A 56953-nucleotide genomic window follows, 5' to 3' on the forward strand; every position below is an offset into this window, starting at 1 on the left:
TGCCCGCCGGAGAGGGCGCCGCACTTGCGGTCGAGCAGCTCGCTCAGGTCCAGGTCGCGGGCCAGTTCCCCGGCGCGCTCGGCGGCCCGTGCCCTGTTCAGCCGGTACAGGCGGCCCTGAGTGACCAGCTCCTCCCGGACCGTGATCTGCGGGTCCACCCCGCCCGACTGCGCCACGTACCCGCACGCCGCGCGCACCCCGGCCGGGTCCGTCGCCAGGTCGTGCCCGGCGACGGTGGCCGCGCCGCCGGTGGGGGCGAGCAGGGTCGTCAGCATCCGCAGGGTGGTGGTCTTGCCGGCGCCGTTGGGGCCCAGGAAGCCCAGGATCTCGCCCTCGCGGACGGTGAGGTCGATGCCGCGCACCGCCTCGACCGGGCCGCGCTTGGTCGCGAAGGTCCGGGCCAGTCCGGCCGTACTGATGATTGCCATGCGCCACAGAAAAACAGAGTCACTGCAATTTTGCAATGTCCCCAAGTTTTCAGTGGCACCAGTCGGTGGCGTCGGCGCGGCTAGGATGCGTGCATGGCCGAGGGACTCAGGGAACGGAAGAAGCGGCAGACCCGGCAGTACATCTCGGATGTCGCCACGGGGCTGTTCCTGGAACGCGGCTTCGAGGCCGTGACCGTGGCGGAGGTCGCGGACGCCGCGAACGTCTCCGTCAACACGGTCTACAACTACTTCCCGGCCAAGGAGGACCTGTTCCTCGACCGCTCCAAAGGGGTCGTCGACCGGTTGTCGCGCTGGGTGCGCGGGCGGCGCGGCGGGGAGTCCGCGGCGGGCGCCGTGCTGAGGGAGCTGCGCGAGGAGGTCGAGTCGGTGTCGCCCCGGATCGGCCTCATGGACGGATACGCGCGCTTCATGGGGGTCATCCACTCCTCGCCCGCGCTGCGTTCCCGGCTCTGGGCGATCGGCCAGGAGGTGCAGGACAACCTCGAGCACACCCTGCGCGAGGAGACCGGCGCCCCGGACGACGACCCCGTCCCCTCGCTGATGGCCGGCCAGATCAGCTGGCTGCACGGCACGGTGATGGCGACCATCGGCCGCCGCCTGATGGCCGGCGGGAAACCCGCCGAAGTGTCCCGCGACATCCTCGTGCTGCTGGACGAGATGGAGGACCTGTTGAGCGACAAGGTGCTCAACTACGCCGTACGAGGCCCCGAGTGACACCCGAATACCACCCCTCGGTGTGACGTCCGTCATTTGAGACGTGACGCGCGTTACTAACCGGTCACACAGCGCCTCCCGCCCGCTAATCTCCGGCCGAGAGACGAGAATCAGCGCGTATCAGGGGAGTCGCACAGTGGCACGGAAGCTCGCCGTCATCGGAGCCGGTCTCATGGGATCGGGCATCGCCCAGGTCTCCGCCCAGGCGGGCTGGGACGTCGTCCTGCGCGACGTCACCGACGAGGCGCTGCGGCGCGGCACCGACGGCATCAAGGCGTCGTACGACAAGTTCGTCGCCAAGGGGAAGCTCACCGCGGAGGACGCCGAGGCGGCGCTCGGGCGCCTGACCGCGACCACCGACCTGGACGCCGCCGCCGACGCGGACGTCGTCGTCGAGGCCGTCTTCGAGAAGCTGGAAGTCAAGCACGAGATCTTCCGTACCCTGGACAAGCTGGTGAAGGACGGGGCGATCCTCGCGTCCAACACCTCCGCGATCCCGATCACCAAGATCGCGGCCGTGACGGAGCGCCCGGAGCGGGTCGTCGGCACCCACTTCTTCTCGCCGGTCCCGATGATGCAGCTGTGCGAGCTGGTGCGCGGCTACAAGACCAGTGACGAAACGCTCGCCACCGCACGGGAGTTCGCCGAGTCCACCGGCAAGACCTGCATCGTCGTCAACCGCGACGTCGCGGGCTTCGTGACCACCCGCCTCATCTCCGCCCTCGTCGTCGAGGCCGCGAAGCTGTACGAGTCGGGCGTCGCCACCGCCGAGGACATCGACCTCGCCTGCAAGCTGGGCTTCGGCCACGCGATGGGACCGCTGGCCACGGCCGACCTGACGGGCGTCGACATCCTGCTGCACGCCACGGGCAACATCTACACCGAGTCCCAGGACGAGAAGTTCGCCCCGCCGGAGCTGATGCGCCGGATGGTGGACGCCGGTGACATCGGCCGCAAGAGCGGGCAGGGCTTCTACAAGCACTGAGGTCACATCGGCCCCGGCAGACATCACACGCCGGGGTGAATTCGGTATCGGTTCGCTTACAGGCGGCAACCTCCGGTCGTTTCGGCCAGTCAGAGGGTGCAACACCTGATATCGCCGAGAGATCACCACGCACGGACGACAAGCACGGACGACGAAGAGAAGACGCACGCCGGGGAGCGCATATGCACATCAGGGGCGACCACGTCGAGCTGGTCGTCGGGGGCCGCCTCGACGTCCGCAGCGCGGCGGACGCCCGTACGGTCCTGCACTCGGCCGTCGACGACGGAGTCGGCGACCTGGTGCTCGACCTGTCAGAGCTGGACTCCTGGGACGCCACCGGACTCGGCGTGATCATGGGAGCCCACCGGCGGGCCGGCCGCTGCGGCCGGCGCCTGGTGCTGCGCGGCGTGCCGCCGCAGATGCAGCGCCTGCTGGTGGCCACCCGGCTGCACCGCATCCTGGCCATCGAGGGCGGTATCGGTGTGGAGACCCTGCCCCGCGTGTGAGTGAGGGTTCACACCTCCGACACACGCAATCCTCACGAGACCGTGACCTCTCGGGCCGTCCGGCACCCCGGACTGTCGGAGATACTGGGCGAAGGTTTAGGGTCTGGCTGCCCGCTGCCTTTGCAAACCCGCCGGCGGGCCCGGACCAGAAGCGACAGCGCGGTGTGCGGCAAGGCCGGGAGGGTGGTCCCTTGCCGGGGCCCTGCACACGACGCTTTTGGGGGGCTTGAACCAATGGACCCGAACAACCGGGGCCCTGAGGAGTACGGCCAGGACGGCGACCACCAGGCGCCGCGCCCGCGCCCGCACAGGGACCCCATCACCTCCGACTTCGGACAGCCCGCGCTCGTGCGCACGGCGCAGCTGGTGTCCGGCGACTTCCTGCTCACCGTCAACCCCGTCGACGGCAGCGAGATCGAGGTCTGCCCGCCCACGGAGCGGCCCGCCCGGCCCGAGAAGCTCACCGCGGCCGAGCGCGCCGAGGCGGAGCGTGCCGCGCTGCCGCCCGTCCCGCCGGGACCGGTCCGCACCGTCCTCGGCCTGCTGGCCCGCGAGGACGAACGCGAACGCCTGGTGCGACTGCTCGCCCGCGGCCGCTCCGTCCGCCTCACCGGCCCCGCCGGCTCCGGCCGCACCAGCCTCCTCGACGTCGTCGCCGAGGACTGCGCGGGCCTCGCGCCCGACGGCGTCGTCCGGCTCAGCGGCCACCACCGCACCGCCGACGACCTCCTCCACGACCTCTTCCACGCCGTCCACCGCGCGCCCCTGCACCGCCCGGGCCGGACCGAACTCCTCGCCCACCTCCGCGAAGTGGGCGCGGTCGTGATCCTGGACGACGTCGAGTTCGGCGGCACCGCCCTCGACGAACTCCTCGACGCCACCCCCGAGTGCGCCTTCCTCCTCGGCACCACCCCGGACGTGCCCGCCCCCTCCGCCGACTCGGCCGTCGAAGAGGTCTTCCTCACCGGCCTGGAGCGCTCGGACGGCGTGGAGCTGCTGGAACGCGCCGCCGGGCGTGCCCTCACCGAGGAGGAGGCCAACTGGGCCGGCGACCTCTGGTTCGAGTCCGAGGGCCTGCCCCTGCGCTTCGTCCAGGCCGGTGCCCTGCTGCGCCGCCGGGACCGGGAGCGGGCCGGTGCCGACGCCGTCGACGAGTTCGGCGTCTTCGCCGACGCACGCCCGGACGACGACACCCCCTACGACGCCACCGAGGCCGACGACGTACCGCTGCCGTCGCTCGGCGAGGCCGCCGCACCCGCACCGCTGCTCGCCTCCCGGCTCAGCGCCTCCGCCCGCGCCACCCTGGAGTTCGCCGTCGCGCTCGGCGGCGAGGTGCCGCACCAGGCCCACCTGCCCGCCCTGGTCGGCGACACCCACGCGGACGCCGCCCTCGGCGAGCTGACCGACTGCGGGCTGGTCTCCCCGGTCGGCTCCCGCTACCGGCTTGCCGCCGGGGTGCTCACCCAGCTGGAGAGCGCCGGGTACACCGACGCCGTGCGGGAGCGGGCACGGTCCGCCGCCCAGCACTACGCCTGGTGGGCCGGGCACCCCTCGGTCACCCCGGAGCGGGTCTGCGCGGAGGCCGACGCCGTCCTGGCCGCCCTCGCCGTCCTGGTGCCGGCGACGACCCCGGCCGCCGAGGACGAGGAGAGCCCGGCCGTCCAGCTGGCCCGCACCGCGGCGCCCGCGTTCGCCGCCGGACTCCACTGGAGCGCCTGGCAGCGGGCGCTGCGCTCCGGCACCGAGGCCGCCCGGCTCGCCGGCGACGTCGCGGAACAGGCCTACTTCCACCACGAACTCGGCGTCCTCGCGCTGTGCGAGGACCGGCTGGACCGGGCGCGCGCCGAGCTGGAGGCCTCCATCGGGCTGCGCGGCGCGCTCTCCGACAAGCGCGGCGCCGTGGCGGGCCGCCGCGCCCTCGCGCTGGTCGCCGACCGCACCGGGGACACCCCGGGGCTGGGCAGCGGCGGTGCGGGCGCCTTCGGCGGCGCGGGTGCCGTCGCCGGGTTCGGTGTCGCCGGCGCCGGGCTCGGCCCGACCGTGGGGGAGGAGGTGCCCGACGCCCGCCACGAGGAGTCGGTGGCGCCGTCCGCGGGCGTCCCCGCGCCCTTCCCGCCGCTCCAGCCGCCCCCGCAGTCCCCGACCCTCGTCACCCGCCGCGAGCCCGACGAGGAGCCGCCCCGCACGGTCGTCGGCGGCATCAAGGGCTTCGCCCGGCGCAATCTGGTGGCCGCCGGAGCGGGCGCGCTGCTCGTCGCCGTGCTGGGCACGGTGGTGACCCTCGGGGCCACCTCCGAGAACGACGCGGGCGATCCCTCCAACGAGGTCGGCGGCACCCCGTCGGCCAGCCAGGGCATCGACGACGGCAGCCTGGGCGCGGACCGGCCCTCGGACGACGCCGAGGAACAGCAGACGCCCGGCGGCCCGACCGACTCGGGCCCGGACGGCACCGCCGGCACGACGGACGACCCGACGCCCACGGAGTCGGGGGAGCCCTCGCAGGGGCCGAGCGAGTCCGAGCAGCCCGGTGACCCGGGCTCCGGCGACCCGGACGACTCGGACACGCCGGACGACCCGTCCACTTCGTCCGGCCCGCCCACCTCGACCGAGCCGTCCGACCCGTCGACCTCGCCGGAGCCGAGCGACTCCGACACGGAGACCGATCCCGGCACCGAGGAGCCCACGGACCCCGGCACCTCTCCGAGTGATCCCGATTCGCCGACCACCACCCCGCCCGTGTCCAACAGCGCCAGCGACACCACCACGCCCACCGCCGCCGGTTCCCCGGCGAACACTCCCACCGCCTCGCAGAGCGGCGCCGACACCGGTACGGACACGTCGACCGGCTCGGACGACGGGGAGACCGGTCAGATCATCTGACCCCGCCGGTCGGGCAACGACGCACGAAGGAGGGCCGGGTCCGCTCGTCGGACCCGGCCCTCCCCACGTCGTGGGTGACGCCCCCTCAGAACAGCCGCAGCTTGTCGTCCTCGATGCCCCGCAGCGCGTCGTAGTCCAGCACCTGGCAGCCGATGCCGCGGTCCGTGGCCAGCACGCGGGCCTGCGGCTTGATCTCCTGGGCGGCGAAGACGCCGCGCACCGGGGCGAGATGCGGATCGCGGTTCAGCAGCTCGAGGTAGCGCGTGAGCTGCTCCACGCCGTCGATCTCGCCGCGTCGCTTGATCTCGACCGCGACGGTCCCGCCCTGGGCGTCCCGGCACAGGATGTCGACGGGGCCGATGGCGGTCATGTACTCGCGTCGGATGAGGGTGTAGCCCTCGCCCAGGGTGTCGATGCGGTCGGCGAGCAGCTCCTGGAGGTGCGCTTCCACGCCGTCCTTGATCAGGCCCGGATCGACGCCCAGTTCGTGCGAGGAGTCGTGGAGAATCTCCTCCATCGTGATGATGAGCTTCTCGCCCGCTTTGTTGACGACGGTCCAGACGCCTTCCTCCTCGCCCGTGCCCTCCTTGAGGGCGCACGGAGGCGACATCCAGTTGAGGGGCTTGTAGGCCCGGTCGTCGGCATGGATCGAGACGCTGCCGTCCGCCTTGACCAGGATCAGCCGGGGGGCCGAGGGCAGGTGGGCGGTGAGCCGTCCGGCGTAGTCGACGGAGCAGCGGGCAATGACGAGACGCATGGTCGGCAACGCTACTCGACGCGCCCGGCCCGACGCGATTCGCCCGTGCCCGGGCACCCCGCGGCACCACCGCGCGCTGTCCCACTTCTCCCATTGGCCCCGTTGTGCGCACTGGCCGATTGTGGGCCTACGGGATGGTGCCCATCTGGGCATTCTCCTGGTGCGGTCCCGATCGGTTGCTTACGGTATTGAACGGGAGGTCGCGACCTGTGTACGCAGCGTGTTCGGAATCGCGCACTCCCCTAACTGTCCGGCAACCCCCGCCAGTCGGGGGTGCGAGAGGAGAACCCATGTCGCTCGACGTCTCACCGGCCCTACTCGAACAGGCCGAGCGAGGCGAGGTCGACGAAGCAGACTTCGTCGACTGCGTCCGGACCTCCCTGCCCTACGCATGGGAGATGGTCAGCTCCCTGGTGGCCCAGCTGAAGGTCGACGGCGGAGCCTTCGCCGACAACCAGACGCCCCCGCCGGACGAGCAGGCGCGCGGCCAGCTCCTGCGTGCGCTCGCGAGTGACGCCATACGCGGTGCACTGCAGCGGCACTTCGGGGTGCGGCTGGCCTTCCAGAACTGCCACCGGGTGGCGGTGTTCCCGTTGGACTCCTCCGTCGACGAGACGCTGACCAAGTTCACCTCGGTGCGCAGCCAGTTGCTGAACCAGTCGCCCGAACTGCGCGACTGCTGAGGCACCCCAGAGCGCCCGCTTGCCGCTCCGTACGTGGGAGGTGCAGTACTTGTACCGGAGCGGCAAGCTCCCCGCCCGCGGGCTCAGCGGAGCTGGGGGAGCACCTCGGCCCCGAGCCGCCGTACGTTCTCCTCGGTCGCCGCCAGGTCTCCCGAGCCCTCGACGAGGAGGGCGAAGCGGGAGATGCCGGTCCGTTCGCCGGTCGCCGCGAGCCGGTCCGCGCACAGCCGGGGCGTGCCCACCGGGTGCAGCCCGCAGAGCAGTTCGGTGTAGGCGTACGGGTCGCGCATCCGCCGCTCCCGGCCGTCCACCGTGACATGGGCGCCGAGCCCCTGCCGCAGCCAGCCCGGCATCGCCTTGAGCAGGGTCTCCGCCGCGTCCGTGCGCCGGTCCGCGATCTGGCAGACGCCGGCCGAGACGTGTCCGGCGCCGTGGATCTCCGCCGCCGGACGCCCGGCCGCACGCGCGTGGCGCCGCCACAGGGCGACCATCTCCGCCTTCTCCTCGTCGCCGACGTGCATCCCGAGGAGCATCGGCAGCCCCCGTTCGGCCGCCATGCGCACGCTCGACGGCGAGGTGCAGGCCACGACGACCTCCGGGCCCGGCTCCTCCGAGAGGGACTCCGACGGCCGCGGCACGACGGGCACCTCGCGGAAGCCGAAGCGGTCCCCCGAGGCGCCGACGGCCGGTTCGCGCAGCCAGCGCAGCAGCAGGTCGAGCGACTCCGGAAAACCCTTCTCGTACGCCTCCAGACCCGCGCCGAACACCTCCAGGTCCACCCACGGCCCGCCGCGGCCCACGCCCAGCGAGAAGCGGCCGCCGCTGGTGACGTGCAGCAGCGCGGCCTGCTCGCCGAGCGCCACCGGGTGGACGGTGGGCAGCACGCTGACCGCCGTGCCGACCCGCAGACGCCGGGTGCGGCCCAGCAGCAGCGCGGCCAGGGTCACGGCCGACGGACACGTGCCGTACGGCACGAAGTGGTGTTCGGCCAGCCAGACCGTGTCGAGCCCGGCCTCCTCGGCGACCTCGGCCGAGCGGACCGCGCGGTGCAGCGCCTCGCCCTGGCCCTGGCCCGGGAACTGGGCTCCCAACACGAAACTTCCTACGCGCATTGCCTTTTCCTGCTTCCTCGGCCCCGACACGGAGCTCCCCCACAGGGCATAACCGCCTGACACGTGCCGAGGACACGGCCGGACGAAGGAATTTGCGGATTGTCTGCAGAATCGGCCGTTGTGGGACGTCGTGCCGGGCCCGGCCGGAACCCCGCGCGGGGGGAGCCGCAGTGTTCCGGCGGCGTACGCGTACCCGTGCCCGTGCCGCGTAGGCTGGATGCCGCCCTGCTTCCTGTATAGCTCCGTGAGGTGTCCTGTGTCCCCGCGTCGCAACCGAGCCAAGGGAGCCGGTTCGTCCGGCCGGAGCGCCGAGGACGACGGCTCCGGCCGCTACGGCGGCTGGCAGTCCGCGGAGAGCTGGCAGGGCGAGGAGTGGAGCGTACGGCACGTGGCGGGCGCCAGCGCGCAGGGGAAGTCGTACCGCTGCCCGGGGTGCGACCAGCTCATTCCGGACGGAGTCCCGCACGTCGTGGCCTGGCCGGCCCACTCGGGCGTCGACGACCGCCGGCACTGGCACAAGTCGTGCTGGAACGCGAAGGACCGCCGCACCACGCGGGTGCAGCGGTCCCGTAACGCGCCGAGGTTCTGAACCCCCGTTTACACGTCCCGCTTCTCCAGCAGGGCGAAGGCGGCGGCGAACGCCACCGCGGTCACGCCGAGCACGATCCACAGCGGGTCCCAGCCCGAGGGTCCGGAGTCGGAGAGCGAGTTGGCGTAGAAGATGCTCATCTGGTTCGGGATCGAGTACTCGAACAGGGCCTGCTGCACGTCCTTGAGCGACTCCGAGAACATGAACAGCGCGATCACCAGCGGGGCGAGCAGCACGCCGATCATGAGAGTGATGGCGCCCGCCGAGTGCCGGATGACCGAGCCCGCGGCCAGCGAGAGCAGCCCGAGCAGCGCGATGTAGAGCGAGACGCCGACGGTGCCCTTCAGCCACTCCTCGCCGGTGGGGTCGCCGGCCCCGTTGCCCTCCAGCGTGGACACGTGGAACAGCCCGACCAGGGTCGCGGACACGAGCGTCACCACGAAGGCGACCAGGAAGAACACGATGCCCTTGGCCGCCAGCACCCGGCCGCGGCTGGGGCAGGCGGTCATGGTCGTGCGGATCATGCCCGTGCCGTACTCCGAGGCGGTGGTCAGCACGCCGAGCGTGATCACGCAGATGCTGCCGAGCAGCAGGCCGAAGAAGCCGAGGCTCAGCGCGCTCTCGCCGGCCAGGTCGGAGTCCGAGCTCGCCACCACCGCGCCGGTCAGCAGCCCGATGCCGAGGACGAGCAGGACGAACACGCCCAGCGTCCACATCGTCGAGCGCACCGACTTGATCTTCGTCCACTCGGAGGCCAGGGCGTGCAGGAGGGTCGTGCGCACCACCGGGATCGGCGAGGTGTAGGTCGGGTACGGCGAACCGGGCGCGGCCTGCTGCGTCGGGGGCTGGGGGGTGCTCATCGGGCGTCCTCGGGCTTGGTCGGGTCGGTGACCGGCGCGGAGGCGGGCGCCGGGGCGGCGGAAGGGGGCGCGGGAGCGGCGGCGGGCGGCGCCGAGGCGGGCGGCTGGGGCATCTGCGGAGCCTGTGGGGCCTGCTGTGCCTGCTGGGCCGCGTACGGGTTGGCCGGCTGGCCGCCCGGCACCGCGCCGGGTGCCTGCGGGGCGCCGTACGGGCCCGCCGGGGCCTGGCCCGGGGCGCCCTGCGGCGCGGCGAAGGGCTGACCGCCCTGCTGGGGCGGCGGCGGGGCGTACCACCCCGGCTGGCCCTGCCCCGGCACCGGCATCGGCGGCTGCGCGCCGGGCGGCAGGGGCTGCTGGAGCCCGGCCTTCTGGTCGGCGGTCGACCGGTAGTCCACGGCGCCCTGCGTCATCCGCATGTACGCCTCCTCCAGCGAGGCCTGGTGCGGCGACAGCTCCCACAGCCGTACGTCACTGGCGTGCGCGACGTCGCTGATCCGGGGGAGGGGAAGGCCGGTCACGCGCAGCGCGCCGTCCTGCTCGGGCAGCACGTGGCCGCCCGCCTCGGTCAGCGCCGAGGTCAGCTTCTCGCGCAGCTGCGGCTCGGTGTCCGGCGTCCGCACCCGCGCGAAGTCGGCGGAGTTGGCCGAGATGAACTCCGTCACGCTCATGTCGGCCATCAGCTGGCCGCGCCCGATGACGATCAGGTGGTCGGCGGTCAGCGCCATCTCGCTCATCAGGTGCGAGGAGACGAAGACGGTGCGGCCCTCCGCCGCGAGCGCCTTCATCAGGTTGCGCACCCAGTGGATGCCCTCCGGGTCGAGGCCGTTGACCGGCTCGTCGAAGAGCAGCACCTGGGGGTCGCCGAGCAGCGCGGCGGCGATGCCGAGCCGCTGGCCCATGCCGAGGGAGAAGCCCTTGGAACGCCGCCTGGCCACGTCCTGGAGGCCCACCACGCCGAGCACCTCGTCCACCCGCCGGGCCGGGATGCCGGACAGCTGGGCGAGGCTCAGCAGGTGGTTGCGGGCGGCGCGGCCGCCGTGCACCGCCTTGGCGTCGAGGAGCGCCCCGACGTGGCGCGCGGCGTTGGGCAGCTTGCGGTACGGGTGGCCGCCGATCGTCACGTGCCCCGCCGTGGGGTTGTCCAGGCCCAGGATCATCCGCATCGTCGTCGACTTGCCCGAGCCGTTGGGCCCGAGGAAGCCGGTGACGGCACCGGGCCGCACCTGGAAGGAGAGGTTGTACACGGCGGTCTTGTCGCCGTATCGCTTGGTCAGGCCGACAGCCTCGATCATGCTCCGCACCCATCGGAAGGTTCAGGGACAGCAGGGCACACGCCCCCGTAAGGGTTAGGAGGATATCCACGCGCTGACGGTTCCGTTCAAGCGCGGGCAAAATCCGACGCCGGACGGACGCGTTCCACCCTGTGTGCTAGGCGTCCCGCTTCTTCAGCACGGCGTACCCGCCCACGAGTGCCGCGATCACCCACAGTGCCATGATCCCGAGGCCGCCCCACGGACCGTACGGCACGTCGTCGTCGATCGGCCTGACCACCTGCATGATCCGGCTGCCGGCCTGGTCGGGCAGGAACCGGCCGACCTTCTCCGTCGCCGGGACGTTGCCCAGGATGTTGGAGATCAGGAAGAAGAACGGCATCAGGATGCCCAGCGACAGCATGGGGGAGCGCAGCATCGCGGCGACCCCCATCGAGAACATCGCGATCAGGGTCATGTAGAGGCCGCCGCCGAACACCGCGCGCAGCACGCCCGGGTCGCCGATCGACGCCTTGAGATCGCCGAGCATCGCCTGGCCGAGGAAGAAGGTGGCGAAGCTGGTGACCATGCCCACGACCAGTGCCAGGACGGTCGCCACCGCGATCTTGCTGAACAGGAAGGTCCCGCGGCGCGGCACGGCGGCCAGCGAGGTGCGGATCATGCCGGAGCTGTACTCGTTGCCCACGACCAGCACCCCGAACACGATCATCGCCAGCTGGCCGAGGCTGGTGCCGGCGAAGCTGATGAAGGTCGGGTCGAAGGCGAGCTGGTCCCGTCGGCTCATGTCGTCGAACTGGCTCTTGGTCAGGGCCGAGATCAGCATGCCGAGGGCGATGGTGACGACCACGGCGAGGCCCAGCGTCCACACCGTGGACGCGACCGACCGGATCTTGGTCCACTCGGACCGGACGACCTGTGTCGCCGCCATGCTCAACCCCTCTTCCAGTCGCTGCCCCACTGCTGCCGCGGCGGCGGCCCCGGTGGCTGTTGCTGCTGCTGCGGCGGCACCGCGCCGGGCGGCTGCCCGTCGTGCGCGTGGTACTCCACGGACTCCGCGGTCAGCTGCATGAACGCCTCCTCCAGCGAGGCGCGCTGCGGGCTCAGTTCGTGCAGCACGATCTGCTGCCGCGCCGCCAGCTCGCCGACCGCCTCGGACTTGTCGCCGTCCACCTCCAGGACCCCGTCGCCCACCTCGACGACCGTGACCCCGGCACCGTGCAGCGCGTCGAGCAGCTGCTCGCGCTGCGGGGTGCGGATCCGGACGTAGCTGCGCGAGTTCTCCGCGATGAACTCGGCCATCGAGGTGTCCGCGAGGAGCCTGCCCTGGCCGATGACGACCAGGTGGTCGGCGGTCAGCGCCATCTCGCTCATCAGGTGGGAGGAGACGAAGACCGTACGGCCCTGGGAGGCCAGGGTCTTCATCAGATTGCGGATCCAGTGGATGCCCTCGGGGTCCAGCCCGTTGACCGGCTCGTCGAACATCAGGATCCGCGGGTCGCCGAGGAGCGCGGCGGCGATGCCGAGCCGCTGGCCCATGCCGAGGGAGAAGCCCTTGGTCTTCTTCCGGGCGACCGCCGAGAGCCCGACCGTGTCCAGGACCTCGCGCACCCGGCTCGCGGGAATGCCGTTGCTCTGCGCGAGGCACAGCAGATGGTTGTGGGCGCTGCGCCCGCCGTGCCAGGCCTTGGCCTCCAGGAGCGCGCCGATGTACGTCAGCGGGTCCGGCAGCTGGTCGTAGTGCCTGCCGTCGATCCGCACGTCCCCGGCGGTCGGCCGGTCCAGGCCGAGCACCATCCGCATGGTCGTCGACTTGCCCGCGCCGTTGGGCCCGAGGAAGCCCGTGATGATGCCGGGTCTGACGGTGAAGGAGAGATTGTTGACCGCCACCTTCTCGCCGTACCGCTTGGTCAGCCCCTCGAGCTCGATCATGGCGCCCACGCTAGAACGGGACGAGGCCCGCTGCCACCCCAGTGACAGAAGGCCTCGTCCTTGTTCCTGCTCGTTCCTGCGCGGTCGTACGGATGCAGCAGGAGCGCGCCCCCGGTCAGCGGGACTGCTGGGCCGGCACCCCGCGGGAGACCGACTCGTCCTCGACCGCCGGGGCGGCGGCCACCGCGGCGCCCGTGAGCGAAGCCAGCATCTCGCGCACGTTGGTCAGCTGCGCGTTGATGGAGTCGCGGCGGTTGGTGAGGGCGGCCAGCTCGCGCTCCGACTCCGAACGGATCCGGTCGGCCTTGGCGTTGGCGTCGGCCACGATGTCCTCGGACTGGCGCTGCGCCGTCTCCACGGTCTGGCGGGCCCGGCGCTCGGCGTCCGTGCGCAGCTTCTCCGCCTCCAGGCGCAGCTGCTCCGCGCGGTGCTCGATCTCCGCGAGCCGCTTCTCGGCCTTGGCCTGACGGGAGGCCAGGTCGCGCTCGGACTGCTCGCGGCGCTTGGCGAGGTTCGTCTCGAAGTCCGCGGCGGCCTGCGCGGCCTTGGCGCGGGTCTCCTCGAACAGGGCGTCGGCCTCGTCGCGCTTGGACTGCGCGTCCTTCTGCGCCTCGGAGCGCAGCTGGGAGGCGTCGCCCTTGGCCTTCTCGACGATCCGGACTCCCTCGTCCTCGGCCTTGGCCTTGCGCTCCGCGGCGTACGACTCCGCGTCGTTGCGCACCTGCTGGGCCGAGGACTCGGCCAGCTCGCGGTGCTGCTCGGCCGCGCGACGGGCCTCCTCGCGCAGGTCCTTCGCCTCTTCCTCGGCGAGCCGCAGGATCTTCTCGACCCGGGCGCCGAGACCGGCGTACGACGGCTCTGCGTCGTTGACCTGGGCCTGGGCGTTCTGGGTCTCGAGGTGGAGCTCCTCGATGCGCTTTTCCAGAGCGGTGATGCGGGAGTGAGCGCTGTCACGGTCGGAGACGAGCTTGGAGATGCGTTCGTCCACCTGAGCGCGGTCGTACCCACGCCGCACAAGCTCGAAGCCGTAGGGGGAAGTGTCGCTCATGGGGTTCCTGTCGAAAGAGACCGGGTGAGGTGATAGAGGGAATCCTAGGCGCCAATGCGGTGTGTCATCGAGCGGATGCACGTTTGGTACGGAGAATGACACCTCTTTTGAGTGGCTGACCCGCGGATGGCTTGCCAAAGTTCTGGTCAACGGTTCCGTCCGGACCCGGCCAAAGATCTCCAGCAGACACCGAATCCGCCCCGGATGCTAGTTGTCTGACGACTTGCCACCCGAACGTGGGGCGCCCACCGTCGCTCCGGCCTTCACCCCGTTGTCCTTCGCGCCCCCGGGCGCCTCGAACGACTCCAGTGCCTCCAGGACGTCCTGCACCCGGGAGATCTCCGCGTTGATGTCCTCGCGGCGCCGCACCAGGACCTCCAGCTCGCGCTTGCCCTCGTCGACCGTGGCCCGGGCCTCGCGGACCGCCTCGGCCTTCAGCTCCTCGGCCTCGCGGACCAGGGTGGCCTTCTTCTGCTCGGCCTCCTTGAGCAGCCCCTCGGCCTTCTTGACGGCGGCGATGCGCACCTTGCCGGCCTCGGAGTTGGCCTCCGACACCAGCTCCTTCGCCTTCGCCTCCGCCTTGCCCAGCTGCTCCTCGGCCGCCTTGATGAGCGCGTCGCAGCGGTCGCCGGCCGACTTCATCGTCTCGGCGGCCTCGCGGCGGGCCCGCTCGTGCAGCTCCTCGATCTCGGAGGTGAGCCGCTCGCGCAGCTCCTCCGCGCGCTCCCTTATGGCGGTCGCGTCCCGGCGGGCGCCGACCAGCAACTCGTCCGCGTCCGTACGGGACTTCTCCACCCGGGTGTTCCCCTCGACCGTCGCCTCCTGGACGATCCGGTCGGCCTCCGAGCGGGCCGCGCCGACCATCGTGTCGGCCTGCGACTCGGCGTCCGCGGTGGTCTTCTGGGCCTGCTGCTGCGCCTCGGTGAGCAGCTTGTCGGCCTCGGCGGTGGTCTCCGTGATGAGCGTGTCGACCTGCTCGGCCGCCTCCGAACGCCGCTTGTTGGCGTCCTTGCGGGCCTCGTCGAGGGTGCGCTCGGCCTCCTCGCGGGCGGCCGCGGTGACCCGCTCGGCCTCCGCCGCGGCCTCGGTCCGGACCCGGTCCGCCTCGGTGCGGATCCGCTCCGCGTGCTGCTGGGCGGAGCCGACGGTGTCGGCGGCCTCGGCCCGCAGCCGCTCGGCCTCCCCGGTGGCGTCCGAGACCAGCTGCTCGGCCCGGGCGTTCGCCTCGGCGCGGACGCGCTCGGCCTCGGCGGTCGTCTCGGTGCGCAGCCGCTCGGCCTCGGTGGCCGCCTCGGTCCGTACCCGCTCGGCCTGGCTCGCCGCCTCGGTGGTGACGCGCTCCGCCTCGCCGAGGGTCTCGGTCCGCAGCCGGTCGGTCTCGGCCGCCGTCTCCGTGGTGAGCCGCTCCGCCTCGGCACGCGCCTCCGTGATCAGGGTGTCCGCCTGCGTCGCCGCGTCGGACCGGATGCGGTTGGCGTCCTCGCGGGCGTCCGCCCGGGTCCGCGACGCCGACTGCTCGGCCTCGGCGATGGTGTCGGAGGCCTCGGTGCGCACCCGCTGGGCGTGCTCGGAGACGTCCGCGCGGATCCGGTCGGCCTCCGTGATGGCCTCGGACACGGTCCGCTCGGCCAGCGTCTTGGCGGCCTCGCTCTCCTCCCGCGCCTCGCGCCTGAGGCGTCCGGCGTCCTCGCTCGCGCGCTCCCGCTCCGCGTAGGCGTCGGCGCGGACCCGGTCCGCCTCCTCCTCGGCCTCGTGCCGGGTGCGCTCGGCCGCGTGCTCGGCGGCGCTGCGCAGCCCGGTGATCTCCTCCTGGGCCTGCTCGTGCAGCCCGGCGACCGACTCCCGGACCTGCGCCGCGTGCTGCTCGGCGGCCGACACCATCTCGGTGGCGCGCCGGTCGGCCTCCTCGACCAGCCGGACCGCCTCGGCCTGCGCCTCCTCCACGCGGTTGCGCGCCGAGGCCAGCAGCTCCTCGCTCTGCTCGCGGGCCTGGGTGCGCTCCTGGTCGGCCTCCTGCCGGGCGGAACCGAGCAGTTCCTCCGCCTCGCGGCGGCGCCGGGCGGCCTCCTCCTGCGCGGCGGCCAGCGCCTCGGACGCCTCCGCGGCGATGCGCTCGGCGGCACTCTGCGCCTCCGCCCGCACCCGGTCGGCGCTCTCCTGCGCCTCCGACTTCAGCCGCTCCGCCTCGCTGGACGCCTCCGAGCGCAGCCGTACGGCGACGGCCTCGCCCTCCGCGCGGGAGGCGGACGCGTCCGCGGCGGCCTCGGTGCGCAGCCGCTCGGCCTCCGTCTCGGCCTGCTGCTGGAGCGTACGGATCCGCTCGGCGGCCTCGGTGCGCAGCCGCTCGCTCTCCTCGGCGGCCTCGCGGCGGATCCGCTCGCCCTCCTCGCGGGCCCCGGACAGCGCCTCCTCGGCGGCGGTACGCCGCTCCTCGGCCTCGGTGTGCAGCCGCGTCAGCTCCTCGGCGGCCTCCGCCTGCCGGGCCTCGACGGCGCGCTCGGTCTCCTCGCGCAGCTCCCGCGCGGCCCGCTCGGCCTCCGCCTGGAGCTCCTCGACGCGCTCGGCGGCCTCCGTGCGGTGCCGCTCGGCCTCCGCGCGGGTGCGCTCCAGCGTCTCCTCGGCCTGCCGGCGCAGGGTCGTCGCCCGCTCGATGGCCTCGGCACGGACCTTCTCGCCGTCTGCCGTCGCGCTCTGCCGCAGCTCGTCCGCGTCCGCCTTGGCCTTGGCGAGCAGCTCCTCCGCGCTCTTCGCCGCCTCCTCGATCTGCGCCACGGCCTCCTTGCGGGCCTCGGCGCGGATCTTCTCGCCCTCTTCGACCGCGTCCGCCCGCAGCTGCTCGGCCTCGCCGCGCAGCCGGCGCGCCTCCTCCTGCAGCTCGACCGTCTTGGCGCGGTACTCCTTGGTGTCGTCCTTCGCCGCGCCCTTGAGCTGCTCGGCGATGTCGTGCGCCTCGCCGCGCAGCCGGTCCGCCTCGGCCTCGGCCTCGGTGCGGATCCGCTCGGCCTCCTCGGTGGCGGCCTTCGTGGTGCGCTTGGCGTCCTCCGACGCCTTGTTCAGCACGTCCTCGGCGGTCTTGGCCGCCTTGGACAGCTGGGTGGCCGACTCCTCGGCGGTGATCGTGCGGGCCTTCTCGGCGGCCTCGGCGACGATCCGCTCGGCCTCGGCACGGGCGTCCGCGACCACCTGCTCGGCCTCGGACCGGGTGCTCTCCGCGTCCTTGGTCGCCTCGCCGACCAGCCGGGCGACCTGCTCCTTGGCGGTACGGGTGCGCTGCTCGTTGGTCGCCTCGGCGCTCGACAGCGCCTTGGCGGCGGCCTCCTCGGCCTCGGCGACCACCTTCTCGGCCTCGGCCTGCGCCTTGCGCAGCGCCTCCTCGGCCTCCGACATGCGCTGCTCGGCGGCCCGGCTCAGCTCCTGGACCTCGCGCCGGGTGGACTCCGACTCGCTGGCGGTGGAGCTGCGCAGCTGCTCGGCGTGGTCGGTGGCCTCCTGCGCCTGCGTGGAGGCGGCGTTGAGCAGCCGCTCGGCGTCGGTACGCGCCCGGCGCAGGATCTGCTCGGCCTCGGTGCGTGCGCTCTCCGCGTCGCTCCGCAGCCGCTGGCGGGCCTCGGAGGTCAGCCGCTCCGCCTCCGCGCGGGCCGCGGTCATGGCCTGTTCGGCCTCGGCACGGGACTCGTCGAGCAGACGGCGGGCCTGCTGCTCGGTGCGGGCGCGCAGCTGCTCCGCCCACGCCACGTTCTCGTTGACGTGCGACTCGACGGTCTGCCGGCGCTCGGCCAGCTCCTGGTCCAGCTGCTGGCGGCGGGTCACCGCCTCCTGGTGCAGCTCGGCCTGGAGCCGGGCGGCCTGCTCGGCGTGCTCCTGGAGGATCCGCTGGGTCTGCGCCCGGGCCTCGCTCAGCTCCCGCTCCGCGTCGGCGCGCAACTGGTCGGCCTGCGTCTGCGCGTTGCGCAGCAACTGCTCGGCCTGGTACCCGATGTCGCCGCCGTCGAAGGCGGGCCGGGACATGATGGTGCGCCGCGCCTCGTGCAGCTTGGCGCGCAGCACCTCGACCTGGTAGCCGAGGTCCTCGGCGTGCTGGATCGCCTTTTCCCGCTCGGTCTTCAGCCGCTTCATCTCGGCCTCGAACCGAGAGAGGTGGTCGACGTCAGCCGCCGGCTCTCGCTCCTGGCTCTCGTAGCCCCGCACTGCGCGGTCCCATCCGTCCCCTGGTCGCAAATCTTCCCGAACGAGCTCCGTCCGTCCGCCGGACGGTGCCCCCGGGGAATGGTGTCAGATCAACGGCGGAGCATGTGCTGCTGCCCCGTCGCCGACCCCCCGAAACACGACCCCGGCGGTCCCGGCGCCCAGGGCGACAGGACCGGGTCACCCTGGACTGAGCGGCGACCGCACCCAACCCTACCGGCCCATATGTACGAGGGTCAGTGCTCAGGTGACTCAACGGCCGCCGAAGTGACCAGTTCTGTCAGTACGCCATGGCAGTCCTTGGGGTGCAGGAAGGTGATCCGCGATCCCATCGAACCGCGCCGGGGCTCGTCGTACAGAACGCGTACGCCCTTCTCCCGGACGTCCGCGGCGTCCGCGTCCACGTCCGCGGTGCCGAACGCGATGTGGTGGACGCCCTCGCCGTTCTTCGCGAGCCACTTGCCGACCGCGGAGTCCTCGCGGGTCGGCTCGAGGAGCTGGAGGTAGGAGGCACCGCCGTCCGAGGTCTCGTTGATCTTGAGCATGGCCTCCCGGACACCCTGTTCCTCGTTGACCTCGGTGTGGAACACCTCGAAGCCGTACGTGGCACGGTAGAACTCGACGGTGGTGTCGAGGTCGCGGCAGGCGATTCCGATGTGGTCGATTCGCGTCAGCATGGATTCAGTGCAGCGCTCCGGGGGTGGTTACGCAACGTGCGCGCGATCACACCGACCGCCGGGTGACGGGGGGCATACCGCTCAGTACATTCGAGTAAACCCTCGTTCACTCCGCGGCCTGTGCGGGCCGGAAAAGGGGATCGCAGCCCATGTCTTCCACAGCTTCTGGTACGAACGGCACCACGTCCGTCATCGTCGCGGGTGCCCGCACCCCGATGGGGCGGCTGCTCGGCTCCCTTAAGTCCTTCTCCGGGGCCGACCTCGGCGGCTTCGCGATCAAGGCCGCCCTCGACCGCGCGGGGATCGGCGGCGACCAGGTCCAGTACGTGATCATGGGGCAGGTGCTCCAGGCCGGCGCCGGGCAGATCCCCGCCCGCCAGGCCGCCGTCAAGGCCGGCATCCCCATGAGCGTCCCGGCGCTCACGATCAACAAGGTCTGCCTCTCCGGCCTCGACGCCATCGCACTCGCCGACCAGCTCATTCGCGCGGGTGAATTCGACGTGGTCGTCGCCGGCGGCCAGGAGTCCATGACCAACGCCCCGCACCTGCTGCCCAAGTCCCGCGAGGGCTACAAGTACGGTGCGGTCGAGATGATCGACGCCATGGCCCACGACGGCCTGACCGACTCCTTCGAGAACATCGCCATGGGCGAGTCCACGGAGAAGCACAACACCCGGCTCGGCATCGAGCGCGCCGCCCAGGACGAGATCGCCGCCCTGTCCCACCAGCGCGCCGCCGCCGCCCAGAAGAACGGCCTCTTCGAGGCCGAGATCACCCCGGTCGAGATCCCGCAGCGCAAGGGCGACCCGGTCCTCTTCAGCAAGGACGAGGGCATCCGCGGCGACACCACCGCCGAGTCGCTCGGCAAGCTCCGCCCGGCCTTCGTCAAGGACGGCACCATCACCGCGGGCTCCGCCTCGCAGATCTCCGACGGCGCCGCGGCCGTGGTGGTCATGAGCCGGGCGAAGGCCGAGGAGCTGGGCCTGGAGTGGATCGCGGAGATCGGCGCGCACGGCAATGTCGCGGGACCGGACAACTCTTTGCAGTCGCAGCCGTCGAACGCCATCCAGCACGCCCTGAAGAAGGAGGGCCTGGAGGTCGGCGACCTCGATCTCATCGAGATCAACGAGGCGTTCGCCGCCGTCGCCGTCCAGTCAATGAAGGACCTCGGCGTCTCCACCGAAAAGGTGAACGTCAACGGCGGTGCCATCGCCCTGGGCCACCCCATCGGCATGTCCGGCGCCCGCCTGGTGCTGCACCTGGCGCTGGAGCTGAAGCGGCGCGGCGGCGGGGTCGGCGCGGCGGCGCTGTGCGGCGGCGGCGGCCAGGGCGACGCGCTGATCGTGCGGGTGCCCGGCGCCTGAGCGCGCGGTACGGCTGAGAACGTAGCGAAACAGAGCTGAGCGGAGCTGAACGGAGCTGTGATGCAGGACGTCTCCTCACTGGTGGCCCAGGCCCGGGAAGGCCGGCCGCGGGCCGTGGCCCGGCTGATCTCCCTGGTGGAGGGGGCGTCCCCGCAGCTCAGGGAGGTCATGGCGGCCCTCGCGCCGCTCACCGGCAATGCGTACGTCGTCGGTCTGACCGGCTCCCCGGGCGTCGGCAAGTCGACGTCCACCTCGGCGCTGGTGACGGCGTACCGCAAGCAGGGCAAGCGGGTCGGCGTCCTCGCCGTCGACCCGTCCTCCCCCTTCTCCGGGGGCGCGCTGCTCGGCGACCGCGTCCGGATGTCGGAGCACGCCTCCGACCCCGGCGTCTACATCCGCTCGATGGCGACCCGCGGCCACCTCGGCGGACTCGCCTGGGCCGCGCCGCAGGCGATCCGCGTCCTGGACGCGGCCGGCTGCGACGTGGTCCTCGTCGAGACGGTGGGCGTGGGCCAGTCGGAGGTCGAGATCGCCTCCCAGGCCGACACCTCCGTCGTCCTCCTCGCCCCCGGCATGGGCGACGGGATCCAGGCGGCCAAGGCCGGAATCCTGGAGATCGGCGACGTCTACGTCGTCAACAAGGCCGACCGGGACGGCGCCGACGCCACCGCGCGCGAGCTGAACCACATGCTGGGCCTCGGCGAGGCCCGCGCCGCCGGCGACTGGCGGCCGCCCATCGTCAAGACGGTCGCCGCGCGCGGCGAGGGTGTGGACGAGGTCGTCGAGGCGCTGGAGAAGCACCGGGCGTGGATGGAGGAGCGGGACGTGCTGGCCGAGCGCCGCCGGGCCCGTGCGGCGCGCGAGGTCGAGACCATCGCCGTCACGACGCTGCGGGAGCGGATCGGTGACCTGCACGGGGACCGGCGGCTCGGGGCGCTGGCGGAGCGGATCGTCGCGGGGGAGCTGGATCCTTACCGGGCGGCGGACGAGCTGGTGGCGGGGCTGACCCAGGGCTGACGGAGGGTGAGCGGCTCGGGGCGGCTGTCCGGGGTGGTTTCGTTCGCCCCCGCCGCCCCTTCCCTTCCCGACCCTGGGGGCTGCGCCCCCAGACCCCCTTCGGCCTGAACGGCCTCGTCCTCAAACGCCGGACGGGCTTGGACAAACGGCCTCGTCCTCAAGTGCTCGACGGGCTACAGTGACCCGCATGTTCCTCCTCTTGGCATAGGGCCCGCCCCCTACGCGACCGCCGCATCCGGCCGTCGCGTGCCTCGGCGTCCCCTGTTGCCACTCTCTGAGGAACTTTCGCGTGTCCACGCCCTCTTCGCGGCCCTCGTATGCCGCCGTGCTCCGTGTCCCCCATGCCCGCCGCACGTTCGCGGCCGCCCTCGTCGGGCGGCTGTCCTACGGCACGGTCTCCCTCGCCCTGATGCTGTCGCTGACCCGGTCCACCGGGTCGTACGCCGTGGCCGGGCTGGTCATGGCCCTCTTCGGCGCGACGAGCGTCTTCCTGTCCCCCTACCGCGCCTCGCTCGTCGACCGGCACGGTCCCCGCCGGGCCCTGCTGCCCATGGCCCTGCTCTACGCCGCCCTGCTCTGCGTGCTGGCGGAGGTCTGCCGGCGTCCGGGCACACCCGAGGCCGTCCTCGCGGTGACCGCCGCGCTCGCGGGTGCCTGCACGCCCCCGCTCGGCCCCACGATGCGCGCGGTGTGGGCGCGACTGCTGCCCGACCGTGCCCTGCTCCAGCGTGCCTACAGCCTGGACGGCGTCGCCGAGGAACTGCTCTTCGTCTCCGGCCCGCTCCTGGTCGGCGCCCTCGTCGCCGTCGCCCCGCCCGTCGCGGGCGTCGTGCTCAGCGCGGCGCTGGTGGCGGCCGGCACCCTCGCCTTCGTCACCTCACCGATGACCGCCGCGCCCGGTCCGGACGGGCGGCAGAAGAACGACGGCCCCGCTCCGAAGGGCCGTGCCGACGGACAGGTCCGGGCCCTGCTCCAGCCCGTCGTCGTCGCGGCGGCCGTCGGCGTCTCGGTCAGCGCCGTCGATCTCCTCGTCGTCGCCTACGCGGGGGAGCGGGACCTCGGGGACGGCGCCGTCGCCTGGGTGCTCGCGGCGCTGTCCGTGGGCAGCGCGGTCGGCGGTCTCGTCAACGGCGCCGTCGCCTGGAACTCGCCCACCCGTGCCCGGCTCCCGTTCTTCGCGGTCGGTCTCGGCCTCTGCCTCGCCGCCGCGGGCCTGGCGCCCGGCCTCGGCACGCTGATCCCGGCGGTCATGTGCGCGGGCCTGTTCGTGGCCCCGGCCCTGACCACGGCCTACCTGATCGCCGACGAGGGCGCGGCGCCCGGGTTCCGGGTCCGGGCGGGCGCCTGGTGCAACACCGCGGTGAACGCCGGGGGTTCCGCCGGGGCCGCCGCCGTGGGGCTGCTGGTGGAACGGCTGCCCCTGCCGGTGTGCTTCGCGGTGTCCGGCGCGGTCGCCGCGGCGGCGGCGCTGGTGCCGGGGCACCGCCGCGGGGGGTCCGCCCGTCGGTCGGGGCTGATCAGTCGTCGTCGGAGTCGTCCGAGTCCTGAGAGGCATCCGAGTCGTGTGAGCGGTCGGCCGTGACCTTGCCGGTCTTCGGGTCGACCCGCCAGTCCTGCTCGCCCTTGCCGGAGGTGTGCGTCTCGACCTCCCAGGCGGGCTTTCCGTCGCCGTAGTGGCCGTCCTCGTCCAGTTCGACGGAGGTGACGGTGCCGTGTCCGGCCGCCGCCTCCGCGGCCTGTGCCGCGTCGACGGAGGTGCCCTTCAGGGCCGCGCGCACCTCGGCGGTGTCGTCCTCGTCGTCCTTCTCCGAGCCGAGGACCTTGCCGGTGGCCGGGTCGACCCGGACGCTGTGCCAGGTGCCGTCGCCGGAGAGGACGTCGACCTCCCAGGCCGCGCGCTCCCGGCGGTCGTCTCCGCCGTCGTCGGAGTCGTCCCCGTCGTCCCCGTCGTCCCCGTCGTCCTCGTCGTCCAGTTCGGCGGAGACGGCGGTGCCCGGGGTGTCCGCGAGCGCTGCGGCGACGGCGTCGGCCGCCGTCACCTTCGCGGAGGCGGCACGGGCAGCGTCGTCGTCACGGGCCGCGTCGTCGGCACGGTCGTCGGCCTCGTCCCGTACCCCGCCGTCGTCCGACACGCTCACGTCCGCGCGGGGCGCCGTGCCCCGGTCGTCGTCCCCCGTCGTCGCCAGTGCCGTCGCCGTACCGCCTCCGACCAGTGCGGCGGCGGTGACGGCGGCGATCACGATGTTGCGCTTCATGCGGTTTTCCTCCGAGTCGGCAGAGATCATCCAGAGTCCGGCGGTTTCCGGTGACTTCACTGTCGCGGACCGACGCTGAGGCCAGGCTGAAGCCGCCTGAAGGGATCTTCAGCTCGGCTTTGGGACCCTCTACACATGCGCCCACCCGTCGCCCACCACCACCCTGCCCGAGGCGCTTCGCGCCGCCCCTCTCGATTCTTGATCGTGGAGGACGAGAAGCGCCTCGCCGTGTCGCTCGCCAAGGGCCTCACCGCGGAGGGCTACGCCGTGGACGTCGTCCACGACGGCCTGGAGGGACTGCACAGGGCGGGCGAGGGCGCGTACGACCTCGTCATCCTCGACATCATGCTGCCCGGCCTCAACGGCTACCGGGTCTGCGCCGCCCTGCGCGCCGCCGGGCACGACGTGCCGATCCTGATGCTCACCGCCAAGGACGGCGAGTACGACGAGGCCGAGGGCCTGGACACGGGCGCCGACGACTACCTCACCAAGCCCTTCTCGTACGTCGTCCTCGTCGCCCGCGTGAAGGCCCTGCTGCGGCGGCGGGGGCAGGGCGCCGGGGCCTCGCCCGTGCACGTCCACGGCGACCTCAGGGTCGACACCGCCGCCCGCCGGGTCTTCCTCGGCGAGGACGAGGTCACCCTCACCGCCAAGGAGTTCGCCGTCCTGGAGCAGCTCGTGGTGCGGGCCGGGCAGGTGGTCTCCAAGGCGGAGATCCTCGAGCACGTCTGGGACTTCGCCTACGACGGCGACCCCAACATCGTCGAGGTGTACGTCAGCGCGCTGAGGCGCAAGCTGCGTGCCGGGCTCATCCGGACCGTGCGCGGCGCCGGCTACCGGCTGGAGACCGGGCGGTGAGCCGCCTGTTCGCCTCGGTGCGGGCCCGCGCCACGCTCGCCGCGACCCTCGTGGTCGCCGTCGCCCTCGTCGCGGCCGGCAGCGCCGTCCTGCTGTCCCTGCGCTCCAACCTGCTCGGCGAGGCGGGCACCCAGGCGGAGCGCTCGGCGCGGGACGTGGCGACCTCGCTGGCCGTCGGCACGCGGTACACCGAGCTGAACCTGGACGACGACGACCGCCCCGTGCAGGTCGTCGACGAGGCGGGCACACTGGTCGCCGCCAGCGAGGACCTGGAGCGGATCACCGGTACCGGAGTCGACGCGGTGACCCCGCAGCCGTCCGCCTCCCCGAGCGACGACGGCGACGACGACGATGACGACTCCGGCGAGTCGCTCGAAGCCGGTGAGATCGGCGAGCCGGCCACCGTCGGCGACGGCACCGCGACCGTCGACGGCGACACGGAGGACTACCGCTTCGTCGCGGTCCCCGTGGAGACCCGGGGCGGCGACCAGCTCACCGTGTACGCCGGCGCCCCGCTGTCCGCCGAACACGGGGCCGTGAACACCGCGCTGACCGTCATGCTGATCGGCTTCCCGCTGCTGCTCGCGGTCGTCGCGTGGGTGACCTGGCTGGTCACCCGGCGTGCGCTGCGCCCGGTGGAGGGCATCCGGCGGGAGATGGCCGCGATCACCGCCAGCGAGGACCTGGCCCGCCGCGTCCCGGTGCCCGGCACCCACGACGAGGTGGCCAGGCTCGCCACGACCACCAACCAGACGCTGGCCGCGCTGGAGTCCTCGGTGGAGCGGCAGCGCCGGTTCGTCGCCGACGCCTCGCACGAGCTGCGCAGCCCGATCGCCTCGCTGCGCACCCAGCTGGAGGTGGCCGCCGCCCACCCCGAGCTGCTGGACCTGGACGGCGCCGTGGAGGACACCGTACGGCTCCAGCGGCTCGCCGCCGACCTGCTGCTGCTGGCCAGGCTGGACGCGGGGGAGCGGCCCGCCGACGCGCGGGTCGACCTGGCGGCGCTGGCGCGGGAGGCGGCCGAGGGCCGTGCGGGGGTGAGCGTGCACGGGGACGCCGCGGTGAACGTGGCCGGATCGCGGGGGCAGCTGGGGCGGGTGCTGGCCAATCTGCTGGACAACGCCCAGCGGCACGCCCGCTCGGCGGTGGAGGTGACCGTGCGGCGGGACGGGGAGGCGGCGGTGGTCGCCGTGGCCGACGACGGCGAGGGCGTGCCGGCGGCCGACCGGGAGCGGATCTTCGAACGGTTCGTACGGCTCGACGCCGCCCGCAGCCGCGACGACGGCGGGGCCGGTCTCGGGCTGGCCATCGCCCGCGACGTCGCCGTACGGCACGGCGGCACGCTCACGGTGCACGACGCGCCGGCAGGCGGGGCCCTGTTCGAGCTCCGCCTGCCGGGTGAGCGTGCCTGAACGGCTCAGGGGGTCGTGATCAGGGACGTCCCCGCTGCCCGCGCAGGTGTTCCGCGATGGGCTTGAGCGCCTTGTCCAGCTCCGTCAGGTCCTCGGGAGCCAGCAGGTCGATGAAGTGCCTGCGGACGGAGGCCACGTGGTGCGGTGCGACCTTCCGCATGGTCTCCAGGCCGTGCTCGGTGAGGACGGCGAAGAGCCCGCGGCGGTCGGACTCGCAGTTCTCCCGCCGGACCAGGTTCGCGTTCTCCATGCGGGTGATCTGGTGGGAGAGGCGGCTCTTGGACTGCATCGTGGCGGTGGCCAGGTCGCTCATCCGCATTCTGTCGCCCTCCGACTCGGAGAGGTTCACCAGGATCTCGTAGTCGTTCATTGTCAGGCCGAACGGTTGCAGGTCCTTCTCGAGCTGGTGCGTCAACAGCCTGTTGACCTCCAGGTGGGTGCGCCAAGCACACTGCTCCGTATCGGTCAGCCAGCGAGTGGCCGTCTCGGTCTCCATGAATGAAGTCTACCTAAAATGTTGAAAGGCGAACTAGTGAGGGGTTTTCCGTGGCGGTGACGGTGCGCACGCGTTCGATGTCACACTCCGCAGATTACCGCTCACAGCCCGAAGCGGCGCTGGAGGTCCCCCAGCTGTCCGGGAAGCCCCGGTACCCCCGAGCGGCCGCCCTGCGCTCCGGAAGCGCCGCCTCCGGGCACGCCGGCCTGCTGCGGCGGAGTCCCGACGGCCTGCTCCGCCATGAGCGCCTCGCTCGACTGGAGCAGCACCGTGCCCGCCCCCACGAACTCGAACTGGTGCTCCTCCCCGGAGGCCCCGCCGAGCCCCGTCATCGCACGTAGACCGCCCAGTAGGCCGGTCATGTACCCGTGGTCGTAGTGGTGGCACGGGGACGGGCAGTCCGCCCAGCCGACCAGGGCCTGCGGGTCCACCCGGATCGGCGGTTCCATGAACACCACCGGACCGTTGGACGCGGCCACGAACTTCCCGGTTCCGATCAGCGTCAGGAAGCCCGGCACGATCGACTGCTTGAGTGCGAGGCTTGGCTGAAAAGCGAGCAGATTGCCCGAGCGAATGGTCAGGTTGCCGTCCTCGAGGTCGTACGAATTCACGTCGAAGGCCCGGTCGGCGAGGAGCATCTTGCCCGAGCCCTCCGCCACGACCCAGTCGCTCGCGTGCAGAGGCGAATGGAACGACGTGCGCACCAAACGGTCCAGCCGGCCGTGCCCGATCCCGTTGAAATCGATCGTCCCGTAGTAGGCGATCATCTTCCCCTTCTGGAGGAACCACTGGCTCCCCTTCAGCTCCACGCAGAAGGTGTACGCGTTGACGTTGTCGTCGGCCGGCAGCGTCGCCGGGTCGTGGTGGACCGTGCTCACAGCTTCTCCTCGGACGCCTGGACGAACACCGTGCCGCTGCCGCTCAGCTCCAGCTGGAACGCCTCGCCGGAGCCGCGTCCCACCATGTCCCGCCAGCCCAGCGCCGTGGACAGCTTGTTGCGCACGTCGCCGTGGTGGGCGACGTAGGCCTGCGGGTCGACGCGCACCGGGCGCTGGGGGGTGATGGGCACCTCGAAGACGCCCCCGTGGGCCATCACCGCCACCGAGCCGTGCCCCTTGAGGGACGTGGTGAACAGCCCCTGCCCGCTCACCTGGCCCCGCACCATGCCCATGACCCCGCCCTGGGAGCCCAGGAACACGGTGCTCTGCTCCAGGGTGCCCTCGAAGGCGAGGAGACGGTCCGCCTCCACGTACAGGGTGTCGCCCGACAGGCTGATCACCTGGACGTGGTGGCCGCCGTGCCCGAAGAGCACGGTGCCGCTGCCCTCGACGGTCATCAGCGGCGTGTCCTCGTTCGCCACCCGGCGGCCGATCATCGACATGACGCCGCCCTGCCCGCCGCGCAGATTGGGGGTGAAGGACACCTCGCCCTGGTAGGCGAGCATCGCCCCGCGCTGACTGAACAGCCGCTGCCCCGGCGCGACGGTCGCCCGGACCATCTTGGAATTGATCTCCTCGAAGGCCATCTCACACATCCCCCGCGATCGTGTTCCGCTCGCTCGGCTGCACGTACACCAGCCCGTCGCCCTCGAAGCGGATCTGGAAGGCCTCCCCGCCGCCCTCGCCGAACAGGGTGCGGAAGGTCACACCCGACTGGAAGGACTGCCGCAGGTTCCCCTGGTGCGCGACGTACGCCCCCGGGTCGACGGTCAGCGGGTACTGGGCGCTGACCCGCAGCACCACCGCGGGACCGTCGGACATGATCGCCGCCTGCCCGTGCCCCTCGATCGTCGTGGTGAACAGCCCGTTGCCCTGTGAGGCGCCGCGGGTGCCCGTGAAGCTCGTGCCGGTGCGCAGCCCGGCGTCGGCCGCCAGGAAGTTGCTCGACTCGACGTACAGCTTGTCGCCCTGGAGGGCCACCAGCGTGATCTCCGAGGCCCGGTCCGCGAACCAGCAGGTCCCCTGCCCCCTCACCTCCATCACCGTCATCTGCTCGCCGGTGATCCGCCGGGTCACCATGCCCCGGATGCCCTCACCGCCGCCGCTCAGCTTCTTGAAGGCCATCTCCCCGTCGTACGCGACCATCGAGCCGTTCTTCGCCTTCACGGCGTCTTGGGTCATGTCGACGGCGAGGACCTTGCTGCCTTGAAGTCGGAACATCGCCACGTGGTGAAAGTAGCCCCGCCACGGGTGGACAGAACAGGGCCCACGGGTGGAGAACGACCCTGAGTCCATCCCTTGGGGCATTGTTTGCCACAATGGCCGAACGATTGTGCTTCCGTTCACAAGGCGGACCGCACACCGCCCGCGCCGTCGGCGCATCCCTCCCTTCCGAAGGTGACCCGTGGACCTCAAGACCGCCACCGCCCTCCGCCGCCTCCGCCTGGTATCGGCCCCCGAGGCGATCTCGTTCCTCCTCCTGCTCGTCTGCTCCGTCCTGAAGCGGACCACCGACTTCAACGCGGTGCCGGCGATGGGCATGATCCACGGCGTCCTCTTCGTGCTGTACGTGATCTTCTGGGCCGACGCCTGGAACCGCGCCAAGTGGCCGCTGAAGACCGCCGCCCTCTACTTCGTCCTCTCGGTCCTGCCGACCGGCGGCTTCTTCGCCGACCGCAAGCTCAAGCGCGAGGCCGAGACCGCGGTCATCGCCTCCCGCGCCCGCCAGGAAGGGGTCGTGGGCGCATGATCGTCGCCTTCTCCGTGACGCCGCTCGGCGTCGGCGAGGACGTGGGGGAGTACGTCGCCGACGCCGTCCGGGTGGTCCGCGAGTCCGGGCTGCCGAACCGCACCGACGCGATGTTCACGTCCGTCGAGGGCGAGTGGGACGAGGTCATGGACGTCGTCCGGCGGGCCGTCGCCGCCGTCGAGGCGCGCGCGCCGCGGGTCTCCCTGGTCCTCAAGGCGGACATCCGCCCCGGCGTGACGGACGGCCTCACGTCCAAGGTCGAGACGGTCGAGCGCCACCTCGCCCCGTGACCGTGCCGGCGGGCGGTGGTATCGAAAGGCGAGACGGGGCTGACCGGCATGTGACCGGCCGGTAAGGTCTGTTGCCGTGCCGAAGCCCCTCAGTCTCTCCTTCGATCCCATCGCCCGAGCCGACGAACTCTGGGCACAGCGCTGGGGCGGTGTGCCCTCCATGGCGGCGATCACCTCGATCATGCGGGCCCAGCAGATCCTGCTGGGCGAGGTCGACGCCGTGGTCAAGCCGTACGGGCTGACCTTCGCGCGGTACGAGGCGCTGGTGCTGCTCACCTTCTCCAAGTCGGGCGAACTGCCGATGTCCAAGATCGGCGAGCGCCTGATGGTGCACCCCACCTCCGTGACGAACACCGTCGACCGCCTGGTGCGCTCCGGTCTGGTCGCCAAGCGCCCCAACCCCAACGACGGCCGCGGCACCCTGGCCACCATCACCGACAAGGGCCGCGAGGTCGTCGAGGCGGCCACCCGCGACCTGATGGCGATGGACTTCGGCCTGGGCGCGTACGACGCCGAGGAGTGCGGCGAGATCTTCGCGATGCTCCGGCCCCTGCGGGTCGCCGCGGGGGACTTCGCGGAGGACTGAGCGGCGGGTCCGGGAGCCGTGCGACGGCCGCCGGGCGGGCCCGGCGAGTCGTCCGACCCGGCCGAAGATCGCGCGAAACGGGCGGTTACGCTCGTAGCCATGAAAAAGAGCGTGCTGACCCGCTACCGGGTCATGGCGTACGTCACCGGTGTGCTGCTGATCGCGCTGTGCCTTGGCATGATCGCCAAGTACGTGCTGGATCTCGGCGGCGCCGCCGACTTCACCCAGGTCGTCAGCATCGCCCACGGCTGGCTGTACGTGATCTACCTGGTCTTCGCCTTCGACCTCGGCTCCAAGGCGAAGTGGCCGGTGAAGAAGCAGCTGTGGGTGCTGCTCGCCGGGACCGTTCCGACGGCCGCCTTCTTCGTGGAGCGACGGATCAGCCGGGAGCTGGACGCGAAGGTCGCCGCCACCGAGACGCCCGCCCCCGTCAAGGCGTAACCGGGTCCTCGGGAGCCGTTCCACCGCCGTGCGGACACCCGTACGGCGGTAGCCCATCGACATTTACTTGGACGTCCTAGTAAATTCGAGGGTATGGACGCTCATGCCATAGAAGAGGGCCGCCTTCGGTGGCAGGCCCGGTACGACGCGGCGCGCAAGCGCGACGCGGACTTCACCACGCTCTCCGGCGACCCTGTGGAGCCGGTGTACGGGCCCCGGCCGGGGGACGAGTACGAGGGCTTCGAGCGGATCGGCTGGCCGGGCGAGTACCCCTTCACCCGCGGCCTGTATCCGACCGGATACCGGGGGCGCACGTGGACCATCCGGCAGTTCGCCGGGTTCGGCAACGCCGAGCAGACCAACGAGCGCTACAAGATGATCCTCCGCAACGGAGGAGGCGGTCTGTCCGTCGCGTTCGACATGCCGACGCTGATGGGCCGCGACTCCGACGACCCGCGTTCGCTCGGTGAGGTCGGGCACTGCGGGGTGGCCATCGACTCGGCCGCCGACATGGAGGTCCTGTTCAAGGACATCCCGCTCGGGGACGTGACGACCTCCATGACGATCAGCGGGCCCGCCGTGCCCGTGTTCTGCATGTACCTGGTCGCCGCCGAGCGGCAGGGCGTCGACGCGGGTGTGCTCAACGGCACGCTCCAGACCGACATCTTCAAGGAGTACATCGCCCAGAAGGAGTGGCTCTTCCAGCCCGAGCCGCACCTGCGGCTCATCGGCGACCTGATGGAGTACTGCGCGGCCGGCATCCCCGCCTACAAGCCGCTGTCGGTCTCCGGGTACCACATCCGCGAGGCGGGCGCGACGGCCGCGCAGGAGCTGGCGTACACGCTCGCCGACGGCTTCGGGTACGTGGAGCTGGGGCTCAGCCGCGGTCTGGACGTCGACGTGTTCGCACCCGGCCTCTCCTTCTTCTTCGACGCGCACCTCGACTTCTTCGAGGAGATCGCCAAGTTCCGCGCGGCGCGCAGGATCTGGGCCCGCTGGATGCGCGACGTGTACGGGGCGCAGACCGACAAGGCGCAGTGGCTGCGGTTCCACACCCAGACCGCCGGTGTCTCGCTCACCGCGCAGCAGCCGTACAACAACGTCGTGCGGACCGCCGTCGAGGCGCTGTCGGCCGTGCTCGGAGGGACCAACTCCCTGCACACCAACGCGCTCGACGAGACCCTCGCGCTGCCCAGCGAGCAGGCCGCGGAGATCGCCCTGCGCACCCAGCAGGTGCTGATGGAGGAGACCGGCGTCGCCAACGTCGCCGACCCGCTGGGCGGTTCCTGGTTCGTCGAGCAGCTGACCGACCGCATCGAGGCCGACGCGGAGAAGATCTTCGAGCAGATCAAGGAGCGGGGGCTGCGCGCCCACCCCGACGGGCAGCACCCCGTCGGCCCGATCACCTCCGGTCTGCTGCGCGGCATCGAGGACGGCTTCTTCACCGGAGAGATCGCCGAGTCGGCCTTCCGCTACCAGCAGTCCTTGGAGAAGGACGACAAGAGGGTCGTCGGCGTCAACGTCCACACCGGCTCCGTCACCGGCGACCTCGAGATCCTGCGGGTCAGCCACGAGGTCGAGCGCGAGCAGGTGCGGGTGCTGGGCGAGCGGAAGGCGGCCCGCGACGACGCGGCCGTGCGGGGCGCGCTGGACGCGATGCTGGCGGCGGCGCGGTCGGGCGGCAACATGATCGAGCCGATGCTGGACGCGGTGCGCGCGGAGGCGACGCTCGGGGAGATCTGCGGGGTGCTCCGCGAGGAGTGGGGGGTGTACACGGAGCCCGCGGGGTTCTAGGCGCCGGGTGTTCCGGTGGGCGTCTCCAGGGGGCTCCGCCCCCTGGACCCCCGGCCTGTGCCCACCCACCACCCGACTCGGTCGGCCAAGAGGTCACCCGTCAGGCGTCAGCCGTCGTCCGGTTCGGTCGGGCGGGAGGTGAGGCCCCACAGCAGGACCTGGGTGAAGCTGCGCACCCAGTCCCCGTTCGCGGTCTCCGCGCTGACCAGGGTGCGGTGCACCACCGCTCCCGCGACCATGTCGAAGATCAGGTCCGCCGTGCGGGCCGCCTCCGTGGTGTCCGGCTCCGGCGGGAGTTCGCCCCGGGCCTGGGCCCGCGCCCTGCCCTCCAGCACCAGGCGCTTCTGCCGCTCGACGATCGACGTGCGGATGCGCTCGCGCAGCGCCTCGTCCCGCGTGGACTCCGCGACCACCGCCATCAGGCCGCTCCTGGCCTCCGGACGCGCCAGGATCGCCGCGAACTGGAGCACCACGCCCTCGATGTCCGCGGCGAGCGAGCCGCGGTCGGGCAGTTCGAGCTCGTCGAAGAGCTCCGCCACCGCGTCCACGACCAGCTCGTTCTTGCCCGCCCAGCGGCGGTAGAGCGTCGTCTTGGCAACCCCGGCCCGCGTGGCGACGTCTCCCAGGGTGAGCTTCGACCAGCCGAGGTCGACCAGGGCGGCCCGCGTCGCGGCCAGGATCGCGGTGTCCGCCGCGGCACTGCGCGGGCGTCCGGCACGGCCGGCGGGGCTGCTGCTCTGCATGTCCCGACCTTAACCGGCGGGTAACACGCGCTCCGCCGTGAGACAGATCACCGGGGCGGGGTGTTGCGACCGGCCCTCCTGGCATTACGCTACGACGCGTAGCGAAAGCGCGGGTCCGCCCGCGCCCCAGCGACGACCACGGGCGTGGGGTGGGGACCCGGCGCCGAGCAGTACACAAGCAGGGCAGCGCACAAGCAGGGCAGCGCACAAGCCGAACAGCACACATCCGGGCGGGCTTTCGACCCGGTTTTCACACGCGCGCGCCGTACGGGGGAGGATAGACCCATGCAGCCACGGAACATGTCCATGAGCGGGGTCGTCGACCTCGCCGCGGTGAAGCAGGCCCAGGAGGCCAAGGCGAAGGCGGAGCAGGCGCGCGCCGAGGCGGCCCGGACCGGCGGCGCGGGCGCCGTCTCCCCGGCCGACCTCGTCATCGACGTCGACGAGGCCGGGTTCGAGAGCGAGGTCCTGCAACGGTCCACCGAGGTCCCGGTCGTCATCGACTTCTGGGCCGAGTGGTGCGAGCCCTGCAAGCAGTTGAGCCCGGTCCTGGAGCGCCTCGCCGTCGAGTACAACGGGCGCTTCCTCCTCGCCAAGATCGACGTCGACGCCAACCAGATGCTGATGCAGCAGTTCGGCGTCCAGGGCATCCCGGCCGTGTTCGCGGTCGTCGCCGGACAGGCGCTGCCGCTCTTCCAGGGGGCCGCGAGCGAGACGCAGATCCGGCAGACCCTGGACCAGCTGGTGCAGGTCGGCGAGGAGCGCTTCGGCCTGACCGGTCTGGTCGTCGACCCCGAGGCGGAGCCGGGCGCCGAGCGGCCCGCCGCCCCCGAGCGCCCCGCCGGTCCGCACGACGCGGCCCTCGACGCCGCCGTGCAGGCGATGGACGCGGGCGACCTGGGCGGTGCCGTCCAGGCCTACAAGAACGTGCTGGCCGAGGAGCCGGGCAACGCGGAGGCCAAACTGGGCCTGGCGCAGGCCGAGTTGCTCCAGCGGGTGCAGGACGCCGATCCGCAGAAGGTGCGTCGGGACGCGGCCGACAGGCCGGGCGATGCCCAGGCGCAGATCGCCGCCGCCGACCTCGACCTGGTGGGCGGTCACGTGGAGGACGCCTTCGGGCGCCTCATCGACACGGTGCGCGTCACGGCGGGCGACGACCGGGACGCCGTACGGCTGCGGCTGCTCGAGCTGTTCGAGGTGGTCGGTGCCGAGGACCCGCGGGTGGCCGCGGCGCGCCGGGCGCTTGCCCGCGCACTGTTCTAGCCGGTTCCGGTCGGCGCGGGCGGCATGCGAGGCGTTCTAAACGCCATCGACGTGTTGCGCGTGTGAAGGAGCTGTCGAAGAGGCGTCACTGCGGCCGCGCTTTACCAAAACTTGGTAATCGCGGCCGCTGTTACTGCCAGTAAGTCGAGGGCGTCGATCTGTCGGACTCTGTCCATCGATCAATAGTTTTGTTCCGCCCTCAAGGCGCACCCAGCGTCGCCGTTCGGGCCCGGTGCGTCGTCCCGCGGCCACACGCCCGCTACTAGCCAGTAACGAACCCCCTTGTGCCGACGGCGAGAATGCACCACGATCGGCGACGCTCGGTCCATTCCCGTACCCCGACAGCCGGTCGGGTGGCGGGGGTTCCTGGGTCCCCACCGAGCAGGGTCGGCGGCAGTGATGCCGGCCCTTGGGCAGGGGGGTCTTCGCTCATCCGGCGAAGCCTGTCCAGCAGGGTTGTGCGTGATGCGTGTCAGGCGCGACCAGTGGTTGTCGCTCGGGGGTGATCGCCGGTTGTTCGGGCGCGTTGTACGTGCCGCCGAGGACAGGCGCTCTCCTTCCCGAGGACGTAGCACTTCTCCCATCCCTGCCAGACCGAGCCGCCGGACCGGGGGCCGGCCGAGGCCAGGAGATGTACGTCCGAGAAGGAGGAAATATGGAGTCCCAGGTGCGTGGCGGGACCAGATGGAAGCGGTTCGCTGTGGTCATGGTGCCCAGCGTCGCCGCCACGGCAGCGATAGGCGTCGCGCTCGCGCAGGGCGCTCTCGCCGCGTCGTTCAGCGTGTCGGGTCAGTCGTTCAAGGTGACGGCGGACCGGCTCGACGGCACGGGCTTTATGCAGTACGGCGCGATCGACTCGGGTTACACGCTGAAGGGCGAGAAGACGGCTCACCCCGTCGCGGTCTCGGCGTTCGACTCGGCGCAGATCACGAACATGTGCCAGTCCGTGGTCACCCCGGACATCCCGCTGATCGGCTCGGTCAGCCTCATGCTGAAGGCCGGCGGTGGCGACACCCCGGTCAAGGCGAAGAACCTGTACATCGACGTCGAGAACCTCGAGGCCGATGCCACGTTCCGCGGCATCGACATCGGTGTGGCCGCCAAGGACGCCAACAAGGGTCCCGGCATCAAGAAGGGCGACACCACCAACCCCTACGGGTTCTCGCAGCAGGCCGACTCGGCCACGCTGACCGGTGTGAAGCAGACGGCGTGGGCGACCACCGCCGGAACCTTCAAGCTCAGCGGTCTGAAGATGTCGCTGTCCAAGGGTGTCAAGGAGTGCTACTAAGCACTCCTTGACGGGCGGGGGAGCCGACGGCGCCCCCGCCCGTCCACTCTCCGGCCGCGCCTTCACGTGCGGCCCACATCTCCACCACAGCAAAAGCCGTACCAGGGAGCTATTTCCATGAGCGCCGAGACTCCTGCCGCTGCCGGCCAGTTCACCCGCCGGAGGCTGCAGTTCCGTGCCTGGCGAGGCGCGCGGCCGTTCTGGGCCGGCCTGTTCGTCGCACTCGGCGGACTTCCCATCGCCTACTTCCCGTACGCGAACCTCCAGATCGGTCACCTGACCCTGGCGATGTCCACCACCGCCGGTGCCGGGTCCCTGATCATCGGCGTACTGCTGGTCGTTCTCGGCGTCAGCCTGTGGTTCCAGAAGCACGTCAGGGTCTTCGCGGGCGTCGCGGCGATCCTGCTGGCGCTGGTGTCCATCCCGGTGTCCAACCTCGGCGGATTCCTCATCGGCTTCCTGTTCTCCCTGGTCGGCGGGGCCATGGCCGTGTCCTGGGTGCCGGGCGAGCCGCCGCAGGCCGAGCCGCCGCTGGAGGACAAGGGCACGGACGACGCGCCCCGGGGTGCGGTCCCCGCGGCCGACGACACCGAGTTCCCCGGCTTCCGGAAGCCCGGGGCCCAGGAGCCCGGCCCCGCTGTGCCGGGGCCGCGGGGCGGGATGGACGACGGGGAACCCTCCCAGGCCTTCGCGGCACCGGGGGCGCACGATCTGTCAGGAACGAGCCCGGCCAACGGGGCGAACGGGAGGCACAGTGCCGGCTGACGAGGTGACCCGCGGGACTGACGTGGAGTCGTCCCGTGTGAGAACCGGGCCGCGCCACGCGGCACCCAAGAAGCCGTTGTTCACCAGGTTCCACATGCCGGCCGGCAAGGCGATAGCCATCGCGGCGATGCCGACGGCCGTGCTCATGGGGATGGGGTTCACGCCGACGCTCGCCCTCGCCGACGGCAACGACGCGTCGCCGCCCGCCAACAGCCTGACGGCCGACGAGTACAAGGACTGCGTGGCGGCCCTGGAGGACGCCGAGAAGGACCCGTCCGAGTCGCCCACCCCCTCGCCCTCGGCGAGTGACAAGGTCGAGGACGGCAAGGACGACGCGGCGGAGCCCGGCCCCTCGGCCTCCACCGGGGACTCCGGCAAGGACACGGGCGCGGACGCCGGTTCGGACCAGGGCGGCTCCTCTTCGTCGGATTCAGGTTCCGACGACAAGGGCGCCAAGGACGAGCAGGCCGCACCCGACCCGGGCCCCTCCGCGTCGCAGAGCCAGGAGGCGTCCGGTTCGACCGCCGAGCCGTCCCCCTCCGAGTCGGAGTCCAAGGGCGGTCTGCTGGAGGGCCTCGGCGACACCCTCGAGGACATCTTCACCGGCGGCAAGAAGAGCGAGGAGAGCCCGAGCCCCACACCGACCCCCTCGGCGTCCGAGAGCGCCTCCGGCGGGTCCGGTGCGCTGAAGGACACCGCCGACGAGGTCACCGGCGCCGCGAAGGACACCGTCGAGGGCGCGACCGACACGGCGTCGAAGGCGGCCGAGGACACCGAGGAGTCGGTGGACAAGGCGGCCGAGGCGGCCAAGGAGGCGGCCAAGAAGGCGAAGGAGGACGCGGAGAAGGCGAAGGAGGACGCGGCCACCGCCACGCCCACCCCCAGCGCCTCCGAGAGCAGCGGCACGAGCGTCGACGACTGCCCGGTCGCCACCGACGAGGAGGGCGGCGTCGACAACAAGGTGCCGCTGCCCGACGACCCGTGGTACCTCAACGCCAGCTCGCTGCTGCTGAAGGGTGCCTCCTACGAGGGCGTCGTCCAGGTGAAGACGGCCAACGGCACCACCAAGAAGGTGCTGAAGTACGTCATCTCCAACGGCACCGACATCGGCGACCTGCACCAGACGGTGAAGGACAAGCAGGCCGGCAAGACCTACCACGTGCAGGCGGCCGAGGGCTCCACGTCCACGATCCGCGACGGCGACACGGTGATGTACACCGAGAGCATCTCGGGCAACCTGCTCGGGCTGATCCCGATCACCTTCGACCCGGAGCACCCGCCACCGCTGGACATCCCGCTCATCTACTTCACCAAGGTGACGGTCGTCCAGGCCGGCCAGTTCGGCGGCACGCTGCACATCCCGGGACTGCACCAGTACACGACCGACTGAGCGGGCCCGCACCACGCACGAGGGCGCCCCCTGCGACAGGGGGCGCCCTCGGTGCGTACGACGGGGAGACGGGGAGGCGGCGGTCAGCCGCGGCGCGTTTCGCCCAGGTGGTGCACGCGGACCATGTTGGTGGTGCCGGGCACGCCGGGGGGCGAGCCGGCGGTGATCACGACGATGTCGCCGTCGTTGAACCGGCCCAGGCGCATCGTCTCCTGGTCCACCAGGTCCACCATCTCGTCCGTGCTGTTCACGAACGGGACCACGTGCGGCTCCACGCCCCAGCTGAGCGCCAGCTGGTTGCGGGTGGACTCGTCGGTGGTGAAGGCGAGGATCGGCTGGCAGGCGCGGTAGCGCGAGAGCCGGCGGGCGGTGTCGCCGGACTGGGTGAAGGCCACCAGGCCCTTGCCGCCCAGGAAGTCGGCGATCTCGGCGGCGGCACGGGCCACCGAACCACCCTGGGTGCGCGGCTTCTTGCCCGGCACCAGCGGCTGGAGACCCTTGGAGAGCAGCTCCTGCTCGGCGGCGGTGACGATCTTCGACATCGTCTTGACGGTCTCGATCGGGTACGCGCCCACGCTCGACTCGGCGGACAGCATGACCGCGTCGGCGCCGTCCAGGATCGCGTTGGCCACGTCGGAGGCCTCGGCGCGGGTCGGACGGGAGTTGGTGATCATCGACTCCATCATCTGGGTCGCCACGATCACCGGCTTGGCGTTGCGCCGGCACAGCTCGATCAGGCGCTTCTGCACCATGGGGACCTTCTCGAGCGGGTACTCGACGGCCAGGTCGCCACGGGCGACCATCACGCCGTCGAACGCCAGCACGACGTCCTCCATGTTCTCGACCGCCTGCGGCTTCTCCACCTTGGCGACCACCGGGACGCGGCGGCCCTCCTCGTCCATGACGCGGTGCACGTCGGCGACGTCCTTGGCGTCCCGGACGAAGGAGAGGGCGACCAGGTCGCAGCCCATGCGCAGCGCGAAGCGGAGGTCCTCGATGTCCTTCTCGCTCAGCGCGGGGACGTTCACGGCCGCACCGGGCAGGTTGATGCCCTTGTGGTCGGAGATGACGCCGCCCTCGATGACGATCGTCTTCACCCGGGGGCCCTCGACCTCGGTGACCTTCAGCTCGACGTTGCCGTCGTTGATGAGCACCTGGTCGCCCTTGGTGACGTCACCGGGCAGGCCCTTGTAGGTCGTGCCGCAGATCGTCCGGTCGCCCGGGACGTCCTCGGTGGTGATGGTGAACTCGTCACCGCGCACCAGCTCGACGGGGCCCTCCGCGAAGGTCTCCAGGCGGATCTTCGGGCCCTGAAGGTCGGCCAGGACGCCGATGGCCCTGCCGGTCTCCTTGGCGGCGGCCCGCACCCGGTCGTAACGCCCCTGGTGCTCGGCGTGGGTGCCGTGGCTGAAGTTGAAGCGGGCCACGTTCATGCCGGCTTCGATCAGCGTGACGAGCTGCTCGTGGGAGTCGACCGCGGGGCCGAGAGTACAGACGATTTTCGAACGGCGCATGGGTGCCATCCTATCGGTTTGTTTCGGCGCGGAATATTCCGTCTGGCGGAAAATACAAAAGGGCGGGATGCCGCTCAGGTGAGATTCTGATTCCCCGAATCATTTACCAGCGCGTAGGTCTGTGCAGCGATCTCCATTTCCTCGTCCGTCGGTACCACCGCCACCGCCACCCGCGCGTCCGCGGGCGAGATCAGCCGCGCCCCGTCGCCGCGTACGGCGTTCAGCCCGCCGTCCACCGCCAGGCCGAGCCCCTCCAGGCCCGCCACGGCCGCCTCGCGCACCGGCGCCGAGTTCTCCCCGACCCCGGCCGTGAACGCCACGGCGTCCACCCGTCCGAGAACGGCGTAATAGGCGCCGATGTACTTCTTGAGCCGGTGAATGTAGATGTCGAAGGCCAGCCCGGCCCGCTCGTCGCCGGCGTCGACACGGCGGCGGATCTCCCGCATGTCGTTGTCGCCGCACAGCCCGATCAGACCGCTCCTCTTGTTGAGAAGAGTGTCGATCTCGTCAGCGGACATTCCGCCAACGCGCATCAAATGGAAGATGACGGCCGGGTCCGTGTCTCCCGAGCGCGTACCCATCACGAGCCCCTCCAAAGGCGTCAGCCCCATGGAGGTGTCCACGCACCGCCCGCCCCGCACGGCCGAGGCGGACGCCCCGTTGCCCAGGTGCAGCACGATCACGTTCACGTCCTCGGGCGCCCGGCCGAGGAGTCTCGCCGTCTCGCGGGAGACGTACGCGTGCGAGGTGCCGTGGAAGCCGTAGCGCCGCACCCGGTGCGCGTCGGCGGTCTCGACGTCGATCGCGTAGCGGGCCGCCGACTCCGGCATCGTCGTGTGGAAGGCGGTGTCGAACACGGCGACCTGCGGCAGGTCCGGGCGCAGCGCCTGCGCGGTGCGGATGCCGGTGAGGTTCGCCGGGTTGTGCAGCGGGGCCACCGGGATGAGCCGTTCGATCTCGGCGAGCACGGCGTCGTCGACCACCGTCGGCTCGGTGAAGCGCAGACCGCCGTGGACCACCCGGTGCCCGATCGCGGCCAGCTCGGGGGAGCCGAGACCCAGGCCGTCCCGGTCCAGCTCGGCCGCCATGGCCTTCAGCGCGGCGTCGTGGTCGGGCACCGACCCGTTCCACTCGCGGCTCTCCCCGTCTGCCGGGGAGTGCTTGAGCCGGGAGCCGGACTCGCCGATCCGCTCGACGAGGCCCATCGCCAGCCGGCCGCCGTCGCGCATGTCGAGCAGCTGGTACTTCACCGACGACGAGCCGGAGTTGAGAACGAGGACACGGGAGCCGCTCACTGGTCGGACGCCTTCTCACTGGGGGACTGCTGGGCCTGGATCGCCGTGATGGCGACGGTGTTCACGATGTCCTGCACGAGCGCGCCCCGGGACAGGTCGTTGACCGGCTTGCGCAGGCCCTGGAGCACCGGGCCGACCGCGACGGCACCGGCCGAGCGCTGCACCGCCTTGTACGTGTTGTTGCCGGTGTTCAGGTCGGGGAAGATCAGCACGCTGGCCTGCCCGGCGACCGCCGAACCGGGCAGCTTGGTCGCGGCCACCGACGGCTCGACCGCCGCGTCGTACTGGATCGGGCCCTCGATGCTGAGGTCCGGGCGGCGCGAGCGGACCAGCTCGGTGGCCTCGCGCACCTTGTCGACGTCCGCGCCGGAACCGGAGGTGCCGGTCGAGTACGACAGCATGGCGATTCGCGGCTCCACCCCGAACCGCGCCGCCGTCGACGCGGACTGGGCGGCGATGTCGGCGAGCTGCTCCGCGTCCGGGTCCGGGTTGACCGCGCAGTCGCCGTAGACCAGCACCTTGTCGGCCAGGCACATGAAGAAGACGGAGGAGACGATCGCGGCGTCCGGCTTGGTCTTGATGATCTCGAAGGCCGGGCGGATGGTCGCCGCCGTCGAGTGCACCGACCCCGACACCATGCCGTCGGCGAACCCTTCCTGCACCATCAGCGTGCCGAAGTAGTTCACGTCGGAGACCACGTCGTACGCCAGCTCCACGGTCACGCCCTTGTGGGCGCGCAGCGCGGCGTACTTCTCGGCGAAGGAGTCCCGCAGCTCGCTGGCGGCCGGGTCGATCAGCTCGGCGCCGCCGAGGTCGATGCCCAGGTCGGCGGCCTTCTTGCGGATCTGCTCGACGGGGCCGAGAAGGGTCAGCTCGCACACCCCGCGCCGCAGCAGCACCTCCGCCGCGTGCAGCACCCGCTCCTCGGTGCCCTCCGGCAGGACCACCCGGCGCAGGTCGGAACGGGCCTGCTCGAGCAGCTTGTGCTCGAACATCATCGGCGTGACGCGGTCGCTGCTGGGCGCCGAGACCCGCTGGTTCAGCTCGGCGGTGTCGACGTACCGCTCGAAGAGGCCGAGGGCGGTCTCCGCCTTGCGCGGGGAGGCCGCGCTCAGTTTGCCCTCCAGGGAGAACAGCCGCTCGGCGGTGGGGAAGCTGTTGCCGGTCACCGAGAGCACCGGGGTGCCCGGGGCCAGCCGGTTCGCGAGGGTGAGGATGCCCTCGCCGGGCACCTCGTTCAGGGTCAGCAGGACCCCGGCTATCGGCGGGGTGCCGGCGCTGTGCGCGGCCAGCGTGCCGATCACCAGGTCGGCCCGGTCGCCGGGCGTGATGACCAGGCAGCCAGGGGTCAGCGCGGTCAGCAGGTTGGGCAGCATCGCCCCGCCGAAGACGAAGTCCAGCGCGTCGCGGGCGAGCCCGGAGTCGTCCCCGAGCACCACCCGGGCGCCCAGGGCGTGCGCGATCTGGGAGACCGTCGGCGCGGACAGCGCGGGCGCGTCCGGCACCACCCAGCACGGCACCGGCAGCCGGTGCTCCAGCCGCTCGGCGATCTCGTCCCGGTCCTCGCGCGCGACCCGGTTGGTCACCATGGCCAGCACGTCGCAGCCGAGCCCGTCGTAGGCGCGGAAGGCGTTGTGGGTCTCCGCCAGCACCGACTCCGCGGTCTGCTTGCGGCCCCCGACGACGGGAAGGACCGAGGCGCCGAACTCGTTCGCGAGCCGTGCGTTCAGCGACAGCTCGTCGGGGAACTGGGTGTCGGCGTAGTCGGTGCCGAGGACGAGGACGACGTCGTAGTCCCGCGCCACCAGGTGGAACCGGTCGACCAGCTCGGACACCAGCTCGTCCACGCCCTGCTCGGCCTGGAGGAGGGAGGCCTCCTGGTAGTCCATGCCGTAGACCGTCGCCGGGTCCTGCGCGAGCCGGTAGCGGGCGCGCAGCAGCTCGAAGAGCCGGTCGGGTCCGTCGTGCACCAGGGGACGGAACACGCCGACCCGGTCGACCTGCCGGGTGAGCAGCTCCATCACCCCCAGCTCGACGACCTGGCGGCCGTCGCCGCGGTCGATACCGGTCACGTACACGCTGCGCGTCACGCGTGCTCTCCGTTTCGTAGGGCTGAGCGTCTCGGGATGAGCGTCTCGGGATGAGCGTTTCCTCGGGCTGCGGAACCCTCTTGACCGTACCTCTGGCGACCGTTACGGCGCCCGTCAGCGTCCACCGCCGTCCGTCGGTCGTCCGTCGGTCGTCCACCGCCGTCCGGGCCGTGGAACAATTGGACCGGCTCACCGGTGTCAACAGCGAGCAGGAGACACAGCACGATGCGTATCGGCGTACTCACCGCAGGCGGCGACTGCCCCGGCCTGAACGCAGTGATCCGGTCGGTCGTGCACCGAGCGGTCGACAACTACGGCGACGAGGTCATCGGCTTCGAGGACGGCTACGCGGGCCTGCTGGACGGCCGCTACCGCAGCCTCGACCTCAATGCGGTCAGCGGCATCCTCGCCCGCGGCGGCACCATCCTCGGCTCCTCCCGCCTCGAGCGCGACCGGCTCCGCGAGGCCTGCGAGAACGCCGGCGACATGATCCAGAACTTCGGCATCGACGCCCTCATCCCGATCGGCGGCGAGGGCACCCTCACGGCCGCCCGGATGCTGTCCGACGCCGGCCTCCCGGTCGTCGGCGTGCCGAAGACCATCGACAACGACATCTCCTCCACCGACCGCACCTTCGGCTTCGACACGGCGGTCGGTGTCGCCACCGAGGCGATGGACCGCCTCAAGACCACCGCCGAGTCCCACCAGCGCGTGATGGTCGTCGAGGTCATGGGCCGGCACGCCGGCTGGATCGCCCTGGAGTCCGGCATGGCCGCCGGCGCCCACGGCATCTGCCTGCCCGAGCGCCCCTTCGACCCCGCCGACCTGGTCAAGATGGTCGAGGAGCGCTTCTCCCGCGGCAAGAAGTTCGCCGTCGTCTGCGTCGCCGAGGGCGCCCACCCCGCCGAGGGCTCCATGGACTACGGCAAGGGCGCGATCGACAAGTTCGGCCACGAGCGCTTCCAGGGCATCGGCACCGCGCTCGCCTTCGAGCTGGAGCGCCGCCTCGGCAAGGAGGCCAAGCCGGTCATCCTCGGCCACGTCCAGCGCGGCGGCGTGCCCACCGCGTACGACCGTGTCCTCGCCACCCGCTTCGGCTGGCACGCGGTGGAGGCCGCGCACCGGGGCGACTTCGGCCGGATGACGGCGCTGCGCGGCACGGACGTGGTGATGGTGCCGCTGGCCGAGGCCGTCACCGAGCTGAAGACGGTGCCCAAGGACCGGATGGACGAGGCGGAGTCGGTCTTCTAGCCCTCACGACGGTGCGGCTCTACGGGTGCTTCTCGACCGCCGACCAGAAGTGGTCCACGATCCGGTCGAGGAAGTCCCGGCCCCCGGCGCTGGAGTCGGCCGAGCCGCCGCCCCAGCTGAGGGTGGCGGTCATCCGCCCCTGGTAGTCCTGGTGCAGCACCTGGAGGACGTTCTCCAGGACGCGCCGGTCCAGCGGCGCCAGCTTGGCGATCGGGCGCACGCACCCCTGCCAGCGGGTGGTCACCGCGCTCGTCAGCAGATCGGCCAGCTTCTCCTCGCGCCCGGTGACGGTCACGAAGTCGGGCAGCGTCAGCCCGAGCACGTCGGCGAGCTGGGCCGACTGCCGGTCGGTGCCGCGCCAGTCGTCCGCATCCTCCATCCGCTGATACGCGGAGAGCCCGAGCCCGACCGCACGGGCCACGTCCTCCGGCGCCAGACCGCGGGCGACGCGGTGCTCGCGCAGCGACTGCGGCCGCCCGATCAGCTCACCGGGCGAGCACCACAGCACCCCCGCGAGCGCGGTCAGCTCCGGGCCCTCGGGGGAGACCGTCCCCCGCTCCCAGGCGATGACGTGGTCGGGGGTGACGTACGGCAGGCCGTACGAGACCCGTATGCCGTGGGCGACGTGCTCGGGCCCCATGTTGAGGGCGGCACGCAGCCGGCGGGCGGCGAGGGCGTTGAACGGGGGGCCCGAATGGCCCGGGTGAGGTGAGGGTCGGCGCACGCGCCACACCGTAGAGGTCCGGGGCAGTGCTGACTACGGGCTGTTCGGCCAGCGATACGTATTGTAGGAACGTACGGGCGCGACCGGGCTGCCGCGCGCCCCTCCTGGAGCCCTCACCCCTTGACCGCCCCGCCCAGCGCGAAGCCCCCGCCCAGCCGCCGGGAGATCAGCACGTACAGCAGCACGACCGGCGTGGAGTAGACGATCGAGAACGCCGCCAGCTGCCCGTACGCCACCATGCCCCGGTTGCCGAAGAAGTCGTTGATGCTGACCGAGGCGGGCATCTGGTCCGGGGAGAGCAGCAGCATGAAGGGGACGAAGAAGTTCCCCCACATCATCACGAACGAGAACACCGTCACCACCGCCATGCCCGGTCCCATCAGCGGCAGCACGATCCGCAGCAGCGACTGGAACGACGACGCCCCGTCCGTCCACGCCGCCTCCTCCAGTTCCTTCGGCACCCCGTCCATGAAGTTCTTCATCAGCCAGATCGCGAAGGGCAGTTGCGAGGCGGCGAAGAAGAAGATCGTCCCCTGCATGGTGTCGATCATGTTCACGCGTACGAACAACGCGTAGACGGGCACCATGATCGCCGTGATGGGGAGACTGGTCGCGAACAGGATCGTCAGCAGGAACGGCCGGTTCAGCCGCGACCGGAAACGGGAGAGCGGATACGCCGCGAGCGCCGCGCACACCACCGTCAGCAGCGTCGCCCCGCCGCACAGGATCAGGCTGTTGAGCAGCGGGGTGAAGGTGATCTCCGGGGTGAGGATCGCGTCGAAGTTCTCCAGCGTCACCCCGTCGGGGACCTTGACCCGCAGACTCGCGTGCGGGTCGAGGGCGGACAGCACCACCCAGGCCAGCGGCAGCACGAAGGCCGCGGCCACGACCAGCAGCCCGGCGTCGGCGGCGGTGCGGCGCCGGTTGCGTCGGGCGGCGGGAGCGTGGCGGGCCGTACGGGACGTGACCGTGGATGCCATGTCAGACCTCCGTCCGCAGCAGACGCAGGTACACGACCGAGAACAGCGAGCCGATCAGCAACAGCAGCAGCGCCACCGCCGTGCCGTACCCGATCAGGCTGTTCTGGAAGGCCTGCTCGTACATGAACAGCGGCAGCGTCTGGCTCTTGCCGCTCGGCCCGCCCCGCGTCATCACCCAGATCAGCCCGAAGACCGACAGCGTCTGCAAGGTGTTGAGCATCAGGTTGGTGCCGATGGAACGCCGGATCATCGGCAGCGTGATGTGCCACATCCGGCGCCAGCCGCTCGCGCCGTCCACCTCGGCGGCCTCGGTGACCTCCTTGGGGATCTCGTTCAGCGCGGCCGAGTACACCAGCATCGAGAACGCCGTGCCCCGCCACACGTTGGCGAAGGACACCGCCAGGATCGGCAGCGTGAACAGCCAGTTCTGGGAGGGCAGGTGGAGCCAGTCCAGGATGGCGTTCAGGGTGCCCTCGCGCTTGAAGAAGGCGTAGAGCAGGAAGCCCGCCACCACCTCCGGCAGCACCCAGGCCGTGACAACGATGCCACCGGTGAGCGTCCGGACCGGCTTCGACGCCCGCTGCATCAGCGAGGCCAGCGCGAGCCCCAGGGTGTTCTGCCCGATCAGCGAGGACAGCACGGTGAACACCAGGGTCAGCCATACGGCGTTGAGGAACGCCTCGTCCCGGAAGGCGCGGGTGAAGTTGTCGAAGCCGACGAAGGACTCCTCGGCCTGTCCGGTGAGCTGGAGGTCGGTGAAGGCGATGACGACGCAGTAGACGATCGGACCGGCGAGGAAGAGCAGCAGCAGGACGACGGCGGGGGAGACGGGCAGCGCGCGGAACAGGGAGCGGCGGACGCTGCCGGGCCGGGTGCCCGAGGCCGGAGGCGCGGGCGCCTTCCGCACCTTGGGCCCGGCGTGCTCCGGCGCGGTGGCCGTCACTTGCTCACCACCTGGTTGTCGGTGGCCTCCTTGAGCGCCTCGTCGTAGTCGCGTGCCGCCTCCTCGACCGACTTGTCACCGGTCGTCACGCCCTCCATCGCCTCCTGGATGGCGACGGACACCTTCGGGTACGCGGGGTAGGCGGGCCGGTAGTGGGTGTCGGCGACCAGGTCGGTGAAGAACTTGATGCCGGGCTGGGCCGCGACGTAGGCGGGGTCGCTCGCGACGTCCTCGCGGACCGCGATGCCCGAGTTGGCGATGTACCACTTCTGGGCGTTGGCCTTCGTCTGCATCGTCTTGATGAACTCGAACGCGAGGTCCGGGTTGCCCGCCTTGGCCGGAATGGCCCAGGTCCATCCACCGGACATGCTCACCCGCCCCGGCGCCTGCCCGTTCTGCGTGGGCATGGCGGCGAGCCCCAGCTCCTTCGACCACTCGGGCCACTCGTGCCCGCTGCCCTCCAGCCAGTCCTGCGGCAGCCACGAACCGTCGAGCGCGATGCCGAGCTTGCCCTGCGGCAGCAGCTCACCGCGCACCTTCGTGCCGAAGTTGGGGTCGAGCGCGTCGGAGACCTCAGGACCGAGCTTCTCCTTGTACACGGTCTCGACGAAGGCGAGGGAGTCCTTGAACCCCTGCCCCGCCGTGATCCACTTCTTGCTGCCCTTGTCGTACAGCGGATCGGCACCGCCGTCCCCCGTCCCGTACAGCAGCATCTCGAAGCCCTGCATGGTGGCGGCCTCGCCGGCGGGCTTGCCGGTGTAGACGTTGATCGGGGTGACGCCGGGGACCTTCTCCTTGATGGCGCGGGCGGCGTCGAGGACCTCGTCCCAGGTCTTCGGCTGCCAGTCGGCGGGCAGCCCCGCCTTGGCGAACACGTCCTTGCTGAACCACAGCCCCCGCGTGTCCGTCCCGTCCGGCACGCCGTACGTCTTGCCGTCCTCGCCCCGGGCCGCGGCCTTCGCCGTGTCGATGAACTGGTCCCAGTCCTTCCACTCGGCCAGGTACTCGTCGAGCGGCTTCAGGTACCCGCTGGTGATGTCCGAGTTGATGAGGAACGTGTCCTCGTAGACCAGGTCGGGGGCGGTCTTGGGGGAACGGAGCATCTGCTGGAGCTTGGTGTAGTACTCCGAGTCCGGCGCCTTGATCGGCACCAGCTCGACCTTCTTGCCGGGGTTGGCCTTCTCGAACTGCTTCTTGATGTCGCCGAGATAGGTGTCCATCACCTTGACGGAGTTGTCCGTCGACTGCTTGAAGGAGACCTTCACCGTGTCCGGATCGCTGCCGGAACCGCTTCCGCAGGCGGCGAGGCTGGTGGAGGCGAGCGCGGTGAGGGCGAACAGGGCGGTGAACCGGACGGTGGGGCGCACGGGCATGACCTCCTACGGGCACACGACACTGTGGCCTGGACGGCTGCTCGGCGAACGTAAGAGGAGTGGTCTAGTCAGGTCAATGCCCCTGCGAGTGGGGATTCGGGGGAGCCCGGGGGCGGGTGACCCGGGGTTCCTGCATAGTCGTCGATGACCACCGGGAGAATGGGGATCGCGTGCCGGAACAAGACGTCACCGTCGGGCAGTTGCTGCTCGCCGAGTACGAGAGCGTGAAGGGCGAGCAGAAGGCGAGGATCGGGTTCCGGGACAACCTTCTCTACGTGACGCTGGCCGTCGTGGCCGCCGTCATCGCCGCCACGGCGCAGGCGAAGCAGCCCTCGATGCTGCTGGCGTTGCCGCCGGTGTGCGTCGTCCTGGGGTGGACGTACCTCGTCAACGACGAGAAGATCTCGGCGATCGGGCTCTACGTCCGGGACGATCTGGGTCCCCGGCTGGCCGAGCTCGCGGGAAGCGGCGGCGGTTTCACGACCTTCGGATGGGAGGCGTACCACCGGAGGGACACGCGGCGCCGGTCCCGCAAGGCGGTCCAGACCGTCATCGACCTGACCGCCTTCTGTGTCGTACCGCTGGCGGCTCTGATCGTCTTCTGGTCGAACGGGGACGCCGGTGGACTGCTCATCGGGCTCTCGGTCCTGGAGGCGCTCGTCCTGGCGGGACTTGGCTCACAGATCGTCTGGTACGCGAAGGCGGCTTGAGCGGTCCCTGCGGTGTGCGGCTCACCGCCCCCGCACCCACCGGTACACCAGCTCCGGCCGCCCCACCTGCCCGTACTGGGGGCTCCGGCCCGCCCGGCCCGCGTCCACCAGGTGCTCCAGGTAGCGCCGGGCCGTGATGCGGGAGATGCCCACCGCCTCGGCGACCCCGGCGGCCGTGAGGCCCTCCTCCGCGCCGCGCAGGGCGCCCGTGACCCGCTCGAGGGTCGGTCCGCTCAGGCCCTTGGGCAGGGCCGCCGGGCCGGGGGCGCGCAGGGTGGCCAGGGCGCGGTCGACCTCGTCCTGGCCGCTGGCCTCCCCGGCGGCGCCCCGGAACTCCGCGTAGCGCACCAGGCGGTCGCGCAGGGTGGCGAAGGTGAAGGGCTTCAGGACGTACTGGACGACGCCCAGGGAGACCCCCTCCCGTACGACCGTCAGGTCCCGTGCCGACGTCACCGCTATCACGTCGGTGTGGTGCCCGGCCGCCCGCAGCGAGCGGGCCAGCTGGAGTCCGTGCACGTCCGGCAGGTGCAGGTCGAGCAGGAGCAGGTCGACCGGCGTGCGGTCGAGCATGCGGCGGGCCTCCGCGCCCGTGTGGGCCTTGCCGACCGCCGTGAACCCCGGCACCCGGCCGACGTACATCACGTGCGCGTCGGCGGCGACCGGATCGTCCTCGACGACCAGGACCCGGATGGGTGTCGAGTCGGCGGTGCTCATACGGCATCCCCGGCGCCCGGTCTGGCACCCGCGGCGGCCGGCGCCGCCCCGTCGCCCAGCGGCAGCCGCGCCTCGAAGCGGGCGCCGCCGCCCTCCGCCTCCGTCACGGTCAGGGAGCCGCCGTGCCGCCGTACCGCCTGCCGGACCAGCGCGAGGCCCAGGCCGCGGCCGCCCTCTCCGGCCGGCTTGGTCGAGAAGCCCCGCTCGAAGACCAGGTCCGCGTGGGCGGGATCGACCCCGGCGCCGGTGTCCGACACGCGCAGGACCAGCTCGGAGCCACCGGCGCCGGCACCCTCCGTGTACGCCGCCACCGTCACCCGCGACGGCACCGCGCCCTGCGCCGCGTCCACCGCGTTGTCCACCAGGTTGCCCAGGATCGTCACCAGGTCCCGGGCGGGCAGCGACGGCGGCAGCAGTCCGTCGTCCAGTCGGCTGTCCTGGGACACCACCAGCTCCACTCCCCGCTCGTTGGCCTGCGCCGTCTTGCCCAGCAGCAGCGCCGCGAGCACCGGCTCGCTCACCGCCGCCACCACCTGGTCGGTGAGCGCCTGCGCCAGTTCCAGTTCCGCCGTCGCGAACTCCACGGCCTCCTCCGCCCGCCCCAGCTCGATCAGCGACACGACCGTGTGCAGCCGGTTCGCCGCCTCGTGCGCCTGGGAGCGCAGCGCCTGCGTGAACCCGCGCTCCGAGTTCAGCTCGCCCGTCAGCGACTGCAACTCGGTCACGTCCCGCAGCGTCACCACCGTGCCCCGGCGCTCACCGCCGGAGACCGGCGAGGTGTTCACCACCAGCACCCGGTCCGCCGCCAGGTGCACCTCGTCCACCCGCTGCTCCGACGCCAGCAGCGCCCCGGTCAGCTGCGACGGCAGCCCGAGGTCCGCCACCGAGGCACCGACCACGTCACCGTGCACGCCGAGCAGCTCCCGTCCGCCGTCGTTGATGAGCGCGACGCGGTACTGCCCGTCGAGCATCAGCAGCCCCTCCCGCACCGCGTGCAGCGCCGCCTGATGGTAGTCGTGCATCCGGCTCAGCTGGTCCGCGTTCATGCCGTGGGTGTGCCGGCGCAGCCGCGCGTTGATCACGTACGTCCCGACCGCGCCGAGCAGCAGCGCCCCGGCCGCCACCCCGGACAGCGCCGTGAGCTGCTCCTGGGCCCGCTTGCTGATCTCCTCGACCTTGATCCCCGCGCTGACCAGGCCGACGATCCGGCCGTCGTCCGTGATCGGTGTGACCGCCCGGACCGAGGGGCCGAGCGTGCCCGTGTAGGTCTCGGTGAAGGTCTGGCCCCGCTGCGCACGCTCGATGTGGCCCTGGAAGGGATGGCCGATTTGCTTCGGGTCGGGGTGGGTCCAGCGGATGCCCTCCGGATCCATGATCGTCACGAAGTCCACGTCCGTGTCCTCCATGACCCGCACCGCGTACGGCTGGAGGCGGTCCGTCGGGTCCGGGGTGCGGATCGCCTCCGCCACGGACGGCGAGTCCGCGATCGCCAGCGACACGGCCCTGGCCTGGCGTCCGGCGGCCTCCTCCGCCTGCCCCCGGTCGCTGAGGTAGGTGAACAGCGCGTACCCGACCACGACGACCGCTATGAGGACGGCCTGCATGGCGAAGAGCTGCCCGGCCAGACTGCGTGGGCGGGGTCTCGGGACGCGGAGGTGCATGCCGCCAGTCTCCCCCCTGGCCGGATTGTGAACTAAATGAACGCAAGGGTGACCGCGCTCACATGCCGGGAGATAGTCACCGCATCCCCGATACAAACCCCCGGACGTGAGCCGCACGCCGGTGAGTACCGACGACGTCGTCAAGGAGGGCAGCCGTGACCAGCAACGCCGCTACCGCACCTGCCGCACCCAAAGCCAAGCGGGACCGCACGCACTATCTCTACATCGCGGTGATCATCGCGGTCGCCCTCGGCATCGCGGTCGGTCTGATCGCCCCGGACTTCGCGACCGAGCTGAAGCCGCTCGGCACCGGCTTCGTGAACCTGATCAAGATGATGATCTCCCCGATCATCTTCTGCACGATCGTGCTGGGCATCGGCTCGGTCCGCAAGGCCGCGAAGGTCGGCGCGGTCGGCGGCATCGCGCTGGTCTACTTCTTCGTGATGTCCCTGGTGGCACTCGCCATCGGCCTGATCGTCGGCAACATCCTCGACCCGGGCACGGGCCTCGCGGTCACCGACGCCATCAAGGAGACCGGCCAGGCCCAGGTCGACGCGGAGGCCAAGGGCACCGTCGACTTCCTGATGGGCATCATCCCGACCACGATCGTCTCGGCGTTCACCGCGGGCGAGGTGCTCCAGACCCTGCTGATCGCCCTGCTCTGCGGCTTCGCCCTCCAGGCCATGGGCAACGCCGGCCAGCCCGTCCTGCGCGGCATCGAGCACATCCAGCGGCTGGTCTTCCGCGTCCTGGCGATGATCATGTGGGCGGCCCCGGTCGGCGCCTTCGGCGCGATCGCCGCCGTCACCGGCTCGGCCGGCGTCGACGCCCTCAAGAGCCTGGCCGTGCTGATGCTCGGCTTCTACGCGACCTGCGTCATCTTCCTCTTCGTGGTCCTCGGCACGGTGCTGCGCCTCGTCTCCGGGATCAACGTCCTCTCGCTCTTCAAGTACCTGGGCCGCGAGTTCCTGCTGATCCTGTCCACCTCCTCCTCGGAGTCGGCGCTGCCGCGCCTCATCGCGAAGATGGAGCACCTGGGCATCAGCAAGCCGGTGGTCGGCATCACCGTCCCGACCGGCTACTCGTTCAACCTCGACGGCACCATGATCTACATGACCATGGCCTCGCTGTTCATCTCCGACGCCATGGGTACGCCGATGTCGATCGGTGAGCAGATCCCGCTGCTGCTCTTCCTGCTGGTGGCCTCCAAGGGCGCCGCCGGTGTCTCCGGCGCCGGTCTCGCCACGCTGGCCGGCGGTCTGTCCTCGCACAAGCCCGCCCTGGTGGACGGCATCGGCCTGATCGTCGGCATCGACCGGTTCATGAGCGAGGCCCGCGCCCTGACCAACTTCGGTGGCAACGCGGTGGCCACCGTCCTGATCGGCACCTGGACCAAGGAGATCGACAAGGACCGGGTGAACGACGTCCTCGCCGGCCGGATCCCGTTCGACGAGAAGACCCTCCTCGACGACGGCCACGGCACCGGCGGCGGCGACGCCGAGGACACCCCGGACCTGCCCGAGCAGGGCGGCGAGAAGGAGCTGGCGAGGGCCTGACGCCCGTACGACGCCCGCACACGCCGGGCGGCTGAGGTGCTCCCCCCGTTGCTCAGCCGCCCGGTCCCCCGAAGAAGCCCCGCGCCTCCCCCGGCGCGGGGCTTCTGCCTTCGCGGGACCGCCGGCATCGCGGTGCTCCTTGCCTTGACGTCCGGGTCAAGGCTTACGTTCGTCCCCATGCGAATCGGCGAGCTGGCCGCACGGGCCGGGACCACCACGCGGACGCTGCGGTACTACGAGTCGCGGGGTCTGCTGCCCGCGCGGCGGGGCGACAACGGCTACCGGACCTACGACGAGGAGGACCTGAAGCTGCTGCGGCAGATCAGGACCCTCCAGGACTTCGGGTTCGACCTGGAGGAGACCCGCCCCTTCGTGGAGTGCCTGCGCGCCGGGCACCCCGAGGGCGACTCGTGCCCGGCGTCCCTGGTGGTCTACCGGCACAAGCTGGCGGAGCTGGACACGCTGATCGAGCAGCTCACGTCGGTGCGCGGGCAGGTCGCCGCGCAGCTGGCGCGGGCCGAGGCGGCGGTTCCGGGGGGTCCGGAGCCCAAGTGCGAACTGGGAGGACACGCATGACGACGATCGCCGGGGTGCCCGAGGTGACGGACGAGGATTTCGCGGCGGAGGTGATCGGCTCCGACCTCCCCGTGCTGGTGGAGTTCACCGCCGACTGGTGCCCGCCGTGCCGGCAGATGGCGCCCGTGCTCGGCGCCGTGGCCGAGGAGGAGGGCGACCGGCTGCGGGTGGTGCAGCTGAACGTGGACCGGAACCCGCTGACCACGAACGCGTACAAGGTGCTGTCGATGCCGACGTTCATGGTGTTCCGCGGGGGCGAGCCGGTGAAGTCGATGGTCGGCTCCCGGCCCAAGCGGCGGCTCCTGGAGGAACTGGCCGACGTCGTCTGACCGGTCCGGGGCACGGATGACGCACGAAAAATCCCCCGAGCAATTGCGCTCGGGGGATTTCTCTGCGTATATTCGATGCTTTGTGACTTCGCAAGAATGAGGTCGCAAAGAAGTTCAGTAGGCACAGTATATGCGGCCGGGAGTGGAATTGTCAAACACCGAATTTCCGGACGATGAATTGCGGCACGAGCAGGAATTCATCGACGGGCTGTACGCGCGCGTGGACGCGCTGCGCGGCGACACCGAGGACTCGGTGACGGACGCGCTCGCGCAGGGCAACACCCCCCAGCAGGCCCGCCTGGAGCGGGACATCCTGGTCGCCGAGCGCTCGGGGCTGCTCGCCGCGCTCAACGCGGTGGACGGCTCCCTCTGCTTCGGCCGGGTCGACCTCACCTCCGGGGAGGGCCACCACATCGGCCGTATCGGGCTGCGCGCCGACGACGCCGAACGCACCCCCGTGCTCATCGACTGGCGGGCCGGTGTCGCCCGCCCCTTCTACCTGGCCACCGGCCACACCCCGATGGGGCTGCGCCGCCGCCGGCACATCACCAGCGAGGGCCGCACGGTCACCGCGCTGCACGACGAGATCCTCGACCTCGGCGACGAGACCCGCACCGGTCACGAGGACCCCTCCGGCGACGCCGTGCTGCTCGCCGCGCTGAACTCCGCGCGCACCGGCCGCATGGGCGACATCGTGCAGACCATCCAGGCCGACCAGGACCGCATCATCCGCGCCCCGCACCGCGGCGTCCTCGTCGTCGAGGGCGGCCCCGGCACCGGCAAGACCGCCGTCGCCCTGCACCGCGCCGCCTACCTCCTCTACGAGCACCGCGAACTGCTCGCCAAGCGCGCCGTCCTCATCGTCGGCCCGAACCCGGCCTTCCTCGGCTACATCGGCGAGGTGCTGCCCTCGCTCGGCGAGACCGGCGTCCTCCTCGCCACCGTCGGCGAGCTGTTCCCCGGCGTGAAGGCCACGGCGACGGACACCCCGGAGGCGGCGGCCGTGAAGGGCCGGGCCGACATGGCCGACGTGCTCGCCGAGGTGGTCCGCGACCGGCAGGCGCTGCCCGACCCGGTCATCGCGATCGAGCACGACCGCGAGATCCTCATGCTGGACGACGACCTCGTGAACGTCGCCCGCGAGCGCACCCGCGCCGCGAAGCTCCCGCACAACGCGGCCCGCGAGCACTTCGAGGGCCACATCCTCAACACCCTCACCGACATGGTGGCCGAGCGCATCGGCACCGACCCCTACGACGGCAGCAACCTCCTCGACCCCAGCGACATCACCCAGATCCGCGACGAGCTCGCCGAGAACCCCGAGGTCTGGTCGGCGATCGACCAGCTCTGGCCCCGGCTCGCCCCGGCCCGCCTGGTCGCCGACTTCCTCGCCGCCCCCGAGGCCTTCCTCCCCGCCGATGACGCCGCCGCCGTCCGCCGCCCGGTCACCCGGCGCTGGACCGTCGCCGACGTGCCGCTGCTGGACGAGGCGGCCGAACTGCTCGGCGTGGACGACCGGGTCGCCCGCTCCCGCGCCGAACGCGAACGCGAGGAGCAGATCGCCTACGCGCAGGGCGTCCTCGACGTGTCGTACGCGTCCCGGACCTACGAGTTCGAGGACAAGGACGACGACGAGTCGGAGGTCCTGCTCGCGCACGACGTCATCGACGCCGAACGCTTCGCCGAACGCCAGGAGGAGGACGACCACCGCAGCGCCGCCGAACGCGCCGCGGCCGACCGCACCTGGGCCTTCGGGCACATCATCGTGGACGAGGCTCAAGAGCTTTCCCCGATGGCATGGCGGCTGCTGATGCGGCGCTGCCCCACCCGCTCGATGACCCTGGTCGGCGACCCGGCGCAGACCGCCGAGGCGGCGGGCGTCGGTTCCTGGTCGAAGATCCTCACGCCGTACGTCGAGGACCGCTGGGACCACACCCGCCTGGGCGTCAACTACCGCACCCCCGCCGAGATCATGGACCTCGCGGCGGCGGTGGTCCGGGCCGAGGACCCGTCCTTCGACCCGCCGAGTTCGGTTCGGTCCACGGGCGTACGCCCCTGGATCCGCGCCGCCGCCGACCTCCCGGCCGCCGTCGCCGAGGCCGCCCGGGAACTGACCCCCGAGGAGGGCCGCCTGGCCGTCATCGCCCCGCGCGAGCTGCACCGGGCCCTCGCGGCCCGCCTGGACGGTGTGACGGCGGGCGCCGAGCCGGACCTCACGCACGACGTGGTCCTCCTGGACCCGCGCCAGTCCAAGGGCCTGGAGTTCGACTCCGTCCTGGTCGTCGAGCCCGGCCGCTACGGCACCAGCGACCTGTACGTCGCCCTCACCCGCGCCACCCAGCGGCTCGGCGTCGTGCACGGCGAGCCGCTGCCGAAGGGGCTCGCCGACGTGAGTGACGAGGGCGACGCGGGCTGACGGTCAGGCCGGACGCAGCCACACCGTCGCCAGGGGCGGCAGGGTCAGCCGGATGCTCGCCGGCCGGCCGTGCCACCCCTGCGCCTTCGGCTTGACCGGGTCCGGGTTGCCCACGTCGCCGCCGCCGTACCGCGCGGCGTCGGTGTTGAGCACCTCGTGCCAGGCCGGGACCTCGTCGGGAACGCCGAGGCGGTAGTCGGAGCGGACCACCGGGGCGAAGTTGGACACCGCGAGCAGCGGGGTGCCGTCGGCGTCCAGCCGCAGGAAGGCGAGGACGTCGTCGTCGGCCGCGTCGCCGACCACCCACGCGAACCCGGAGGGGTGGGTGTCGCGCTCCCACAGGGCGGGCGTGGCCCCGTAGACGGTGTTCAGGTCCCGCACCAGGTCGCGCACCCCCCGGTGGTCCGCCGACGCGCCGTACTCCGGGTCCAGCAGCCACCAGTCGGGGCCGTGCGCCTCGGACCACTCCGCGCCCTGCGCGAACTCCTGGCCCATGAAGAGGAGTTGCTTGCCGGGGTGGGCCCACATGTAGCCGAGGTACGCGCGCTCGTTGGCACGCTGCTGCCACCAGTCGCCGGGCATCTTCGACACCAGCGACTTCTTGCCGTGCACCACCTCGTCGTGGGAGATCGGCAGCACGTAGTTCTCGCTGTACGCGTACACCATGGAGAAGGTCAGCTCCCCGTGGTGGTACCCGCGGTGCACCGGCTCGCGGCTCATGTACTCGAGCGAGTCGTGCATCCAGCCCATGTTCCACTTCAGCCCGAAGCCCAGCCCGCCGAAGCCGCTCGGGCCCTTGTGGTGCGTGGCCCGAGTGACGCCGTCCCAGGCCGTCGACTCCTCCGCCACGGTCACGACGCCGGGCACCCGCCGGTAGACCGTCGCGTTCATCTCCTGGAGGAACGCCACCGCGTCCAGGTTCTCCCGGCCGCCGTGCTCGTTCGGCGTCCACCGGCCCGGCTCGCGCGAGTAGTCCAGGTACAGCATCGAGGCGACGGCGTCCACGCGCAGCCCGTCGATGTGGAACTCCTCGCACCAGTACACCGCGTTGGCTACCAGGAAGTTGCGCACCTCCCGCCGTCCGAAGTCGAACTCCAGCGTCCCCCAGTCCGGATGCGCGGCCCGCAGCGGATCGGAGTGCTCGTACAGCGGGCGCCCGTCGAACTCGGCCAGCGCCCAGTCGTCGCGCGGGAAGTGCGCCGGCACCCAGTCCATCAGGACGCCGATGCCGGCCCGGTGCAGCCGGTCGACCAGGTACCTGAAGTCGTCGGGGTCGCCGAGCCGGGCCGTGGGCGCGTAGAAGCCGGTGACCTGGTAGCCCCAGGAACCGCCGAAGGGGTGCTCGGCGACCGGCATCAGCTCCACGTGGGTGAAGCCCAGGTCGGCGACGTAGGACGGGAGTTGCTCCGCCAGCTCGCGGTAGGTCAGTCCGGGGCGCCAGGACGGCAGGTGCACCTCGTACACCGACATCGGCGCCTCGTGCGCGGGCGCGTCCGCGCGACGGGCCAGCCACTCCGCGTCGCCCC

At 71.6% G+C, this 56953-nt stretch carries 52 protein-coding genes (2 of these 52 cut by a window edge); 26 read left to right on the top strand and 26 right to left on the bottom strand.

The window, feature by feature from the left end; genetic code table 11:
- On the bottom strand, window positions 1-428 hold the 5' portion of the coding sequence (locus Sco07f_RS28835; RefSeq protein WP_108989593.1) for an ABC transporter ATP-binding protein. It extends 355 nt beyond the left edge of the window; 428 of the gene's 783 nt are visible here — the first part of the coding sequence; the start codon lies at window positions 426-428; its stop codon lies off the left edge, out of view.
- A gap of 93 nt (window positions 429-521) precedes the next feature.
- Between Sco07f_RS28835 and Sco07f_RS28840 the strand changes: the two genes are divergently transcribed.
- From Sco07f_RS28840 to Sco07f_RS28855, 4 genes are all read left to right on the top strand, one after another.
- The gene (locus tag Sco07f_RS28840; RefSeq protein WP_087789518.1) at window positions 522-1163 is read left to right on the top strand and encodes a TetR/AcrR family transcriptional regulator; all 642 of its coding nucleotides are present in this window, start codon (window positions 522-524) and stop codon (window positions 1161-1163) included.
- Window positions 1164-1299: 136 nt separating this feature from the next.
- A complete protein-coding gene (locus Sco07f_RS28845; protein WP_007387645.1) occupies window positions 1300-2148 on the top strand; it encodes a 3-hydroxyacyl-CoA dehydrogenase family protein in 849 nt (282 codons plus the stop codon).
- 182 nt (window positions 2149-2330) lie between these two features.
- A complete protein-coding gene (locus tag Sco07f_RS28850) occupies window positions 2331-2654 on the top strand; it encodes an STAS domain-containing protein (protein WP_003973611.1) in 324 nt (107 codons plus the stop codon).
- Between the two features lie 234 nt (window positions 2655-2888).
- Window positions 2889-5534, top strand: a complete 2646-nt coding sequence (locus tag Sco07f_RS28855) for an ATP-binding protein (protein ID WP_108989594.1) — start codon at window positions 2889-2891, stop codon at window positions 5532-5534.
- Window positions 5535-5619: 85 nt separating this feature from the next.
- On the opposite strand, the gene nucS is transcribed toward Sco07f_RS28855, so the two are convergent.
- Window positions 5620-6291, bottom strand: a complete 672-nt coding sequence (nucS, locus tag Sco07f_RS28860; protein WP_007387684.1) for an endonuclease NucS — start codon at window positions 6289-6291, stop codon at window positions 5620-5622.
- Window positions 6292-6581: 290 nt separating this feature from the next.
- On the opposite strand from nucS, the gene Sco07f_RS28865 reads away from it, so the two are divergent.
- Window positions 6582-6974, top strand: coding sequence for an SCO5389 family protein (locus tag Sco07f_RS28865; RefSeq protein ID WP_003973607.1), 393 nt, complete (start codon window positions 6582-6584; stop codon window positions 6972-6974).
- Window positions 6975-7057: 83 nt separating this feature from the next.
- Here the strand turns inward: Sco07f_RS28865 and Sco07f_RS28870 are convergent, their stop codons facing one another.
- A complete protein-coding gene (locus Sco07f_RS28870; RefSeq protein WP_087789516.1) occupies window positions 7058-8086 on the bottom strand; it encodes an LLM class flavin-dependent oxidoreductase in 1029 nt (342 codons plus the stop codon).
- Between the two features lie 256 nt (window positions 8087-8342).
- Here Sco07f_RS28870 and Sco07f_RS28875 point away from each other — a divergent pair, with 256 nt between their 5' ends.
- A complete protein-coding gene (locus Sco07f_RS28875; RefSeq protein ID WP_007387643.1) occupies window positions 8343-8675 on the top strand; it encodes an Rv1322 family protein in 333 nt (110 codons plus the stop codon).
- A gap of 8 nt (window positions 8676-8683) precedes the next feature.
- Here the strand turns inward: Sco07f_RS28875 and Sco07f_RS28880 are convergent, their stop codons facing one another.
- The 7 genes from Sco07f_RS28880 to mce all read right to left on the bottom strand — a co-directional run bounded on the left by Sco07f_RS28880 (window position 8684) and on the right by mce (window position 18645).
- The gene (locus Sco07f_RS28880; RefSeq protein ID WP_007387682.1) at window positions 8684-9535 is read right to left on the bottom strand and encodes an ABC transporter permease; all 852 of its coding nucleotides are present in this window, start codon (window positions 9533-9535) and stop codon (window positions 8684-8686) included.
- Window positions 9532-10827, bottom strand: coding sequence for an ABC transporter ATP-binding protein (locus Sco07f_RS28885; RefSeq protein ID WP_108989595.1), 1296 nt, complete (start codon window positions 10825-10827; stop codon window positions 9532-9534). Before Sco07f_RS28885 ends, Sco07f_RS28880 begins: the two co-directional genes overlap by 4 nt.
- Before the next feature lie 136 nt (window positions 10828-10963).
- Complete coding sequence (locus Sco07f_RS28890; RefSeq protein ID WP_007444712.1) at window positions 10964-11734, bottom strand: ABC transporter permease; 771 nt, start codon at window positions 11732-11734, stop codon at window positions 10964-10966.
- 2 nt (window positions 11735-11736) lie between these two features.
- The gene (locus Sco07f_RS28895) at window positions 11737-12735 is read right to left on the bottom strand and encodes an ABC transporter ATP-binding protein (RefSeq protein WP_167468253.1); all 999 of its coding nucleotides are present in this window, start codon (window positions 12733-12735) and stop codon (window positions 11737-11739) included.
- Between the two features lie 115 nt (window positions 12736-12850).
- Complete coding sequence (locus Sco07f_RS28900; protein ID WP_007444714.1) at window positions 12851-13783, bottom strand: coiled-coil domain-containing protein; 933 nt, start codon at window positions 13781-13783, stop codon at window positions 12851-12853.
- Window positions 13784-13990: 207 nt separating this feature from the next.
- Window positions 13991-17971: a polarized growth protein Scy gene (scy, locus tag Sco07f_RS28905; protein WP_108989597.1), complete on the bottom strand. Its 3981-nt coding sequence runs from the start codon at window positions 17969-17971 to the stop codon at window positions 13991-13993.
- A 233-nt stretch (window positions 17972-18204) separates the two neighbouring features.
- Window positions 18205-18645 (bottom strand): methylmalonyl-CoA epimerase, encoded by a 441-nt coding sequence (gene mce / locus Sco07f_RS28910; protein WP_007444716.1) that lies wholly within the window; start codon window positions 18643-18645, stop codon window positions 18205-18207.
- A 149-nt stretch (window positions 18646-18794) separates the two neighbouring features.
- Here mce and Sco07f_RS28915 point away from each other — a divergent pair, with 149 nt between their 5' ends.
- The 3 genes from Sco07f_RS28915 to Sco07f_RS28925 all read left to right on the top strand — a co-directional run bounded on the left by Sco07f_RS28915 (window position 18795) and on the right by Sco07f_RS28925 (window position 22608).
- Window positions 18795-20009: an acetyl-CoA C-acetyltransferase gene (locus Sco07f_RS28915; protein ID WP_108989598.1), complete on the top strand. Its 1215-nt coding sequence runs from the start codon at window positions 18795-18797 to the stop codon at window positions 20007-20009.
- 60 nt (window positions 20010-20069) lie between these two features.
- Window positions 20070-21026 (top strand): methylmalonyl Co-A mutase-associated GTPase MeaB, encoded by a 957-nt coding sequence (gene meaB / locus Sco07f_RS28920; protein ID WP_007444724.1) that lies wholly within the window; start codon window positions 20070-20072, stop codon window positions 21024-21026.
- A 289-nt stretch (window positions 21027-21315) separates the two neighbouring features.
- Complete coding sequence (locus Sco07f_RS28925) at window positions 21316-22608, top strand: MFS transporter (protein ID WP_108989599.1); 1293 nt, start codon at window positions 21316-21318, stop codon at window positions 22606-22608.
- On the opposite strand, the gene Sco07f_RS28930 is transcribed toward Sco07f_RS28925, so the two are convergent.
- Entirely contained in the window at window positions 22544-23281 is a 738-nt protein-coding gene (locus Sco07f_RS28930) for a PepSY domain-containing protein (protein ID WP_108989600.1), read from the bottom strand. The two genes, Sco07f_RS28925 and Sco07f_RS28930, sit on opposite strands and share 65 nt — an antisense overlap.
- A gap of 135 nt (window positions 23282-23416) precedes the next feature.
- On the opposite strand from Sco07f_RS28930, the gene Sco07f_RS28935 reads away from it, so the two are divergent.
- Both Sco07f_RS28935 and Sco07f_RS28940 read left to right on the top strand, forming a co-directional pair.
- Entirely contained in the window at window positions 23417-24139 is a 723-nt protein-coding gene (locus tag Sco07f_RS28935) for a response regulator transcription factor (RefSeq protein WP_051005844.1), read from the top strand.
- Window positions 24136-25551, top strand: coding sequence for a sensor histidine kinase (locus Sco07f_RS28940; RefSeq protein WP_054098987.1), 1416 nt, complete (start codon window positions 24136-24138; stop codon window positions 25549-25551). The genes Sco07f_RS28935 and Sco07f_RS28940 overlap by 4 nt, the downstream gene beginning before the upstream one ends.
- Window positions 25552-25570: 19 nt before the next feature.
- Here Sco07f_RS28940 and Sco07f_RS28945 read toward each other — a convergent pair whose 3' ends face one another.
- The 4 genes from Sco07f_RS28945 to Sco07f_RS28960 all read right to left on the bottom strand — a co-directional run bounded on the left by Sco07f_RS28945 (window position 25571) and on the right by Sco07f_RS28960 (window position 28206).
- On the bottom strand, window positions 25571-26047 hold the full coding sequence (locus Sco07f_RS28945) for a MarR family winged helix-turn-helix transcriptional regulator (RefSeq protein WP_003973592.1): 477 nt from the start codon (window positions 26045-26047) through the stop codon (window positions 25571-25573).
- A 101-nt stretch (window positions 26048-26148) separates the two neighbouring features.
- Window positions 26149-26925 (bottom strand): AIM24 family protein, encoded by a 777-nt coding sequence (locus Sco07f_RS28950; protein ID WP_007444718.1) that lies wholly within the window; start codon window positions 26923-26925, stop codon window positions 26149-26151.
- Window positions 26922-27572: an AIM24 family protein gene (locus Sco07f_RS28955; protein WP_007444719.1), complete on the bottom strand. Its 651-nt coding sequence runs from the start codon at window positions 27570-27572 to the stop codon at window positions 26922-26924. Before Sco07f_RS28955 ends, Sco07f_RS28950 begins: the two co-directional genes overlap by 4 nt.
- 1 nt (window position 27573) lies before the next feature.
- Window positions 27574-28206: an AIM24 family protein gene (locus Sco07f_RS28960; RefSeq protein ID WP_042825207.1), complete on the bottom strand. Its 633-nt coding sequence runs from the start codon at window positions 28204-28206 to the stop codon at window positions 27574-27576.
- Between the two features lie 184 nt (window positions 28207-28390).
- Between Sco07f_RS28960 and Sco07f_RS28965 the strand changes: the two genes are divergently transcribed.
- The 5 genes from Sco07f_RS28965 (at window position 28391) to icmA (ending at window position 31846) form a co-directional block, all read left to right on the top strand.
- Window positions 28391-28735, top strand: coding sequence for a DUF3817 domain-containing protein (locus Sco07f_RS28965; RefSeq protein WP_007444730.1), 345 nt, complete (start codon window positions 28391-28393; stop codon window positions 28733-28735).
- Window positions 28732-29025, top strand: coding sequence for an MTH1187 family thiamine-binding protein (locus Sco07f_RS28970; protein WP_003973587.1), 294 nt, complete (start codon window positions 28732-28734; stop codon window positions 29023-29025). Before Sco07f_RS28965 ends, Sco07f_RS28970 begins: the two co-directional genes overlap by 4 nt.
- A gap of 76 nt (window positions 29026-29101) precedes the next feature.
- Entirely contained in the window at window positions 29102-29611 is a 510-nt protein-coding gene (locus tag Sco07f_RS28975) for a MarR family winged helix-turn-helix transcriptional regulator (protein ID WP_007444734.1), read from the top strand.
- Between the two features lie 99 nt (window positions 29612-29710).
- Window positions 29711-30052, top strand: a complete 342-nt coding sequence (locus tag Sco07f_RS28980; RefSeq protein WP_007444735.1) for a DUF3817 domain-containing protein — start codon at window positions 29711-29713, stop codon at window positions 30050-30052.
- 93 nt (window positions 30053-30145) lie between these two features.
- Window positions 30146-31846, top strand: a complete 1701-nt coding sequence (gene icmA / locus Sco07f_RS28985) for a coenzyme B12-dependent isobutyryl-CoA mutase large subunit (RefSeq protein ID WP_108989601.1) — start codon at window positions 30146-30148, stop codon at window positions 31844-31846.
- A 107-nt stretch (window positions 31847-31953) separates the two neighbouring features.
- On the opposite strand, the gene Sco07f_RS28990 is transcribed toward icmA, so the two are convergent.
- Window positions 31954-32589 carry a TetR/AcrR family transcriptional regulator gene (locus Sco07f_RS28990; protein ID WP_087789509.1) on the bottom strand — a complete coding sequence of 212 codons (636 nt, stop codon included), beginning with the start codon at window positions 32587-32589 and terminating at the stop codon, window positions 31954-31956.
- A gap of 285 nt (window positions 32590-32874) precedes the next feature.
- Between Sco07f_RS28990 and Sco07f_RS28995 the strand changes: the two genes are divergently transcribed.
- From Sco07f_RS28995 to Sco07f_RS29015, 4 genes are all read left to right on the top strand, one after another.
- The gene (locus Sco07f_RS28995) at window positions 32875-33852 is read left to right on the top strand and encodes a tetratricopeptide repeat protein (protein ID WP_164143290.1); all 978 of its coding nucleotides are present in this window, start codon (window positions 32875-32877) and stop codon (window positions 33850-33852) included.
- 655 nt (window positions 33853-34507) lie between these two features.
- Window positions 34508-35140, top strand: a complete 633-nt coding sequence (locus tag Sco07f_RS29005; RefSeq protein WP_108989602.1) for a DUF6230 family protein — start codon at window positions 34508-34510, stop codon at window positions 35138-35140.
- A 117-nt stretch (window positions 35141-35257) separates the two neighbouring features.
- Entirely contained in the window at window positions 35258-35905 is a 648-nt protein-coding gene (locus Sco07f_RS29010) for a DUF6114 domain-containing protein (RefSeq protein WP_054098981.1), read from the top strand.
- Window positions 35895-37295 (top strand): hypothetical protein, encoded by a 1401-nt coding sequence (locus Sco07f_RS29015; protein ID WP_108989603.1) that lies wholly within the window; start codon window positions 35895-35897, stop codon window positions 37293-37295. Before Sco07f_RS29010 ends, Sco07f_RS29015 begins: the two co-directional genes overlap by 11 nt.
- A gap of 83 nt (window positions 37296-37378) precedes the next feature.
- Here Sco07f_RS29015 and pyk read toward each other — a convergent pair whose 3' ends face one another.
- From pyk to pta, 3 genes are all read right to left on the bottom strand, one after another.
- A complete protein-coding gene (gene pyk / locus Sco07f_RS29020) occupies window positions 37379-38809 on the bottom strand; it encodes a pyruvate kinase (RefSeq protein ID WP_007387939.1) in 1431 nt (476 codons plus the stop codon).
- Between the two features lie 74 nt (window positions 38810-38883).
- The gene (locus tag Sco07f_RS29025; protein ID WP_007387938.1) at window positions 38884-40104 is read right to left on the bottom strand and encodes an acetate kinase; all 1221 of its coding nucleotides are present in this window, start codon (window positions 40102-40104) and stop codon (window positions 38884-38886) included.
- Window positions 40101-42194, bottom strand: a complete 2094-nt coding sequence (gene pta / locus Sco07f_RS29030) for a phosphate acetyltransferase (protein WP_108989604.1) — start codon at window positions 42192-42194, stop codon at window positions 40101-40103. The genes Sco07f_RS29025 and pta overlap by 4 nt, the downstream gene beginning before the upstream one ends.
- Window positions 42195-42419: 225 nt before the next feature.
- Between pta and Sco07f_RS29035 the strand changes: the two genes are divergently transcribed.
- Window positions 42420-43445 carry an ATP-dependent 6-phosphofructokinase gene (locus Sco07f_RS29035; protein WP_007387923.1) on the top strand — a complete coding sequence of 342 codons (1026 nt, stop codon included), beginning with the start codon at window positions 42420-42422 and terminating at the stop codon, window positions 43443-43445.
- Window positions 43446-43464: 19 nt separating this feature from the next.
- Here the strand turns inward: Sco07f_RS29035 and Sco07f_RS29040 are convergent, their stop codons facing one another.
- The 4 genes from Sco07f_RS29040 to Sco07f_RS29055 all read right to left on the bottom strand — a co-directional run bounded on the left by Sco07f_RS29040 (window position 43465) and on the right by Sco07f_RS29055 (window position 47465).
- Window positions 43465-44178, bottom strand: a complete 714-nt coding sequence (locus tag Sco07f_RS29040; protein WP_007387936.1) for a helix-turn-helix domain-containing protein — start codon at window positions 44176-44178, stop codon at window positions 43465-43467.
- Between the two features lie 104 nt (window positions 44179-44282).
- Window positions 44283-45149 carry a carbohydrate ABC transporter permease gene (locus Sco07f_RS29045; protein ID WP_108989605.1) on the bottom strand — a complete coding sequence of 289 codons (867 nt, stop codon included), beginning with the start codon at window positions 45147-45149 and terminating at the stop codon, window positions 44283-44285.
- Window position 45150: 1 nt separating this feature from the next.
- Complete coding sequence (locus tag Sco07f_RS29050) at window positions 45151-46092, bottom strand: carbohydrate ABC transporter permease (protein ID WP_007387934.1); 942 nt, start codon at window positions 46090-46092, stop codon at window positions 45151-45153.
- Complete coding sequence (locus tag Sco07f_RS29055) at window positions 46089-47465, bottom strand: extracellular solute-binding protein (protein ID WP_174855426.1); 1377 nt, start codon at window positions 47463-47465, stop codon at window positions 46089-46091. Before Sco07f_RS29055 ends, Sco07f_RS29050 begins: the two co-directional genes overlap by 4 nt.
- 170 nt (window positions 47466-47635) lie before the next feature.
- On the opposite strand from Sco07f_RS29055, the gene Sco07f_RS29060 reads away from it, so the two are divergent.
- Entirely contained in the window at window positions 47636-48175 is a 540-nt protein-coding gene (locus Sco07f_RS29060; RefSeq protein WP_108989606.1) for a hypothetical protein, read from the top strand.
- 21 nt (window positions 48176-48196) lie between these two features.
- Here Sco07f_RS29060 and Sco07f_RS29065 read toward each other — a convergent pair whose 3' ends face one another.
- Together Sco07f_RS29065 and Sco07f_RS29070 are read right to left on the bottom strand one after the other, a co-directional pair.
- The gene (locus Sco07f_RS29065; protein WP_054098976.1) at window positions 48197-48889 is read right to left on the bottom strand and encodes a response regulator; all 693 of its coding nucleotides are present in this window, start codon (window positions 48887-48889) and stop codon (window positions 48197-48199) included.
- On the bottom strand, window positions 48886-50550 hold the full coding sequence (locus Sco07f_RS29070; RefSeq protein ID WP_087789502.1) for a sensor histidine kinase: 1665 nt from the start codon (window positions 50548-50550) through the stop codon (window positions 48886-48888). Before Sco07f_RS29070 ends, Sco07f_RS29065 begins: the two co-directional genes overlap by 4 nt.
- Before the next feature lie 155 nt (window positions 50551-50705).
- Between Sco07f_RS29070 and Sco07f_RS29075 the strand changes: the two genes are divergently transcribed.
- From Sco07f_RS29075 to Sco07f_RS29090, 4 genes are all read left to right on the top strand, one after another.
- Window positions 50706-52106 carry a cation:dicarboxylate symporter family transporter gene (locus Sco07f_RS29075; protein WP_108989607.1) on the top strand — a complete coding sequence of 467 codons (1401 nt, stop codon included), beginning with the start codon at window positions 50706-50708 and terminating at the stop codon, window positions 52104-52106.
- 177 nt (window positions 52107-52283) lie between these two features.
- Window positions 52284-52682, top strand: coding sequence for a MerR family transcriptional regulator (locus Sco07f_RS29080; protein WP_007387920.1), 399 nt, complete (start codon window positions 52284-52286; stop codon window positions 52680-52682).
- A gap of 14 nt (window positions 52683-52696) precedes the next feature.
- Window positions 52697-53011 (top strand): thioredoxin family protein, encoded by a 315-nt coding sequence (locus Sco07f_RS29085; RefSeq protein WP_042821908.1) that lies wholly within the window; start codon window positions 52697-52699, stop codon window positions 53009-53011.
- Between the two features lie 130 nt (window positions 53012-53141).
- Entirely contained in the window at window positions 53142-55427 is a 2286-nt protein-coding gene (locus tag Sco07f_RS29090) for a HelD family protein (protein WP_108989608.1), read from the top strand.
- Between the two features lie 3 nt (window positions 55428-55430).
- Here the strand turns inward: Sco07f_RS29090 and glgB are convergent, their stop codons facing one another.
- On the bottom strand, window positions 55431-56953 hold the 3' portion of the coding sequence (gene glgB / locus Sco07f_RS29095; RefSeq protein ID WP_167468254.1) for a 1,4-alpha-glucan branching enzyme. It continues 883 nt past the right edge of the window; 1523 of the gene's 2406 nt are visible here — the last part of the coding sequence; its start codon lies off the right edge, out of view; it ends in the stop codon at window positions 55431-55433.

The organism is Streptomyces coelicoflavus (genome assembly GCF_003112555.1).
GTDB classification, from domain to species: domain Bacteria; phylum Actinomycetota; class Actinomycetes; order Streptomycetales; family Streptomycetaceae; genus Streptomyces; species Streptomyces coelicoflavus.

Coding starts and splice junctions, on each gene's coding strand:
- Sco07f_RS28840 (WP_087789518.1), top strand. CDS start 522: ATGGCCGAGGGACTCAGGGAACGGAAGAAGCGGCAGACCCGGCAGTAC.
- Sco07f_RS28850 (WP_003973611.1), top strand. CDS start 2,331: ATGCACATCAGGGGCGACCACGTCGAGCTGGTCGTCGGGGGCCGCCTC.
- Sco07f_RS28855 (WP_108989594.1), top strand. CDS start 2,889: ATGGACCCGAACAACCGGGGCCCTGAGGAGTACGGCCAGGACGGCGAC.
- nucS (WP_007387684.1), bottom strand. CDS start 6,291: ATGCGTCTCGTCATTGCCCGCTGCTCCGTCGACTACGCCGGACGGCTC.
- Sco07f_RS28865 (WP_003973607.1), top strand. CDS start 6,582: ATGTCGCTCGACGTCTCACCGGCCCTACTCGAACAGGCCGAGCGAGGC.
- Sco07f_RS28870 (WP_087789516.1), bottom strand. CDS start 8,086: ATGCGCGTAGGAAGTTTCGTGTTGGGAGCCCAGTTCCCGGGCCAGGGC.
- Sco07f_RS28880 (WP_007387682.1), bottom strand. CDS start 9,535: ATGAGCACCCCCCAGCCCCCGACGCAGCAGGCCGCGCCCGGTTCGCCG.
- Sco07f_RS28885 (WP_108989595.1), bottom strand. CDS start 10,827: ATGATCGAGGCTGTCGGCCTGACCAAGCGATACGGCGACAAGACCGCC.
- Sco07f_RS28890 (WP_007444712.1), bottom strand. CDS start 11,734: ATGGCGGCGACACAGGTCGTCCGGTCCGAGTGGACCAAGATCCGGTCG.
- Sco07f_RS28895 (WP_167468253.1), bottom strand. CDS start 12,735: ATGATCGAGCTCGAGGGGCTGACCAAGCGGTACGGCGAGAAGGTGGCG.
- Sco07f_RS28900 (WP_007444714.1), bottom strand. CDS start 13,783: ATGAGCGACACTTCCCCCTACGGCTTCGAGCTTGTGCGGCGTGGGTAC.
- mce (WP_007444716.1), bottom strand. CDS start 18,645: ATGCTGACGCGAATCGACCACATCGGAATCGCCTGCCGCGACCTCGAC.
- Sco07f_RS28915 (WP_108989598.1), top strand. CDS start 18,795: ATGTCTTCCACAGCTTCTGGTACGAACGGCACCACGTCCGTCATCGTC.
- meaB (WP_007444724.1), top strand. CDS start 20,070: ATGCAGGACGTCTCCTCACTGGTGGCCCAGGCCCGGGAAGGCCGGCCG.
- Sco07f_RS28930 (WP_108989600.1), bottom strand. CDS start 23,281: ATGAAGCGCAACATCGTGATCGCCGCCGTCACCGCCGCCGCACTGGTC.
- Sco07f_RS28935 (WP_051005844.1), top strand. CDS start 23,417: ATGCGCCCACCCGTCGCCCACCACCACCCTGCCCGAGGCGCTTCGCGC.
- Sco07f_RS28945 (WP_003973592.1), bottom strand. CDS start 26,047: ATGGAGACCGAGACGGCCACTCGCTGGCTGACCGATACGGAGCAGTGT.
- Sco07f_RS28955 (WP_007444719.1), bottom strand. CDS start 27,572: ATGGCCTTCGAGGAGATCAATTCCAAGATGGTCCGGGCGACCGTCGCG.
- Sco07f_RS28960 (WP_042825207.1), bottom strand. CDS start 28,206: ATGTTCCGACTTCAAGGCAGCAAGGTCCTCGCCGTCGACATGACCCAA.
- Sco07f_RS28970 (WP_003973587.1), top strand. CDS start 28,732: ATGATCGTCGCCTTCTCCGTGACGCCGCTCGGCGTCGGCGAGGACGTG.
- Sco07f_RS28980 (WP_007444735.1), top strand. CDS start 29,711: ATGAAAAAGAGCGTGCTGACCCGCTACCGGGTCATGGCGTACGTCACC.
- icmA (WP_108989601.1), top strand. CDS start 30,146: ATGGACGCTCATGCCATAGAAGAGGGCCGCCTTCGGTGGCAGGCCCGG.
- Sco07f_RS28990 (WP_087789509.1), bottom strand. CDS start 32,589: ATGCAGAGCAGCAGCCCCGCCGGCCGTGCCGGACGCCCGCGCAGTGCC.
- Sco07f_RS28995 (WP_164143290.1), top strand. CDS start 32,875: ATGCAGCCACGGAACATGTCCATGAGCGGGGTCGTCGACCTCGCCGCG.
- Sco07f_RS29005 (WP_108989602.1), top strand. CDS start 34,508: ATGGAGTCCCAGGTGCGTGGCGGGACCAGATGGAAGCGGTTCGCTGTG.
- Sco07f_RS29010 (WP_054098981.1), top strand. CDS start 35,258: ATGAGCGCCGAGACTCCTGCCGCTGCCGGCCAGTTCACCCGCCGGAGG.
- pyk (WP_007387939.1), bottom strand. CDS start 38,809: ATGCGCCGTTCGAAAATCGTCTGTACTCTCGGCCCCGCGGTCGACTCC.
- Sco07f_RS29035 (WP_007387923.1), top strand. CDS start 42,420: ATGCGTATCGGCGTACTCACCGCAGGCGGCGACTGCCCCGGCCTGAAC.
- Sco07f_RS29045 (WP_108989605.1), bottom strand. CDS start 45,149: ATGGCATCCACGGTCACGTCCCGTACGGCCCGCCACGCTCCCGCCGCC.
- Sco07f_RS29055 (WP_174855426.1), bottom strand. CDS start 47,465: ATGCCCGTGCGCCCCACCGTCCGGTTCACCGCCCTGTTCGCCCTCACC.
- Sco07f_RS29065 (WP_054098976.1), bottom strand. CDS start 48,889: ATGAGCACCGCCGACTCGACACCCATCCGGGTCCTGGTCGTCGAGGAC.
- Sco07f_RS29070 (WP_087789502.1), bottom strand. CDS start 50,550: ATGCACCTCCGCGTCCCGAGACCCCGCCCACGCAGTCTGGCCGGGCAG.
- Sco07f_RS29080 (WP_007387920.1), top strand. CDS start 52,284: ATGCGAATCGGCGAGCTGGCCGCACGGGCCGGGACCACCACGCGGACG.
- Sco07f_RS29090 (WP_108989608.1), top strand. CDS start 53,142: ATGCGGCCGGGAGTGGAATTGTCAAACACCGAATTTCCGGACGATGAA.